Here is a 57,671-nt window from a genome sequence, read left to right on the forward strand (position 1 = left end):
CAAGCATGCAGAAAAACCGACATCATCAGCCGGATCGGAGGGGATGAATTCGTCATCATCCTCCCCAGTGCCGATACGACAACCGTGGAGCGCATCCTCCAACGCATCAATCATCGACTGGACCAGAGTGATATTCTTGCTGGAAGCCGAAGCATCGCCTTGGGGTCGGCGACCAAGATTACGATGGAAGAATCGATCCATACCGTTTTCGATCTTGCCGAGGAACGGATGTACCGCCGAAAGACACTGCGCCGCTCGGACACCCAACATCAACAACTGCAGGTATTGACCCACATGCTGTTCAACAAGGCTCCGGAGGAAGAAGAGCATGCGGTACAGGTACAGCAGAGTGCGGCCATGCTTGCCCGAATACTGCATCTCAGCAGTGAGGATGCTGGCCTTCTCACCCGTGCAGCGAGGTATCACGATATTGGAAAAGTGGTGTTGGACACGAAGGTGATCACTACCAAAAACCGGGATGCGGCAATGATGAGCGCCTATCAGGAGCATGTCAGCAGCGGCTATCGCATCCTCAACACATTTGAGGAGACGCTGGATCTGGCCCCGTTGGTGCTCAATCATCATGAACGTTGGGACGGCAAGGGATTTTTGAAAGGATTATCCAAGGAAGAAATCCCCTACCTTGCCCGAATTCTTCGGTTGGCGGAAGTCTGGGTACGCGAACAGCTTGATTCGCAATCCAAGGAGGAACGACGATCTGTCCTGGAAAGCCTCAGCGCAACGGAGCTCGATCCTGCACTGGTAGAGGAAGTGTTGCAATCATCATAATCATTGGATGCAGGCGAAGCCTGCTGAACGGGTCGTACTCTCATACCAAGCCGAAAGGTTGAGGTTCCAGGAACGACCGCCGTCAAACACTTCGATCATCACCGGTGAGCCCTCCGTCTCCTGAATCAGGGATACAACGGTGACCCAATGCCAGGAATCCAGATTTTCCAAGGACCCTGCGGAGAGATTCAGAAACGCCACAGGTTGGTCCGCATCCAATGCGGTGGTGATATACGAAACGACCTGTTTAAGGCTCGGCCGTTTCGTCCTGTCCTTCGGCAACGCCAGGCTGGACATGGGTATTGCAAGTTGGTGGGCGGCAAAGAAGCTGGACAAGCCTTTGGTGAATTGGCTGACCAGATGCAACCCCATGATTCCTGGGGTCACATGCGTCCACACTTCTTCCATCAATGCTGTCATCCCTTGCTTGTCCTCGATACGGCGAAGACCGAGGGAAGGATTCTGATGGCTGAGATACAGCACCAACGTGCTGGCTACGGTAGGTCCGCAACCAGCCTTTCTCTGCCAAAGCAAGGGAAACCATTCCTGGTCAGCACCCAAAAACGTATGTCCTTGATCGTCATGCAAGGTGAGGAAATTGCGATGGGAAAGCGATATTTCTCGATGCATATTACCTGACCGTTCCATAGGTCCACCTATGGATGCCGCCCAGATCATAGATCTGTGTATATCCAAGTGCGGAAAGTCTTCTGGCAGCCTGGGAAGAGCGGGCTCCGCTCTGGCAATACACCATGATCGGCATATCCGCATCATTCAGTTTCTTGGGTTTGACACTGCCGATGGTCTCCACCGGAATATTGATTGCACCCTTGATATGACCGTTCGCCCACTCGCCTTTGGTTCTTACATCGACCACGGTCAACGGCTCTTGGTTCTGCATCATATCCCACGCCTCTTTGGCGGAAATTCTCTTGTAGGGAATCTTTCCTCCCAGCTTTCCGCTCAAACGTAGGTTTTTTACCACCGTATATGCGACAAAGACTGCTATGACCAGAATGACAAAAGAAATATTACTCATTTGATAGGTTCTCCTTGCCCCAAGATGCCAAAATCTTCATCAAGCGTCAACAGGACAAGGATGAAAGGGATGAGAAATTTTCCTACCATTTTGGTGTGCGATCTGCGCTATTCAGAACTTTCCTTGTCCAGTTGCGCATCAAGATAGGCAACCAAGGTCTCCGCTTCGATTCTGGTCTTTTCCAGCTCCATGGACATTTGCAACGCCTCGGCTTGCAGTTTGTAGGCATCCTTGAGGTTCTTGACCGGGTAACTTGCCAATACCCAGACCGTTCCATCGGAAGCGGTATACCGTTCCTCGACACTGACGCCTCTGAGTGCGATGTTCACTGTTTGCACACTCAGATTCTGCAGAACTTCGAGAATCTGCTTTGTCTTCAAGGTTTCACCCGCTTCCTCAACGAACGTCACCAATGCAGTATCCACATTGGTGGATGCCCAACGCCCGATGGCGTCCTTGGCTGCGGACTCGGCTCGGAGCTGGCTCAGTTGGACAGTCGATTGTTTTGCTGAGCCCACCTCATAATGCAGACTTCGTGTGCTCTTTGGTGAATGGGTGGTCCAGTAGGGAGAGCCATCAGCATTCGCTTTCGGGGTTGTGGCACATCCAAATAACACGATCATACATACCACGACGCCTGCCAATATTCGTTTCATACGCTGTTTCAATCCTCACACACGGCCAAACTCCAGTAGGTTCGGTTTCGTTCGTCATAATATCGTGCAACTATCGAGAACCCACGCAAAAGACCGCGTTGGGCTTGATAGAGCACCCGTTGCATCTGTTCCTTGTCGGTTTTCACGCTCTCCACCGAGTAGGCATGTTCAGTCCCCAGATCAAGGAGGTTCTGCGCAGCGGCAAAATCGGAAGCTTCCAAGCTGTCATGCAGATAGTAATAGGGCTTGGAGGATCCGATGCCGAATCGATACCCATCGACTTTCGGCACGTGGGAAAGCCACACCGGCCTACCCGTTTCATCATTGACTCCCTGATACGGTCTGTCTGTCGGAGCCTGCAGGGGATCTGCTACCAACACCACCGCACCGGCCTCGTCATTGAAAACAACAGAAAGCACTTCCAAACGCCTGATCGTCTCCGCCAATTGCGTATCATCGTACAAGGCTTTCTCATCTGCGGCAAACGCCGTCAAACCTGCTTGCGAATCCTCGGAAAGCACCAAACGGGTATCCAGGGCAAGGGCTTGTTTGAGCAAGATGCTCTTTGCCGCGCTGAGGATGGCCTGTTCAGTCATTCGGGCTTTGGTTGCATACGGGCCGGAAATCCCGATATACACATTGTCAGGATACCCGCGTAAATCCAACAAATCCAATACGGAAGAAGATTGCTCGGTTTGCACCGTACTGCATCCAACGAGCAATACGGCACAAAGCATGAGAGCAAATCCCTTGGTCAAAATTACTTGACTCCCTTCAACAGATTGGCGAATGCATCCTTCATCTTGGCGTTGGCAGCGGCTGCGGCATCACTTTCCACAAAGGCCTCAGCAACGGCTTCTGCCGCCGGTTCGAAATTCTTCTCAATATTTGCCATGGGGATGGAACACAATACCCAGACGCCGCCTTCGGCATCGACCCATGTTTCTTCGGTCGTCACTCCCGAGAGTGTAGCCTCGGCAACCTGCTGACTGATCACTTCCATGGCATCAAGAGCCTGACGGTCTTCACCGCTTCCCGCATCATTCACATAGGTAACCACGACTTCCTTTACCGAAGTACTGATCCAGGCAGCAATCTTGTTTTTTGCTTCGACCGTAGCCCGTTTGATCGAATTCTGCTTGTCACTCATCTTTCCATACCCGGTTTCATAATGCACATCCTGGGTGGAAATCGTCTTGGAAACCCAAAGCGGCTGCGGTACGCCTTCCGCACCAATGATCAGGGGAACCACCGGGGCCGGGGCAGTCACCTCAGTGCGCGCCGTTGCACATCCGGTCAAAACCAATGCCATTGTTGCAAGCACAAGCAATCCAACTACTTTCTTCATGAATGAACCTCCACTATGTTTCAGCCTCAAGCGTTTGCAGCAAGAGGGTACGTACCTCATCAACCGCCGTCGTGGTGGCATTTCGCAATGCCTTGGCTATTGCATCAGACTCCGAGAGCGCAGCCTCACGATCATTCTTTTCATACGACACATAGCGCTCCCCGTGTCCCTTCAGTTGTACAGACAGGAAATAGCGGGCGTAGCGGTACGGACTGTCAGGCATATTGATCGGCTGGACATCGTAATTGATCTCCAATACCGCATCCCCAGCTTCATCCGTGATGGTAAATCCGAGTTTCTGCATCCCCTGTGCGAAGGCAGCGTGCAGCATCTGCTCGGTGGCTGTATCCTCTGCACGAACCTGTACGGAAATCGAGATGCTTTGTGCCAGATCGGTCAGCTGCCGGTCCAATGCAACCAGTACCGAAGGTTGGCTTTTTTTCTCCAGAACCTGCAGGATATCCAGCAAAGCCTGCTCTTGTACTGCAATGCTACGGGCATGCACCAAGTGTACATATGAACGAAGGGGATCGGAGGCAAGCGCGGCCTTTGTTTTTATCTGGGAGAGAGAACTGGACAATGGTGACACTTGTGATCGATACAGCTCGATGGCATGTGCACGGTTGAGCGCCACACGCACAAAGACGCGCCCCACGTCATTGATAAACGTGTTCACCACCTCTGCTCCGATAATCGCCTCGGTGTTGGTCTGTACGCTTCCCACCTCCAGCAACTCAGAGGCTTCGGTGAACTGCATCATACCCTGTTCATCCTTGGTTGCCGTGGAAAGACTGGTAACCTGCGTCTGGGAAGATACCTCGGAATTGAAAATCTCAGAAAGACCGGTCAAGGCCGCATCCACGGCTTTCTCCCGGGTCGAACCTGAGCCGACGGCACACAGATAGGTCTGTGCATCATATGATTTATCATAAGGATGATCGAGCCAGGAAGGTCCGGTTTTGCCGGTTTGCAACGCCTGGCAGGATGAAAGGAGAAACAGGAGAAGCCCGATGATCGTCAGTTTGGCCAGATACTGCATGGACAACCCCTAGAAGGAATACTTGCTCTGCTTAATGAGCTTTTTGATCGTCTCTTCCCCCACCCACACTTTGCGGTTCGTCTCTATATCGATCAACTCAGCCGAGACGTAGTAGGTCCTCACCTTCGTACCGCCGCTCTGGTCCAGGTTCGTCCGAACGGCTCCCTGCAAAAGATAATCTGCTCCTATTTCCTTGCCCAACGCCTTGGCGGTTTCCTCACTGGCGAAATATTGCTGTTCCTCCCGTTCATCCCGTACCGAAGCACGGAAACTCTGATCAGCCACCATATCCACCTTGCCTGAATTGATCAATTCCATTTCATACCGTTTTGCGATGATGGAAGTATCGATATGCTCGCTGCTGCGGTTGAGGAAGGTCCCGACGATTACTACCGGATTTTTACCAGGATGTTTCATCCTAAACTGATTGATCCATGGAGAAGCCAGACTCGAATCCACCAACGCCTGGGAGACGATGCGTATGTCGGTATCATTCCAATTTCCACTCAGATCAATATCCTCATCGGCTTGCAGACGACTGACGGATACCCCAGTCTGACAGGAACCGAGCAAAACGACCGACAAGCAGAGAAGAATACTCCAAGAAAGGATCCGTTTCATACGATGCTCCTTGTAATCAATGACGTTATCTTGGCTTAGTGTACCAGATACCGTGTATATTGTGTAGAATAAAAGGCCAGATACCAGACAAACTTCCCTCTTTCAGTTGCGTCCTTCGCACAACAATGGTACATTGAGCCATACCAAGGCGAGATGTCATCCAAAGCTTTTATGAGATACACAAACAAAACAGGCCGAATCATCTGCTTCTTCTGTATCACCACCATCGTATTGGCAGGGTGTTCATCCTATGTCGACCTTTCGAATATAGAACACCTGTACCAAAGTGAAAATTACACGCAGGCATACCAAAGTTTGGAACAACGCTCGAACAGCTTGTTGCAAGCCCAAGGCCCGATCATCGTCAACTATGATCTGGGATTGCTTGCCCGACTGGATGGCCGCTATCAGGATTCCAACCAGTTCCTCAGTGAAGCCGAACGGGGGATCCAGGAGGCCTACACCCAATCAATCAGTGCTAACCTCGCATCCTTCCTGGTCAATGACAATACGAAGAAGTATGGCGGGGAGGAGTATGAGGATCTTTACCTGAATACGTTCAAGGCTTTGAATTACCTCCATCTGGGCAGAGCAGAGGATGCATTGGTGGAAATCAACCGGAGTCTGGAGAAACAAGCGCAGCTGAAGAATCATTATGAACAACAGATGAAGCAGGCATCCGGTTTTGCCGTAGAGAAAGGATTGGATACAGACACCGAACAAACCTATGCATCATCCTTCTCCACGAGTGCCTTGTCCAATTATCTGGGCAGCATCATCGCCGATGGGCTTGGTGAAACCAACACGAGGGACTTCGCCCTCCAGCAGGTTCGGCATGCCTTTGCCTCGCAACCGGATCTGTATCCTTTCAAACTTCCCCGGCTGGTCGAGCAAGCTAGTCAGAATCCGACTTCTGCCAGACTCCACCTTGTTTCCTTCAATGGAATGGCACCGAAGAAGGAGGAGAGGCGGGAATCAGTATTCCTCTCGCCCGGCAATCACTCGGTAATCGCCTATCCTGTTTTGGTAGGACGACCATCCAGGGTAAAGGCCGTACAGGTCACCGTATCCCAAGGGCCCACGATATTTCTGGAGAAGCTCGAATCCATCAGCGCAATCGCCATCGACACCTTCCAAGCGAAAAGCAGCCTGATCTACCTGAAAGCAACATTGCGGGCCATGGCCAAGGCAATCGGGGTCGCCGCCTACGATGCCATTGCGGAACAGGATGAACAAGTCACCGCAACCGAACAGTTTTTCAGCTTCCTGTTTCATGTCGCCCAGGATGTCACCGAGAGCGCCGACATCCGTTCCACCCATTTCCTTCCCGCTGAAGCGTGGGTCGGCTATGTGGATCTTGCGCCGGGAACCTATACGGTGACCATTTCCTTCCTTGATGGATACAACCAGAGTATAGGCAACAAGGTATTTTCCAAAGTGGATATACAAAAAGGACAGACCAACCTGCTTGAGTCGTTCTGTCCTTATTAGTCTACCAAAAGCTATTCGTCAGCGATCGTCATCCTCCAATACTTCAAATCGCTCTTCCGGTTCAGTCGTTGTATGTACCTTGGCTTTGTGTTTTTTCTCTCCCAGACGTTCACGTTCTTCTGCATCCCATGCAGGGTCTCGTTCATAATCCTTGGGTCTTCTGATCGTATCACGCGTGTTCTTTCTCATAATCCATCGCTCCTTATGATGAAATCGGGCTATGCCCTGAAAGAAAAGCTCCTTACCTATACCATCGTATGGCCGAAGCGAATCGTCAAGAGTCGAGGTCGAGAAAGCATAGCGGATTGAACAGTGATCCCTCGAGAGATGACAAGCAACCCACCTTGGAAATTGAACCGTTTCATGCATACACACGCACCGCATTGGTGCACCAATGCTGCTGCAGCAGAAATAATCACAGTCTTAGGCTTGACTTCCAAAACGTTTTGGATTTTACTATATACAGTTCCAAAACGTTTTGGAAACAAACAAAAGGAGAATCAACATGAAAAAAGGAATGGTTTGCATGATGATCTTGGCACTCCTCATTGCCTCCTCGGCAATGGTGTTTGCGCAAGGTCAGCAGGAAATGGTTCAAAAAACCTCCGAACCGGTCACTATCGATTTCTGGACAACGGAGACACAATCCGACAGAATGGCGACAATCCAGGTGCTCATCGACACGTTCACCACCTTGAATCCGAATATCAAGGTGAATTTGATTCCGGTAGATGAAAACAACCTGGTTACACAGGCACAAACCGCATATGCTGCAAAGAGCCTTCCGGCAATGTTCGAAGGTCCGGCTGAAACTGCGGTATCTTTTGGAACCCAAGGAATTCTGGACATTGGGACCACAACCAAATTGGTGGAGAAAATCGGAAAGGACAGATTTTATTCCGGCCCTCTCAAAGTATTGGAAACCACCGGTAAAGGAAGTTATTATGCACTGCCGTACCACGGTTGGATCCAAGGTATCTGGTATCGTTCGGATTGGTTCAAGGAAGCCGGTCTGAATCCACCCACTACATGGGATGATATTCTCAAGGCCGCCAAGTACTTCTATAAACCTGAGAAAAACCAATATGGGATTCTTGTAGGGACCTTGCCGGAAGCGTATACCGAACAATGTTTCACCCCCATCGCCATGTCCAATGGAGCTGCATTGTTTGATGGCAAAAAGAATCTGGTTTTCAATTCTCCGCAGATGAAACAGGCTATCGAATTCTATGCCGAATTGGCAAAATATAATCCACCGGGACCACAAACCTGGAGAGCAAGGGATTATTATCTGCAGGGAAAGATGGCAATGTTCTTCTATTCCACCTATATCATGGATGATTTGGCGTTGCAGGAGGCAGCGAAAGGCTCACTCACCGGAGACAATTTCAAGGACCTTGCAGGAGCTGATTTTGATCCCGAACTTGTAAACAAAACCGGTGTCTCAACCATCATCACGCACACCAGCTCTGCTGGCTATGGAACGGTCGTGGCCTTCGGCCTCTTTGATCAAGGAGATCCGGCAAAGACCGCAGCTGCACAGAAGTTCATCGAATATCTGTACACCCCCAATGCGTACATCACCTTCCTGCATATGGCACCAGGAGGCATGAACCCGATGCTTAAGGAAATTGCGACCAACACACGTTTCCAAAATGATCCGAGCGGTACGTTCAAGCGCTATGGAACCGAAAAAATGGCGCAAATCATCAGTGGGTTGGAAAATATTGAGACGTTCAGCATCGTCGACGGCAACCGAATCGAGGCCGCCAGCGAAATTACGGCAAAGCAGATCATCCCACAGATGTTGTACAAAGTCACCCAGGAACATATGCAGGTTGATGATGCCATGGCATGGGCAGAAACGGAAATGCGAAAAGTAATGAAATGATTGGACTAGGTTGCTTCGATAGGCGGAGAGCGGGTTGCTCTCCGCCATCTTGAACAGAACCAGTCGGCGACTTCACGTGCATCGAACAATCATCTCATCAAAGAAAGGAAATCATCATGCGTGCTCCGAAACAGGAAAAACCATCAGCTCCCCCTTCCCTATCCATCTTCACCCCTACCGTGATGAGTGGCCGAGCCGTGCATGAACAGAGGATCGGATGGGCCTTGGTATTTCCCTCCGTGTTCATCATTCTCGCCCTCATCCTCTATCCGGTCCTCTATAATATCTATCTCAGCTTCTTCGCCTTCAAGCTGGCCGGTGATAACGTATTCGTAGGACTTCGGAATTATGTGCAGATTCTCACAGATTCGGAATTCCTCCTGGCTGTCCGTGAAACGTTGGTGTATGTGGTGTTCTCGACATTGGGAACCACCCTGCTTGGGCTTGGTACGGCCATGGTTATGAACAAGAAATTTCCGCTTAGAGGGTTGGTACGGAGTCTTATCCTCCTGCCGTATGTTGCACCCGTGATTTCAGTCGTCTTCGCCTGGCAATTCATTTTCGACCCGGTAAACGGCATATTCATGGATGTATTTCATACGAAATTGGGACTATTCGCTGAACGATTCAATCTGATCGGATCTCCCTCTACGGCAATCTGGGTGGCAATTCTATTCGGCATTTGGAAAAATTTTCCCTTTACCTACCTCATGATTCTTTCCCGCTTGCAGGCGATTGACGAAACCCTGTATGAAGCAGCGGAGGTCGATGGAGCGAATGGTTGGCAGAAATTCAAGGCAATCACCCTTCCTGAAGTGTATTTTGTCATATCGGCACTGATCCTATTACGGGTCATCTGGAATTTCAACAAATTTGAGGAAGTATATCTGTTGACCAGCAATGTCAAAGTGCTCTCGGTGTATACCTACCTCAAAGCGTTCACCGGTACCATGGATCTCGGCCAAGGAGCGACTCTTGCCGTACTTCAGTTCATCATTCTCATCGGATTCATCCTCGTTTATGTAAAGAAGGTCCTCAAATGGTAAAGAAAAGAAACCCACTGAAGAGTTTGGGATTTTTCCTCCTCGTGATGATCATTGTATCGTTCAGCATCTTTCCTTTCATCCAGATGTTGTCATTATCCTTGAAATACCAGTGGGACTGGGGAAACCCTTCCCTGATTCCGCGCAAGATAAACGTTGAGGCATACAAGGAATTGCTGAATATCGACCAAGATCTGAAAAACGTCCCCCAGTCAGTGATTACCCTGCTTGAGGAAACTCCCGAACTCACCAAACAGCAACGTTCAGCCATCCTTGCAAAATACCAGAACACGGGTGAGGTGTTTCCCTTCCTTCGGTATTTTAAAAATTCATTGATACTCTCGCTCAGTGCAGCCTTTTTCTCGGTGTGTCTCGCCATTTTCGGTGCATATTCTTTCAGTCGTCTGCGTTTTCGCGGCCGTTCGACAATCCAACGTGGGGTGCTGTTCGTCTATATGTTCGGTGGTATCCTTCTGCTTATCCCCCTCTATCGACTGTTCGCATCCACGGGATTGCTCGCCACACCCACCGGAACCTTCATCAGTTTGCTTGTCGTCTATATGGTGCAGACGTTACCGGTTTCTTTGTATATGTTGGGAAACTACTTCCGAACGGTTCCTTTTTCCTTGGAAGAAGCGGCTATGATCGAAGGATTGGGCAGAATCGGGATCATCTTCAAAATCATCATCCCGCTTTCAGCCTCCGCTATCGCCACTGTTTATATTTATTCATTTATGATTGCATGGAATGAATATCTGTTTGCTTCGGTATTCCTGAAAAACTACAAGATGCTTTACACCCTGCCGATCGGTTTGAAGACTTTGTTTGTTTCGAAAAACGCCATATGGGACCGCATCATGTCTGCATCCATGCTTACGGCTGTACCCGTCATGGCATTGTTCATGTCGATCCAAAATAAAATTACCGGAGGTCTTGCAGCCGGAGGGGTCAAGGAATGAGGAGCGAAGATACACGATCATCAACCAAACATATCGGTATAATTCATTTCAAGACTGGAGATACAGATGGTGTCTCACTGGAAATAGACAAGTGGACCTCGGTATTCCAAAAGAGGGGTTACAAGGTATTTCTCTGCAGCGGAAAGCACGGGCGTGACGATGGGAAAGCTGAGCAAAGCCGTGACGATGTACCGGTGACGATCATCGAGGAATTGGACTATCATGGAAGTGAGGCGGCCCGAATGCAACGCCAAACCTTTGTCGCCCTTGCGGAGGGACAAAGCGAAGCGGCATATTCCATTCAGATGCTCGAGGATGCCCGAATCATCCAGCAGAAAGTGGAAGCCTGGATACGTACCCGGCAGCTAGATATCGTCATAGTTCAGAATATCTGGTCGGTTGGATTGCACCCTGCTGCCGCTATCGCCGTCGAGCATGCGCTATGCAACACCAAGGTACGGGTAGTGGCGCAACACCATGATTTTTATTGGGAACGTGTACAAGGTATACAATTATCCTGTGCCTCAGCAATCGGATTTACCGATATGTTTCTCCCTCCCCATACTGACGGGTATACCCATGTAGTTATCAATTCATTGGCCAAAAATGCATTAAAAACACGTAAAGGAATCGATGCCATCGTAATTCCCAATGTATTCGACTTCGAGGGAAATGATTGGGTCGTTGACTCATGGAATGTTGATTTTCGAGAGACATTCAAGATAAAAGCTTCTGATATTGTTGTTTTACAGGCTACCCGGGTTATTCCCCGGAAAGGCATCGAACTGGCAATTGAATGTGTTGCGGCACTGAATCGACATAAATCTCAATTGATAGGAAAGACAATGCCGAACAACAGTGTATTTCATGCTGAAAGTCGAATCATACTCGTACTCGCCGGCTACACCCAGGATGACACAACAAACACCTATATGCAGCGATTGGAAGCGAAAGCAAACGCTGAAGGCGTAGTCATGCTGGCTATCGGCGATCGTATCACCAGAGAGCGGACGCAGGGAGCCGCAGGGAAAACCTATTCTCTCTGGGATGCCTATGTACACGCCGATATCGTAACCTATCCATCGTACTGGGAAGGTTGGGGAAACCAGTTTCTGGAGGCAGTGAAAGCACGATTGCCGGTGGTTTTGTTTGCCTATCCTGTGTATTTGGCTGATATCGCACCCATGGGGTACCAAGTGATATCCTTGGGAAGTGCCGTTGCCTCGTGGTCGAACGAACATCTTGCCAGAATCGAAAACACCGTGTTGGAAACTGCAGCCGCATCCATGATTGAAGTATTGGTTGACAGACAGAAACGAGAGAGTATGGTAGAATCGAACTATTCAATTGCCAAGAAACACAGTTCCCTCAAAGCACTGGAATCTCATCTCGAACCCATATTGGCAAGCTGGAGTTAAAGCATGGTCACATTGAAGGATATCGCACAAAAGGTCAATCGATCCGTCACTACCGTTTCCCGTGCATTGGCGGAATGTGATGATGTAAGCAAGGAAACCATCAGAGTAGTAAAACAAGCTGCCGAGGAGATGGGTTATGTACCCAACAGTATCGCCCAGAAACTCCAAAAACAATCTACCGATACAATTGGAGTCGTAGCCCCGGTATCTTCAAAAGGGTATGCCGAACCATTTTTCTGTGAACTGTTGTCTGGTATTGGAGAACAAGCATCCAGATTCGGATACGACCTTTTGGTGGCATACGTACATGATCATGATGAATTGGATGTGTATCGGAAACTTGTCGCCGAAAGAAAGGTCGACGGGTTCATCCTAAGCAGAATGATGGTGGACGATGTACGGCCGCAGTATCTTTCATCTATCAACTTCCCGTTCACTGCATTCGGTCGTATAGAAGGGGATCTGGATCATCCTTATGTCGAGGAGGATGGAGAATACGCAATGGATTTGATTGCCGATCATCTTATCAGCCGCGGACATACGAGAATTGGTTGCATCAGTCCACCATTGTCGGTTCTCTATGCAAAAGTCCGATTGCAAGGGCTTACGCAAGGATTGGAGAAACGAGGCCTTCAATTGGACTCCAATCTGGTCTATCTGGGAGCCTTCGATCAGGAAGACGGGTATTATGGAGCGGACAAGCTTCTGGATCAACAAAATCCGCCAACCGCAATTGTTGCGTTCAATGATCTCATTGCATTTGGAGCGATCAATGCGGGAAAGGATCATGGACTGCGGATCGGATCTGATTTGGCAGTGACCGGATTTGATGATATTCCCATGGCAGCCATGTACCGCCCTCCCCTTACAACAATCCATCAACCGATCAAAGAAATCGGTCAGATGGTTACCAGTTCCCTGATCGATATCATCCATGAAAAATTCAATCGGACAGGTCAGGACAACCCGCTTGATGCTACCTATCAGCCATCACACAAACAGCGGCAATTATTGTTGCGTCCAAATCTGATAATCCGTGCCTCCAGTTGACGACCATCCCAAGATAATTGAGGTTTCCCATGCACAATGAACAACGCACAGCAGCAAATTCCCTTGAATGGCTCTCCCGAATCTATGGAAATGATACAGCAATCCAGTGGAATCCCAAGTTCATGCAGGTGTTTGAACGATTTTCCGGTTTCTCTTCCGCCTCTGCCCATGTAGACCAACATGCTTCAATTCTCATCACATATGGGGATTCAATACGGGATGACCATGGTGAAAAACCGCTGAAGACATTGTTGCATTTCCTTCAGCATTATGTAGGTTCGGCTATTTCCACCGTTCATATTCTACCGTGCTACCCGGCATCCTCGGATGACGGATTCTCAGTTGTAGATCCTTTCCAAGTGGATTCTGAATTGGGAACCTGGGAGGATATCCATCATCTGGCACAAACCTATAATTTGATGTTGGATTTCGTAGCAAACCACCTTTCACGTTCTCATGTATGGATCGAGGAATGCCTAAAAGGAAATCCGGAATTCTCTGATTTCATCATATTCATGGACGGTTCAGAGGATCTCCATACCGTTTTTCGGCCACGGTTGCACCCTTTGTTGACATCGATTCAAACTGATTCCGGCAACAAGTTGGTTTGGACAACCTTCAGTGCTGACCAAATAGATCTCAACTATCAGAATCCAAAAGTACTGCTCCATATGATAGAGGTACTCTTGACCTATGTACAACACCATGCTTCCATCGTTCGCTTGGATGCGATAGCCTACATTTGGAAGGAATTGGGGACTTCCTGCATCCATCATCCCAAAACCCATCTGATCATCCAATACTTTCGGTGGATCCTGGATGCCATGGCTTCAGGCACGCTCATCATTACCGAAACCAATGTACCGCATAAGGACAACATCAGCTACTTCGGTAATGGTTTCAATGAAGCATCCTTGGTGTACAATTTTCCGTTGCCACCATTGGTGCTGCACACATTCCTGACACAGAATGCATCCACCTTGTCCCAATGGATCAAAACACTTGCACTCCCTTCAACTCAGGTTGCCTTTTTCAATTTCCTTTCCTCGCATGACGGCATTGGATTGGTACCAGTCAGAGGCATCCTTGAATCGGAAGAAATAGAATCTCTTGCAAAGCATGTAATTGCCCAGGGTGGATTCATCTCAAAGAGAACCAATCGGAATGGATCGAGCAGCCCGTATGAATTGAATATCAATTATTTTTCAGCATTTCATGGAATCTCAGAAAACGAAACACAGGACACGCATCGTGATCGTTGTATCGCAGCTACGGCCATCATGATCTGCATGCAAGGCATCTGCGGCGTATACATCCATAGTTTGCTCGGCTCTGAGAATTGGACTGACGCTCCCGATCTTTCAATGCATCCAAGAACGATCAACCGTGAAAAACTGGATTATCAAAAGCTCTGTACTGAGCTAGAGGATACACAGAGCAAGCGATCAGGAATCTTTTTTAGATATGTAACCTTGTTGTCGATCAGGAAGCACGAAAGGGCACTCCAGACGACTGTTGCACAACACGTCCTCGATGCAGGGAATACGGGAGTATTGGCCTTACTCCGAGGACCTGGCGACGATGATGCGTATATACTCTGTCTGATAAATGTGACCGCACGTACCCTCATGCTTCCCCAAAAGAATCTTGAACAGCAGATTCACGAAATCATCCAGGATGATCGACCTTCTCTGTGGAGCAATCTGCTTGTGCCGAACAAAGAACCCCCATCTTCCTTCCCCGAACCGATACTGAGTCCCTATCAAGTCATTCTGCTCAAACGACAAGCCTAGGGGTTGTTCTCGTTTGAATCGGGCGGATTACCGGAGTAGCGACCGGACGGAAGCAACCACCGGCAGATCGGCCTCTGCCCAAGGCAGGGAATCAAGCTCGTCGAAGGCCAACCAACGATGCTGTGCATGTTCCAGACATTGGATTTCTCCGGAAAGGCGGGTACAGAGGAACACATACATAGTCAAAGAGAAGGTTGGATAGGTATGCGCTACGGTCAGCAGTTGACGTTGCACACGGATGACAATGCCCAGTTCCTCGGCAATTTCTCGGATCACGGCATGCTCAGCCGACTCCCCCGGTTCCAGCTTTCCTCCAGGGAACTCCCATCGACCGGCCAAAGTCCCTACATAGTTGCGTTGCGCCGCGAAGACTTTCCCGCCCTCAATCAGCACCATGGCAGACACATACAGATGATTCATACCCGATATCATACCAAGAAAAGTATTCAATTTCCAAGCCAAACATGCACCATCGGTCCGGTACTGTCGCAGAATGAGCAAGTGAAATGCATAAACAGGAAAAATTGTTCATCTTACAAAGTCCTTCAATTGACAAGAGCGTTTGGGCATGCTACCGTACAGTTGCTTTGGTTTTTGCGTTGCAGCTAGTCCCTTATCCTATCTTTGTATGTATGCATTCTTCACTGAATCCCACTAGCAGACAGGTTAAACGTTCGAGACTGCGCCAAAAAGAGCAAATACTCTATTGTACAGGCATTAGCCTGTGAAGGATGCTTTGAATGGCAAAGAAAATCTATGTTGGTAACATGAGTTACAACACCAGCGAAGAGGAACTTCGCGACCTGTTCGCACAGTACGGCACCGTACTGAGTGCTAACATCATCATTGACCGCGAGACCCGCCGCCCCAAGGGGTTCGGTTTCGTTGAGATGGAGGACGATTCTGCTGCAATCGCCGCAATCAGCCAGCTTGATGGTCAGGCTTTCGGTGGCCGCAACCTTCGTGTCAACGAAGCTATTGCAAAGCCCCGACCGAGCTACAACAACCGTTACTAAACGCTTGAAACAGCACATTTCGAGAGTCCTTCGGGACTCTCGTTTTTTTATTCCAAGAGAAAAGCCCTGTCTCGTGAACCATGAAAATACGGCACCACAATATGCTGCTATGCATTTGCAGCTGATATCACCCTCGGTTTGGACAAAAAGAGAAGAAAAATGATCCAGTCCTATTGATTCTATTTATAGAAACATATATGCTCCTACCCAGGAGCTTGGAATGCAAGAAGGACGATTTGGAATCTATGGTGGACAATATATCCCGGAAACCCTGATGCCGGCCATCCTCGAATTGGAGGAAGCCTATACGCGACTGAAGGACGACCCACACTTCAAAGCGGAATTGGCGGATCTGTATGCAAGCTATGCGGGTAGACCAAGCCTGCTGACCTATGCAGCGAATATGAGTAAGGATCTGGGAGGAGCGAAAATCTACCTGAAACGGGAAGATTTGAATCATACCGGCTCACATAAGATCAACAATGTCCTCGGCCAATGCCTCTTGGCCAAGCATATGGGAAAGAAACGCGTCATCGCAGAAACGGGGGCCGGCCAACACGGGGTGGCCACTGCTACGGTCGCCGCACTCATGGGTCTGGAATGTGAGATTTTCATGGGCAAGGTCGATTGTGAACGGCAACCCTTGAACGTCTATCGGATGCGCCTGCTTGGGGCAAGTGTCCATCCGGTAACCTCGGGTACCCAGACACTCAAGGATGCCGTCAACGAAACCATGCGTGAGTGGACAAAACGCATCGAGGATACCCACTACGTTTTGGGCTCGGTCATGGGGCCTCACCCTTTCCCCACCATGGTTCGGGATTTTCAGAAAATCATCGGAGAGGAGGTCCGTCGGCAAATCCTTGCCGTCGAACACAAGCTTCCCGATTACCTGATAGCCTGTGTCGGAGGAGGTTCCAATGCCATGGGATTGTTCTACGACTTTCTTGATGAACAGGCGGTACAGCTGGTCGGCTGCGAGGCTGCAGGACAGGGAATTGAGACAGGCGAGCATGCAGCTACCATTGCAACCGGTACCGAGGGAGTCTTTCATGGCATGAAGAGTCTCTTCTGCCAGGATGAGGATGGCCAGATCGAAGAGGTGTATTCGATCAGTGCAGGACTCGACTATCCCGGGATCGGGCCGGAACATGCCTATCTTCATGCAACCGGCAGGGCAATATATGTTCCGATCACCGATGAACAGGCGGTGGATGCCTTCACCTACCTCAGTAGAAAAGAAGGCATCATCTGTGCCATCGAGAGTGCCCACGCAGTAGCCTATGCCATGCAGTTGGCCCCTACGTTGTCCAAAGATTCCATCCTGGTTGTCAATCTCTCCGGACGTGGGGACAAGGATGTGGCCGCCATCGCCCGTTACAAAGGAGAGTCGTTGTATGAGTAACCGAATCGAACGGGCCTTCGAAGGCAGGAAAGCCTTCATTCCCTTCCTCACCTGCAATGATCCCGATATGGCATTGACGCTCGATCTGGTTCTTTCCATGGCTGATGCCGGCTCTGCCGTCATCGAGCTGGGAATCCCTTTTTCTGATCCCATCGCCGAAGGACCGGTGATTCAGAAAGCTGATGAGCGGGCCTTGCAAGCAGGATTCAAACTCACGCAATTCTTTTCCCTGGTGGAGCAGATCCGTAAATTCAGCAACATTCCTTTGGTTTGCATGACCTATCTGAATCCCGTCTACCATTACGGTAAGGAACGATTTCTCCAAGAGGCCGGTGCAGCCGGGCTGGATGGCATCATCGTACCAGACCTTCCCTACGAAAGCAGAATTGAGCTTGAGCAAACCTGTATCGACAACAATATCCAGCGTATCAATATGATCGCTCCAACCAGCAGACAAAGAATCTGCGAAGTTGCATCCCACAGCAAGGGCTTCCTGTATTGCGTCTCCTCACTGGGGGTGACCGGCATGCGTACCACACTGGGCGACACCGCCCGTATGATGGTGGAACAAGCAAAACAGGCGACCAATACTCCCTGTGCCGTTGGGTTCGGCATCCATACCGAGGAGCAGGCGCGCGTCATCGCAGAATTCGCCGATGGAATCATCGTCGGTTCGGCCATCGTCAACCTCATTGCACACTACGGGCACAACAGCGTCAAACCGGTCGAGACCTATGTCCGATCCATGAAGAAGGCTATCACCGGGTAGTCTTTTTTTACCCCGAGTGATTCTACAGAAAGAAACAAAGGAGCACCCATGGACAGCCCCGTCACCTATGAAGACATCACCATGCTGCAGGCAAGGCAGGAAGGGACCATCTATGTCCTGTCCACAGAACTCATGAGCGACCACCACACCCCGATCACCGTCCTGAATCTGCTCAAGATGAGAAGCACCCATTGCTTTCTACTAGAGAGTGTGGACGACCGCCAACGTTGGGGACGCTATTCCTTCCTCGGTTTCGATCCAAAATTGGAAATCACCTGCCAGGATGGACGAACCACCATCACTGATCGAAACGGAACGAAACAGCAGAGGGAAGGCCATCCCGCAGCAACCATCAGGCGGATACTGGATGAAAACCGGAGCATCAAACAGGAACATCTGCCTCCATTCACCGGAGGCTTGGTAGGATACTTCAGTTATGACTACCTCACCTATCAGGAGCCGACCCTGCAACACTCCACCCAAACCGATGACGCCTTCAAGGATCTGGATCTGATGCTGTTCGACCAGCTCATATGCTTCGACCAGTATCGACAGAAAATCATCCTGTTGGTCAATGTAGCGTTCGCAGCGGGGGAAGCCGGATATAAGGCGGGAATCCATACCCTCGACTCGATGCGCAAGCTCTTGGAAACCCAAACGCTACCACGTGAACAACCGGGTCGTTTGACAGGAGAGATGCAGAGTTTGTTTACGGCAAAGCAGTACTGCACCATGGTGGAAAAAGCCAAGCGGTACATTTTCGAAGGAGACATCTTCCAAGTTGTGTTGTCCAATCGCTGGGAAGCGGACTTCACCGGAAGCCTGCTCAACACCTATCGGGTCTTGAGAACCACCAATCCATCGCCCTACATGTTCTACTTCAGCGGAAGTGATCTGGAACTGGCGGGAGCTTCCCCGGAAACCCTGGTGAATCTGCAGGAAGGAATCTTGCATACCTTTCCTTTGGCGGGAACCAGAGGGCGCGGCAGAACCGAGCAAGAGGACAAGGCATTGGAACAGTCCTTACTCAATGATGAGAAGGAGTGTGCAGAGCATACCATGTTGGTCGACCTGGGGCGCAACGATCTGGGCCGGGTCAGCGCCTTGGGCAGCGTCAAGGTCGAGGAATACCTGACGATCCAACGCTACAGCCATGTGATGCACATCGGCTCAACCGTTCGGGGAACTTTGGCCGAAGGCAAGGATGCCTTGGATGCCATAGCCAGCGTGCTTCCGGCAGGGACACTCAGCGGCGCACCCAAGATCAGAGCCTGCCAGATCATCGAGGAATTGGAACACACCCAGCGGGGCATCTACGGTGGGGCGGTCGGCTATCTCGCTTTCAATGGCAACATGGACACCTGCATCGCGATACGTTTTGCGTATCGGAAGAACGGCAAGGTGTATATCCGTAGCGGAGCAGGCATCGTTGCCGACAGCATAGGGATCAACGAATGGCATGAATGCGAAAAGAAAGCAAAGGCCGTGAAAGAAGCTTTGCACCGCAGCAGTGGAGGAAACCTATGACTTTGTTGATCGACAATTATGACAGTTTTTCCTACAATCTCTACCAAATGCTGGGCTTTCTCGACCCTGCGATTATGGTGGTCCGCAACGACGAACTCACCATCGAGGATATCCGTACGCTTGCCCCCTCCTCAATCGTCATCTCTCCCGGCCCGGGAACATGTGAAAATGCCGGGAACATCATTGAGGTAGTAAAAACCCTATCCCCCCTGATTCCCATCCTCGGGGTATGCCTTGGCCATCAAGCGATCTGCACCGCCTTCGGAGCTACGGTCGGGCATGCCAAGAAGCTCTACCACGGCAAACAATCGGATGTCCATCTGGATGTGACCAGCCCCCTTTTCACAGACCTGCAGGAAAATGAGAAAGTCGGCCGCTACCATTCACTGAGTGTCGTCCCGTCCACGCTGAAGCCCCCCCTCATCTGTACGGCACGTACCGACGATGGGGAGATCATGGCGGTCCGACATACAAAATATCCGGTCTTCGGAGTGCAGTTCCATCCGGAATCCATTCTCACCCCCAACGGAGAGGTCATGCTTCGCAACTTCCTCACCCTATCAGCCAGACAAGGAGAAAAACAATGATACGAGAAGCCATCAAGCAACTCAGCCGACGAGAGAACCTCAGTTATGAGACCGCATTGCAGGTCATGGATGAAATTATGGAAGGAAAGGCTTCTGATGTCCAAATGAGCAGTTTTTTGACCGCGCTTTCCCTCAAAGGGGAGACGATCGAGGAAATCACAGCCTGTGCGCAAGGGATGCGCAGCCACTGCAAGCGTCTCTTGCATGACATGCCGGTACTTGAGATCGTGGGAACCGGCGGGGACCACTCCAATTCCTTCAATATTTCCTCCACCAGCAGCATCGTAATCTCCAGTTGCAACGTACCGGTAGCCAAGCATGGGAACCGGGCGGCATCCTCAGCCTGTGGTTCAGCCGATGTTTTCGAGGCATTGGGAGTGAACATCCAAGTGTCCGAAGAGACCAGCCGGCGTTTGCTGGAACAAATCGGATTATGCTTCCTCTTCGCCCAGAACTATCATATCTCCATGAAATATGTCGCTCCGATACGTCGTGAACTGGGCATCAGAACCGTATTCAATATTCTTGGTCCCTTGGCCAACCCGGCGGGAGCCACCATGCAATTGATGGGGGTGTTCGACCGAAACCTGGTCACCCCTTTGGCACAGGTCATGGCAAACCTGGGGGTGCAACGCGGCATGGTCGTCCATGGAGAGGATGGCATGGACGAAATCACCCTTACCGCTCCGACTTTCGTCTGCGAAGTGAGAGATGGAAAGTTCTTCGAATATACCATCACACCGGAACAATTCGGCTTTGCGCGATGCAACAAGGAAGATCTGCTCGGATTTGACGCTCAAGAGAATGCACGCATCACCCGATCCATCCTGGATGGAACGCTTGTCGGTCCGAAACGCGATGTCGTAGTTTTCAACAGCGGCTGTGCTTTGTACATCGCAGGGAAAGCCCCTACCATTGCAGAAGGAATTGCCATGGCAGATCAAGCCATCAGTGGCAAAGCGGCATTGCATCAGCTTGAGCATTTCATCAGGCTTTCCAATGAGGAGCGCTGAATGGATATTTTGAACAGTTTGGCTGATGCGGCACGATTTCGGTATCGTGACAAACGAGACGCAACCATAGAGGAAGCGGCATTTGAAGCGCGCCTCGAAAGCTCGGTATTTGCCTCCGCCTTGCACCAAGATCACCTGTCGGTCATTGCGGAAGTGAAGAAGGCATCCCCTTCCAAAGGTCTCATAGTCGAGGATTTCGATCCCTTGGCACAGGCGAAGGCATATGCGTCGGCAGGAGCCCAGGCGATCAGCGTATTGACCGAACCGACTCGGTTCCTCGGGAGCAACGCATACCTTGCAAGCATCAGTAAAGCGGTTTCCCTCCCCACCCTTCGCAAGGATTTCATCGTCACCTCCTATCAGATTCTCGAAGCACGTCTTCTTGGGGCATCGGCGATTCTCTTGATCGTCGCCCTGCTTGAAAAAAGCACCCTTGCATCCTATCTCAAGCTTGCTTCCCAGCTTGGGCTTGACGCCTTGGTCGAGGTCCATGATGAACAAGAGTGCGATAGTGCGTTGGAAGCCGGTGCTTCCCTGCTGGGGATCAACAACCGGGATCTGCGCACCTTCACGGTGGACCTACATACCAGCCTGAGGCTGAAACATCGTATTCCACAACAATGCACCACCGTAAGTGAGAGCGGAATCAAATCAAGGGAAGATGCATTCTTACTCAAGAATGCAGGATTCCATGCGATCTTGGTCGGTGAGCATCTGATGCGAAGTTGCAGTGTTGATGCGACAATGCAAAGTCTGATGGTATGACCAAAATCAAGATTTGCGGGTTGCGCACACCCGAACACATACAATGGGCGAACCAGTTGCGTCCCGATTACATCGGGTTCGTCTTTGCCCCGAGCAGGCGGCGAGTCACCCATGCTGAAGCCGCCCAGCTGAAGCACATGCTCGACGACCGAATCCTAGCGGTAGGCGTATTTGTCGATGCACGGCAAACAGACATCCTCGAGCTGGCACACAAACAGGTGATCGATTTGATCCAACTCCATGGCAATGAATCGACTGCCTATATCAATACGCTCCGTACGTACACCGATCTTCCGATCATCAAGGCGTTGCGGTCACCACTTTCCCCCATTCTGGAAAGTCCTGCCGATTACCTGTTGTTGGATGGCAAGCTACCGGGAAGCGGCCAACTTGCCGATTGGTCGGCCGCACAACATTGCAAACAGCCGTTCTTTCTTGCCGGAGGATTGCATGCCGGAAACCTGGAAACAGCCATTCTTTCCTGCAGCCCATTCGGGGTGGACCTCTCCAGCGGTGTGGAAATCGCGGGGCAGAAAGATCGGAATCTCATGGCCCAAGTCATCGAAATCGCCCACCGGATGTGAAAGGCAGGATATGCTTCGTTCTCCCGTCACTGGGTGAACAATCCCGACCAGAGCGGCTTGACCGAAGCAACTTCATCACCACCGACGTCCTCGATCATGGATTGGAGGGGATTCATTTCCCTATGCAAGGATGAGGTGAGACTCCCCTCCTTGATGACCGAGGTTTTGTACCCAATTTGGGCCGAGCCGAGAAAATTCTTTGCCCCAACAGAAGCATCCAAACCGGCATCCGCGTTGAAACCACCCGTACTTCCATACCCGGCTTCGGCACTAAGACTAAGACTCCCTGCTTGATTATCTACACTCAGGGTGGCCGAACTCTTGAATTGATAATCACTTACCACACCGTTTCCATCGAGACTGACCGAACCATGCAGTGACAAGGATGCCTTTCCGTCAAGGGTTTCCATGCTGATACCACCGCTATGGGTGGCAGCACCACTGGCAGCACTCTGTTGATAGGTATATTCCAAATTCGGGCCACCGACACGGGAGAAATCCGCAGTGAACGTTGCCGTTGTCCTCGCACAGCTGATCCTTCCTCGCAAGGTAGGAATGAACGGAATGGATAGATCCGTCCCATAAGCATCCAACTTCGCAAACAGCGGTGAAGCCGGAGGAATCTCCTTTGATGCAAACTGACGTTTGCCGGCTTTCTCCTTTGCCTGCTGCTCCTTCTCCAATGCATCACGCTGTTCCTGTTCCCTGTTCCTCGCTTCCTGCAATGCTTCAAAACTGCATCCGCAGTCCCACGAATCAAAATACGCATATCCAGAATAGCTGTTCAGGATTTCACTGAGGGCAAACTGGACTTGCTCCATGATTGCCGAGCGGAGCATCAATTCCTTCTCGGAACGGACAGATGGATCGCTGATCAGCAATGCATGGGCGAATGCCGTCTGATACATATCCTGTGCAACGTTGGAGATCTTCTTATATGCGGGGACTGCGGCATTGGTTGCCTCGGAGAAATAACGGGATGCAATGGCATTGAATTGGCTCAGATACTTCGTATGCACCCGGTGGATTGCCAACAGCTGTTGGTCGGGATCCTCGATCTCAGCGGCTTTGTCCAATTCTTTTTGCTGTTGTTCTGACAATTCCTTGTACCGAAGCTCGTACTGTTGTTTGGCGAACCCCACCACGCCGGCGGTTTCGGCATTGAGACGCATCATATATTCCAGGTAGATCTGGTAGATGCGGAGAAAGGCGGAGTAATTCTGCTGTTGAAAGCGAACGTTGTTCTCGTCGGCATAGGCCTTCGGGTCAAGCAGGAAAATCTGTGAAGCCGGATCCACGGCGGATGCAGCTCCGATCAAATCTTGGTAGTTTTTGCGTTGTGCTTGCATGACTGCCGAAGCAACCGTCTGCTCCACTTCGGAGATCTTTGCATCCAAAGCCGATGCATCATAGCTAAGCACATCATCTTCCGTATACCCTTCATATGCTCTTGGATTCTTGAACATGCGTTGGGGATCCAGCTTGAGAGTAACCTTCACTCCAAGATTTTCCAGTTGCTTGATACGGTAGGAAAGCGAAACCGCTTCGGTTTTGACCCCGTATAGGGCAAGTGCTCGGGCGAATTCCTCCAAAGCCGATGCACCCAATGGGTCTGCGACGGCCTTTGCCGATGCATACTGAGTCAGAAGCGTTGCATCAGGAGTACGATAGGTCTGACTTCTTGTCAGATCAGATACCAACTTCCTGGCTTCCGTCGCTGCCTGGGGATTCAGGTCCTGCACGAAATCCGCTGCAGTAGTGATAGGCTCGTCCGATACCATCTGGAGCGCCGGTTCCAAAGTCGCGGCCTTGGAAGTGACGGGAAGATTTGCATAGCCTGCCAACTGCTCATCCAGCTTCTGCTGTGCCGTCAACATGGCCCCCATCGCCGAAGTTGCCGGCGGCATGGAGGCAAGCAGTGTACGGGCCTTTGCGGTCTGGCCCAAAGCTTGGTATACAGCGGCCAAAGCCGTAATAATTTCGCTGTCGCTCCTATCGAGACGGTAGGCGGTACGCAGCACGGAACGGGCTTGTTCCAAATCCCCGTAATCGACAAGATACTGGGCCCAATGGAGCAAGTGCCTCAACGAAGCATGCGTATATCGACCGTCCAGCAGGCTGCACTGTACGGCGAACTGCGCATAGGCAAGCACCTGATCAGCATCGAGACCGAGCTCTTGCATCGCAAATGCTGCATTGCCGACAGCGGTGGCATCATCAGGATAGGCAAGAAAGGTTGCCAATGCCAATGCAGAAGAGAGTGCTAATTGATCAGGAGCACACAATAGCGTAGCCGCTACAATGGTCGATTCAGAAAGCGATGGAAGCTTTCCGTATCCGAAAGCAGGGAAAGGGTCGACGGGGAAGAGACGGCGGTATACGGATAATTCCTGTACTCCGAGTTGGGAGCAAAGTAGTTGCAAAGTGGAGACGGCAGAGTCAATCAATGCCTGTCGTGCTGAGGCATCACATTCGCTTACCGGCAGGATCTCATCCATCTGGTCGGAATGCTTGTCCTCCGAAGATTCGTCAGGAACACTCAGCAGAGGAGGCAGCTCACCCATATACGTCATGGCCGTCTCTAGGTTTTCGTCACTCACACCGTAGGAGGACAAAAGAGAACGGTAGTCCAAGCCTTCGGAATACAACAGAGAAAAAACGCACAAGAGCACACCACACATGCACAAATGCTTGCAACGCATAGATCCCCCCAAGTTTGCCTAGGTCCGAATGTTCTTCTTGACTTGCTCCAGAAATGCTGGTGCATCGACTGCCGGAGAGAAGTAGTAACCTTGGTACTGGTCGCATCCGATTTCCCTGAGGAAGGCCAGCTGTTCTTCTGTTTCCACCCCTTCCGCCACAACCTTGGCTCCGACTTCCTTTGCCAACAGCAATACCGTCTTATAAATGGTGGTCGATTCGACTTCCGGATACTTGAAGATGAAGGAACGGTCGATCTTGATGGTATCGATGGAGAGTTCCAACAGATAGGAAAGCGATGAGAACCCGGTACCAAAGTCATCAATTGCAATCGAAAGACCTTGGGCATGCAGTTTCTCGACCATGGAGTTGGTGCTTGCCAAATCCTCCACAGCCGTATGTTCAGTCAGTTCCACGGTAAGCAGTTGATCAGGAATCCTGAATTCCCTCAACAAAGACCCCAATACATCCAGAAGCGCCGGATTGGACAATTCCCGGGCACTCAGATTGAACGACAAGGAGAATGTCGGGCAGGAGGCAAGTAAAAGCGTGCTGTGTTCCGCCAGGAAATGCACCACGTTTTGGATGACGAATCGCCCCAATTGCTCAATCTCCTCCATCTCGAATAACAGTGGCAGGAATTCATCAGGAGGTATGTTCCCCAACGTAGGATGTTGCCAACGGATCAATGCTTCCGCTCCACAAATGGTCCCCGTCTCGACGGAAAGCTGGGCTTGGTAATACATGGATATCTGATTGGTGGAGAACACATCCTTCAGCGCTTCGGAAATGGATCGCTGACGTGCATAGCGGGTACGCACCCCCTCGCTGTAATACAGATAGCGCTCATTCTTCGCGATATTAACCATCCGACTGGCAAGTGACGCATCGATGATCAAATCGACCAAGGTAGCAGAGGTGGCCGGTAGGAAGGATACACCGCATACCATCCGGATACTGAGATCCATGTTCTTTGCTGTATGTGAGGAACTCAGATTTTTCAGCAAGCCGGCGATATATGCACCGGTCAAGGACGAAGGCGAGCGGTCAGGAAGCAACACAACGAAGAAATCAAAGGAGAAGCAGAGGACCGGATAAGGTGTCTCGGTCAACCGTGCAAGAACCAGGGTGACATCCGAGGCAAACTTGGAGCGCTCGGTTTGGTTGAGCTGCGTCCCGATTTCCTTGCTGTTTTCCAATCGGAAGGATAGGCAGGTCAGATTCGGAGGAATTGATGGCAAGCGCATGGCTGAAGCCAAGCTCGTATTTGCATCAAATGCGGCTGCAGTGCTTTGTTCCAGGAACGTGCAAGGTGTCCAATGGGAAGGACTGTAGATTTCCACGGTGTTTTCCAATTTCCGACGCTTGGTACGGATTTCGGTAGTTGCAAGACTGACGAGCAAAAGATGTCCACTTCTTTGGGTAATCCAAGTCGGCTTTCCGGGTAGGGGTATCTGTCTCTGGAAACGGTTTGACAACCTGCCGATCAATTCGTGCTGCGAGTACCCGCTCAACTGTTCAAATGACTGGTTGCAGAAGGTGATGCGCCCGTCTGCATCACAGACGACGATGCCATCAGATGCGTAGTTGGAAATCAAGGAACTGATGCGCATTTGCTGCTTGTCACCCATTCGAAGATGGAACACCACCACAACGGCGCTCCCCAACACCAGAAGCACGAACAAAATCCCATACTTTGCAAGCGGATGCATCAAGAGAAAACTTTCGGTCAGGCCGGGAAGCTGATCAATCCGGAAGGTACTTACCAACGTCCAAAGCCTTACCCTTCCTTGAGTCAAGGAAAGTCGCTCGCTGGTTCGGGGATACAATGCTTGGAATGTGTAGACGTTCGCTCCTGAACGGAATGTACCGTAATCCCGTTGCATCAGCTGATTATGCAGATTGGAATCCAGTGCATACAGGTTCGTGCCGAGGGTCTGGCAAGAATCGTCGCCGGTAAGCAGTACCATTCCTTGGGAATCAACGAGCGAAAACTGCAGTTCCTTGGTCAAGGAGGACTGATACGCAAACAGGAAGGAAAAGAGATAACATGCATCGAAATCGATGGCAGCCACTCCCAGAAAGATTGATCCGCGATAGACGGGAAGTGCAAGGGTGATGCTGGTCTCCGTCTCATGCTCTTTGGTGATTTTCGAAACATACAGCACCCGTGGAGCCAGCGTCTTGGTCTTGAGAAACAGATCGGAATTTGACAAATCCTCCAATTCATTTTCTTTTACAAGGCTTATCAAACCTCCAGGACTCCGATCGACCTGAGCCAACTCCTTGCCTGATGCATCCAGAAATCGCTGATGCAGAATATAATCCTTCTGAGTGTTGATTCGTACAAAGAGCCGGGAAAGGCCGTACAGGCTCTGTTCATCCTGCTTCTGGACATACTCGGAAAATTCACTGGAATTATAGACGACCAACAGATCCGCGACAAACTGGGCAAAGGCATTCTCAATCTGATTGGCAATGATCAGATTGCCTTTTTCCTGCTCCGACTGGACCTTCAGGGAAGCCTGTGCAGTGAGCGAATGCTCATAGCCGACCAACAGGACATACCAAATGGCAACCACCGGGATGACCAGCAGGAGTATATCCCTGAGAATATGTACTCGAACTTTGCCCTGCAGGACCATTCCTTCTCCCTGAGTACACCCGTTTCTCTAACCCGTTCATAGGATAGCATATCCTTGAGACAGGAGAAAGAGCGCGACCGATTACGCCTCCATTAAAGCCGCTTGCCAACGCTCCAGTTTTTGCGCATATGCCAAGGTATAGGCTGGGCTGGTTGAAGGCAATGTCTCAAAATGCAGAGAGGCAGGATGGAATTTGATCAGGCTTTTATAGAAGGAACAGGCTTTCTGTCCATTGAAGAGCACCGTACTGATGGCAGGATGTTCCACCAGAAACGACTGGAGGTCGTTGGCAACCACCGTGGTGAAGGCACTGTCGCTGGAAAGCTTCCGCTCGAAGCGCTCAAGGACATCCCATAAGGCAATGTCATGGGCGATGAGCAACTCACATTTTTCCTCATACGTTCGGATCGGTCCACCGAACACATCAGCCATGATCGGCCAGAAAGCATTGCGTTCGTGTCCATAGTATTGCTGCTTCTGAGCTGAACGAATGCTTGGACCGGTGCCTAGGATCAAGCGGGTGCTGTGCTTTGTGTGAATAGGAGGAAAACCGTTCAACATCCCAGATAGTCCTTCACCGCCAAGGCACAAGCCACCCCGTCCATCGCAGCACTGACGATGCCTCCCGCATACCCTGCACCTTCCCCGCACGGGAACAAACCGTTGAGCTGGGGATGCATCCGCGTCTGCTCGTCACGGACGATGCGTACCGGACTGCTGGTTCTGGTTTCCGCTGCAAGCAGAATGGCGTCATTGGTCAAAAAGCGGGGAGCTTTCTTTCCGAACGCCTGAAAAGCCAAAGCCAGCCGCTCGGAAAGGAATGCAGGGAACAGCTTGTGTAGGTCGCTCGATACCAAGCCGGGGATGTAGGAGGTGGCGGGAAGGTCCTTGGAAACGACATGGTTGACAAAATCCACCATCCGTTGTGCCGGGGCCTTGATGGAGTTGCCGGCAAACCGATAACACCGCCTTTCCAAAGCTTCCTGGAATTCCAACATGCCCAGTGTACCGCTGAATTGCTCAGGCAGATCCTCAGGATGCAACTCAACAACCATGGCGCTGTTGGCGAAATCACCATTGCGCCCTGCACTGCTCATCCCGTTCACCACCTGCTGCCCCGCTTCAGTGGCTGCCGGTATGACGAACCCTCCGGGACACATGCAGAAGGAATAGACGCCTCGTCCCTTCACCTGCTCGACAAAGAAATATTTGGCGGCAGGCAGATACGGTGTGCGGCCTTCCGCCTGTTTGTACTGCATCTGGTCGATCAACACCTGCGGATGCTCGAGCCGGACACCGATGGCCAATGCCTTGGGCTCCAAGGCGATCTGCTGCTCAGATAGATACCGATACATATCCCGGGCACTATGTCCGGTGGCAAGGATCACCGGCCCGTTGAATGTCCTTCCGTCGGCACACACCACCCCGTACACCTGGTCGGATTTGCGCAGCAATGCGGTTACTTTGGTATGAAAATGAACCTCCCCCCCATGGGAGATGATGGTCTTTCGTATCGCTTCAATGACCAAAGGCAGTTTGTCGCTTCCTATATGAGGATGGGCGTCACTGAGTATATCCTCACTGGCCCCGTGCTGACACAACTGGGTAAGAACGGCAGAAACATCACCCCGCTTGGTAGCTCGGGTATACAGCTTGCCATCGCTGAAGGCCCCGGCCCCTCCTTCTCCAAAGCTGTAGTTGCTTTCCGGATTCACCTGCCCGGTTCTGGACAGCAGTGCAACATCCTTCTTGCGCTCATGGACATCTGCACCCCGTTCAAGCACGATGGGCTTGATCCCGACTTCAAGCAATTTCAAAGCCGCAAACAAACCGGCAGGGCCGGCTCCAACAACGATGACGGGTTTGGCATCGGCAACCTGCTGATAGCTCGTCGGCTCATACAACCGCTCCTCAGCAGAGGTGAAGAGCCGTACCAGCAGATCGATTACCACCGGGTGGCGACGGGCATCGATGCTGCGACGCAGGATATGCTGGGAGAATATCGCTTGTTCAGCCAGATTTGCCTTCTTGGCTGCTCGATTGCGAATGATGTGCTCATCACTGGCTTCTTTGGGGGAGAGACGGAGTTGGATATCGATTGACATGAATCCATTCTAGAGTCAAGGACCGATCAAGGTCAATTCAAGCTCTTCATCAACTCTCCTTATTCCTCCAACCATTTTCCATATCATGCTTGCACCAGACACATGTCTAACACGCTACACTAGGCCAACCTTCCCTCACAAGGAGTATTTCATGCGTACACTCTGTATCGGTATCGTAGTTGCAGGCCTGCTGGCAAGTCCACTCTACTGTCAAAGTCTGAGTCTGGAACAAGCATGGCAAAGCGCACAAGCGAATCATACCACCGCCCGGAATGCAAATCTTACGTTGGCAAAACAGCTGAATCAGGCGCAGACCAACGACTATCTGCCTTCCCTTTCGCTTTCAGTCGGAGCCTCGGCCAGTGCCAGCATCCTGGGTGACAGCTATCGTGCTTCGCTCAATCCAAGCATCGGCATTTCATTCTCTCTCTCCAGCAGCGACCGCTTCAGCAAAGCGGAAAAGGATTTGTTGGTCCAAACGGCACAGACTTCTTATCACGCAACATTACAGGGGTTGCAGAGTGAAGTCACCACCGCATATTGGAACGTGGTTGCCGCTTCCCTTGCAAAGCAAGCTCAGCAGCTGGATGTACAGCAACAAACACAGACACTTTCCTCCATTCAGGAAGCGTATGACGGAGGAAAGGCAAGCAGCCTTGCGGTAAGCCAGGCAAAACTAACCCTCAGTTCAGCAAACCTCAAATTGCAGGAACGCACCCAAGCCTTGGAAAACGCTACCCAGAACTTGGAATCCTATGTGGGCTATCCGGTCGATGGAACCTCCGATTCCCTATTGGCCGTGCAAAAACTCAAACCCGAGGAAGCTCTGATCTCGCTTGCAGCCAAGACCTCCACCATCGGGAACCTGGAACTCAAGGTACGGGACGCACAGCTTGCCTTGCAAACACAACAGGCCAAATCAATTTCTCCGAATCTGAACATCAGTGCATCAACGAGCTTGGGAGCAACCTTGGCCACCGATTCCTCACTTCTGAAAGATTCTACCTCCCTCTCGATGACCGTATCGCTGCCGCTCGATGCCTACCTGCCCGATTCTTCGGCACAAACAACATTGGAAAACCTTGATGCCGACATCCAAATCGCACAAAACAACCTGTCGGCAGGGATGCAGAAGCTGCAATTTCAAGTCAAGCAGGCCTACCAATCCATCTCCCAGGCAGCCGAAAACCTGCAATATCTCAAACAGAACCAAGCTCTGGCAGAAGAAACCTACAGCCTGACCCGGGCTTCCTACGAAGCCGGGGAAAGCACCTATCTCACTCTCCAGGAGAGTGAAAACCAGAGAACAAGCACCGCTCTTGCCATCCTACAGCAACAGCTTACCTACACGCTTGCTCTCTACGATCTCTCAGCTTTGCTGGAAGTCGATATCCAGACCCTGTTCGCACACTAAGGAGAACCCATTATGCAAACCTCACCATTCGAGAAAATCGTCACCATCGTTCTGTTGCTTATTTGTCTCGGTCTTGCCGGTATCATCGGATTGCATTATCTTTCCGGTTCCACATCCCGAAGTTCGACTATGCAGCGCCCCAACCAGACATCTGCAGGCGACACGACCGTCAATGTTTCGGTTGCCAGCGTCAAGCGAGCAACATTTAGGCGAACCACCACCCTCGGCGCGGAATTGGCAAGCAGCCGACAAGAGGTATCGATCCACAGTACCATCGCAGGTAGCGTGACGCAGATTTCCGTACAGGCTGGACAAACCGTACAGGCTGGCGATGCCTTGTTCACCGTAGACCCCTCAACTGCAGGCAGCAAGTATAAAAGCACGACGGTGACCAGCCCGCTTTCCGGTACGGTATATGCGCTGGATGCATATGTCGGACAACACGTGAATACCAGTGATACGCTGCTGAGTCTGGGCATGACCGGAAAGCTTGAAATCAAGGCAAATATCTCCGAGCGTTTCCTCTCCACCCTGCAGGTTGGCATGAAGGCTGCCTTCACCACTGCAGCCTGGCCGGATGAGGAATTCTCAGCAACCGTGCAAAGCATCGGTTCCCAGGTGAATACCACCAACCGTACCGTCGAGGTTATGCTTTCCATTGATACGAGCGATTCCCGACTGAAAGAAGGGATGTTTGTCAAACTCAATTTGATCACCGAACAACAAGATGATGTCCTGCTTATCCCCACCGATGCCATCACCACCTATCTGGGAGAACCGGTGGTCTACATCGCCGTGGACGGAAAAGCAAAACGGGTGGCGATCACCACCACGTCCAGCGACGACAACCAAAGCGTAGTTTCCGAAGGGCTGGTCGGCGGCGAGCAATTGATTACAGCCGGATCGGTCGTGGACGGGTCGAGCGTGAAGATCATCGGGGAGGGTATATGAAGCTCAGTGAACTTTCCGTACGTCGTCCGGTACTCATCGCCATGGTCTATGTCCTCTTGATGATCGTAGCGGCGTTGTTTGTGAAGAATTTGGACATCGCCTTGTATCCTTCGGTGGAGATGCCTACTCTTTCAGTCATAGTAAGCGCCACTGATGCCGGACCTGAGGAGATAGAACAGCAGGTTACCAAGGTTCTGGAGGATAATCTGGGTTCCTTGGACGGGCTGGAAACGATTTCCAGCACGTCATCGGACGGTAGATCGATGGTCAGGCTGCAATTCGCTTACGGCACCAATTTGGACGATGCGTACAATTCGATCAATACGATGCTCAGTCGCATCTCCCGTCAACTGCCTGATTGGGCCGATACGCCGTCGATCATGCGTTTCAATGCCTCTTCCTCCTCAACATTCATGCGGTTGCTCGTCAACGGAGTCAATGACCAACAGGCATTGAAACAGGTGGCCGAGGATACCATCTCGCCTCTATTGCTGAGAATCGACGGGGTCAGCCAGGTCGAGGTCATGGGATCGGGAGCAACACAGATTACCGTCAACGTCGATCCGATTCGGCTGCAAGCGTACAACCTGACCCTATCACAGGTCAAACAGGCCTTGGCAAGCCAGAATACGAAAGGAAAAGGGGGAACCATCACCCAGAATCTGATCGATTACTCGGTAACGATGGACAGTCAATTCTCCTCCCTCGATGCTATCAGAAATACGGTGGTCACCACCTTGGACGGAGTTCCCATAACCGTGGATGACCTGGGAACGGTAGCCGAAGAAACGGCTTCCAGCTACCGGGAGCAATACCTCGATGGTTCACCGGTGGTTTCCCTGAGTCTGACCAATGCATCAGACAGTGTTGCTTCCACCGTCGCCCAACGAGTACGGAGCCAATTGGATTCCATCAAAGCCCAGCTTCCCAAAGGGGTGAGCCTATCCATCCAGCAGGACTCGACGACGATGATCACCTCGACCCTTGACGAGGTGTACAAGAACGCCCTGCAGGGAGTGCTGCTTGCCGCCTTGGTCATCTTCCTCTTCCTGCGAAACCTGAAGGCTACCCTGATCATCTCACTCTCCATGCCGATCTCCATCCTCTTTACCTTGATGGTCATGTCCTTTTTCGGGATCACGATCAACAGCATGAGTATGAGCGGTCTGATCCTGGGAATCGGGATGATCGTCGATGCATCGATCATCATTCTGGAAAACACCTATACGTTCCGGGAGAAGAACCATGGCAGTGTAGCATCGGCCATCCTGGGCAGCGAGAACATGAGCACGGCAATCGTAGCATCCACCTTGACCACCATCTGCGTATTCATCCCTCTGATCATCTATAAGAATGAATTGGAGATGATCGGCATCATGTTCCAAGACCTGATTCTTACCGTCTGTATCGCCCTCGGTGCATCCCTGTTCGTAGCCCTGACCTTGGTTCCGGCCTTGGCGGGAAGCATTCTTCGTTTGGACAGCCGGCAGCAAAAACCATTGCGTCTGAAGGTCCTTGTGCTCATCGACAATCTCTATCGCAAGGGGGAGAAAGCCCTGGAATATGCGTATGCAAAAGCCCTTGCCTATGTTCTGCGCCACCGCCTGCTGCTCATCGTCCTGTTGCTGCTCGTATTGCTGTTCAGCCTGCAGTACTTCGGAAATATCGGCATGAACCTGACTCCGCAGATGAATACGGACGACAGCATCAGCCTCTCGATGACCCTTCCTGCAGGATCAAACAAAGAAGCAAGTCGAAGCGAGCTGTTCCGGGTGCAAAAGGAATTGATCCAGGCCCTCCCCCCAAAAGCGTACACCCAGATCATGGTGGAAGTGGGTACCGGTAATACAGGCTCGATCGAGATCAGTCTTCCGGACATAACCGAACAAAGTTATTCCACCACCCGGATAAAGGCCATGATCGCCCCGATCCTTAAAACCAATCCGGCGGCAACCTGGACCTATGGAGCAGGCAGGGGGCCGGGAAACAGTAGTCCGATCAACGTAAGCATTACCGGAAGCGATGCCACGGCCACCAAGGAAACCGTGAATGAAGTTGCCTCCATCATTGCTACCTATGTTCCCGGGGCGACCAACGTGTCCACCGATCTGGCCAATGGTTCACCTAAGATCACCCTCGATCTGGACGAACAACGGGCGAAGGACCTGGGGGTTTCCATGGATACCTTGCTTTCGACTATTTCCAACGCATTGAGCGGGGTGACGGCTACAAGTGTAGCAACCTTCAACAATGACCAGACCTACGACTTGGTGGTCCAGATGGACAGGAAGGCATACCAGACGGTCAATGACCTGGGCAATCTCCTCATCCCCGCCAACAATACAAAGGTACGTCTTGACAGCATCGCCACCTTCTCCACCAGCAGCGCTCCGGCTTCGATCACCCGGGAAAACAAACAGCGGGTGAACCATGTGACTACCGGTCTTGCCGATGGATACTCCACAAACGAGGTACAACAACAAGTCGAGCAGGCTCTGAAGGACCATCTGCTCATCCCCGATGGGGTTGAGGTCAGCCAGAGCGGGGACATGCAGCAGTTTGCATCCTATACCCCGACCTTGATACTCATCATCATCCTCGCCTTGGTTCTGGTATTCGCCGTGATGGCGGGTCAGTTCGAGTCGTTACTGGACCCATTCATCATTTTCGCCACCATTCCGCTCTTGATGATTGGAGTTGTCTGGATCCATCTGATCATGGGACAGAGTTTCACCCTCTTCTCCATCGTGGGAATCGTGGCGTTGATCGGGGTGGTCGTAAACAACGGTATTGTACTGGTCGATACCATCAACCGTCTCGTTGCCCGAAAGGTGCCGGTTACCGAGGCCTGCATCCAAGCGGCCAGAACCCGGTTGCGTCCGATTCTGATGACCACCCTCACCACCATCCTCGGTCTCATTCCCTTGGCCTTCTTCCCCGGAAAAGGGGCGGAGATGATGCAACCAATCGCCCTGACTTTCATCGGGGGCTTGGGGAGCGGAGCCTTTTTGACCCTCTTTCTCTCCCCAACTTTGTACTCGATCCTGAACAAACGAAGAGAGAAGCGGTACTTTGATCCAAATACCCTGGCCAACCAGCTGGCGCTGTTTGACAAGGAAGGTATATAAGCATTCTTCAAGACGTTCTCTCCAAACGTTCTTTGGCATGTCTCAGATTCTGAGGCATGCCTTTTCTTGTCATACACACCCCGTTGTGCTACCCTATGGCTCATCATGGAACACAACCTCATCGTAGGACAGCTGCTTGCCCTGCTTACCGCCGCTTGCTGGGCGCAGAATTCGATCATTTACCGTCACCTCGGAGAACAGGTCGGATCCGATGCCGTAGCCCATATCAGGATGTGGATCGCCTTGCCCATGGTCATGTTGCTGGCCTACACCATGGAAGGATCCTTCTTCCCTACGTCACTTTCACTGAGAACCTATGTGTTCCTGCTTTCCAGCGGTTCGATCGGGTACTTCTTCACCGACCTGCTCCTTTTCAAGGCATATGTGTTGTTGGGAAGCAGGGAGTCGATGGTCATCATGACCCTCTCACCGGTGGTCACCGCAATCTTTGGATTCCTCCTCTTTGCCGAAGCGCTGAATTCCATCCAGATTCTGGGTATGGTCACCACCATAGGCGGCGTCGCACTTATGGTGCTTCTCGATCGTAGGCATAAGGGCCAACAGGAAGAGCAGAAAACCAAGGCGAAAGGATTCCTGTATGCCATCCTCGCCTCGGTATTACAGTCGCTTTCGTTCTTGCTTGCAAAGTTCGCCTTGGAGGAGACCGGCCCCATCTCTACCAATCTGCTCCGCAATGTCGGAGGCTTGGTAACCTTCATTCTTTTCTACGGGGTGTATAAGCGTACCTTGGTCCGGCATGTCACCTTGTTTCGGAGACCCAAGGCGGTCACCCTGCTCGTTTTGGCAGCCTTTGCAGGCCCTGTGCTGGGTATGTCAAGCCAGATGAAAGCGTTCACATTGGCTCCGGTGGGAATCGTCACCACCATCACCCAGGTTACCCCGGTCCTGCTTCTGCCCTTCGATCGTTTCATTCTGCATAAGCGGATTACCGCATCCAGCCTTCTGGCCACCCTCCTTTCCATTCTCGGTGTAGCCATCCTCTTTCTTGCCGCTTAGGGCTCTTGCGTACACGTTTGCTTTTCGCTACGCTCGAAGCATGAATGTACTCTCACTCGAAGGTGTATCGAAAACCCTGAAGGACGAACCTCTGTTCGAAGGGGTGAATTTTGGGTTGGAAGCAGGGGATCATGTGGCTCTGATCGGGCGGAATGGACAAGGCAAATCCACGTTTCTCAAGCTGTTGGCCGGACAACTGGTTCCCGATACCGGTACGATCGCAATGCAAAACGATACCGATCTGGTACTGCTGGAACAACAGGTCTCGTTCCCACCAGACTGCACGATAGCCTCCTATCTCTTTGCCGGCAATGGCAAGCGGATCGAAACACACCGCTTGTACCATGCCGCGTTATCTGATGAGAACCAGCATACAAGACTTCCGTACCTCACCGAGCTGATGGAGAGCCTCGGGGTTTGGAATCTGGAACAGGAGTATCAGTCCCTGCTGGGAGAACTGAATCTGGAGGCTCGCTTCGACCAGAGGATGGACACCCTCTCGGGGGGAATGCAGAAGAAGGTTGCACTAGCCAGGGTACTGGCTGCCAAACCGACCATGCTGCTGCTTGACGAGCCTACCAACCATCTGGACATCCAGACAATTGAATGGTTGGAGCAGTATCTGAAGGCAAGCAGTGCAACCATCATCCTGGTCACCCATGACCGATATTTCCTGGATTCGGTCTGTCAGGCCATCCTTGAACTGGACAACGGTTCCGTGTATCTGCATCCAGGCAGTTTTTTTTCCTATCTGGAACGCAGGGAAGAACGGCTTGAGCGGATGCAAAAGGAACAAGACAGGCTCAAGACTATTCTCAGACGGGAGCTTGCCTGGCTCAAGCGGGGTCCAAAGGCACGGACGGGAAAGGACAGTGGACGCAAGGACCGCATCGAGGCAATGCTGGGCGCACAGATGAACGTCAACGAAGATGCGCAAAAGGGCTTTTCCTCCAATCAACGACGATTGGGAAAAAAAATCCTGGAAGCGGAACATCTGAGCAAAGCATTCGACGGAAAACCCGTTATCAAGGATTTCTCCTTTTCCTTCACCAAAGGAAACAAGATCGGGGTGGTCGGGCCCAACGGAAGTGGGAAAACCACCTTGCTCGACCTGTTGTGCGGACATCTGCAAGCCGATGGCGGGACCCTTGATATCGGATTGAATACGGTATTCGCCTACTATGATCAGCTTGGCCGTAATCTCACGAGCGACAAAACCCTGCTCGCCTATGTGGAAGAGATTGCCACAGTGGTAATCCTCGGACCGAAGGAAGTGGTAAGCGCTTCCAAATTCCTTGAGCTCTTCGGATTTCCCCCATCCATGCACCGCCAGAGCATCGCTCTGCTTTCAGGTGGGGAGAAACGCAGACTCTACTTGGTTTCACGCTTGTTGTCCAACCCGAATTTTCTCTTGCTCGACGAACCGACGAACGATCTTGACCTGCCGACCATGGAGAACCTTGAGCAGTATGTCCAGGATTTCGATGGCTGTGCCTTGGTTGTCAGCCATGACCGTGCTTTCCTGGACCAGACCTGCGATGAGTTGTTCATCATTGGAGAGGATGGGTCGGTACGCTATGAGACGATGCGGTATAGCCAATGGAGGGAACGGGAACAGTCAGAACCTGCGAAAAAGGAGACGCAACCGGTAAAATCCGTCAGCTCGTCCCGAAGAACCGAGAAAAAAGGCCTCAGCTATCGTGAACAAAAGGAATTTGAAGAACTGGAAGCAACCATGGAGACCCTACAGGCACGAATCCAAGCGTTGGAAGCAAGTTTTTCCAACGCACAGGCGACCGGGGAAGGGACGCTGAGCGAGCGCACCCAACGCTACCATGCACTACGGAAGGAACTGGAACAACTGGAGGATCGATGGCTTGAACTTGCGCAGATGCAATAAAGTCAACTTCACACTCATGCTTCTGCTAACTTCGGTATTCCTGAATGCCGGCAGCTTGTCGTCGCTTACGTTCGGGGCGAGCAACGACTGGTATACATTGGGCTTGGGAAACAATACTGATGACGCACGCTCCTTCGGCTCCGACGTGCAGGTGCAGTTTTCCGACAAACTTCAGTTCTCGTGGAAAACCGAAGCGTTTACCGACCGCATGGAAAGCCTTCGCCGCTATGATGTACAAACCTTCTCGATTGCCTATCCATTGGTGGCCAAGCAGGGAGAGCGGCTGCAAACCGACCTGCAGATGGGACTGGGATTGGTCGTGACCGGAGATACCGGGTTGCAGGATGTCCAGAATCTGCTGCATTCCCTCATTGGGCGGGACAAGGTGACCCTCCTCTATGAGGGAGCAGAGCCTTCCCTCCACCCAAGCATCTCGCTCTCCTGGGAAAGCGGGGTGCATCTTTCCCGGTTTTTGATCGGCGCCAAGTTTGAGGCACAGCAGACTTTCAACTGGGAAACCAGTGGCCAGGGGAGCCTATATGCCTCCTACGCAGATATCATACAGGTGTATGGTGGCTACCGTCTGCTTTCCATTGCAGGTATATATCCCAGTCAGAGCATCCAACAAAGCCGTTACGAAGGGCTCACGTTCGGATACTCCTATGATGGGGGATTGCTTCGCACTTCCTACTACACCTACCCGCTTACGGGATATTCCTACGGCGGATTCTCCTTCGATGTACTCGCCTTCGGAAAGCCGAAAACCTTCAGGCATTCCGACTTCAGCTTTTCCACCGGGTTTCTCTATGACCTGGAGGGGCAACAGAACCGGCTCTTCTCCATCGCGATTGGTCCCTGGAGTTTCGAGACCCGTCATAAAAACGGTCCGATGTTCAACGATCTGCAGCATCAGGAGAATCGGATCAACATCGCCTCCTTTTTGCTTGGATATCGATATGGATGGGAAGTCGAACACAGTTTCGTACAGCCGTATGCAAAACTCTTGGCCGGCCTTACCCGGCTGAATCTCATGCAGGACTATACCACAACGGTGGTGGAGGACCTGAAGGCAACCATAGGACTGGAAACCGGACTGTATGTGTTCGCCGATTCCCCATGCATCCTGGCAAACCGGAACTACCGGTTTCGTCTCAGTACGACACTCTTGTACCTAGTGAATGACAAGCGGTATGAAGCCTTCCCCTATTTTCAGGAGCACACCGGCCCTTGGATGCTTCAGGTCGGCGGCAGCCTGGAAATCGAACATGACCTTGCCTTCTCACAGAACTGAGCTTTACCAAACCAGCTTCACTTGATATAGTCCTGGTATTCGGAGGCCTTGTGCAGGGCTACGGCTCCTGTACTTGACAAGTCATCCACCAAATCCAATTCTTCAGGAGCTCACTATGGCTGAAGGCATCCCTTCATTCCATGGCAAGCAGGTGGGTGATTACATCACCCGTGTCTTGAGCGGCATGGCTCAGGGTTTGTTTGCCTCATTGATCATCGGCTTGATTCTCAAGCAGATCGGCCACTACAGCAGTATACGATTGCTGGAACAATTCGGTACCGTAGCCCAATATCTGAGCGGACCTGCAATCGGCATCGCCGTCGCGCTTGCCGTGAAAGCACCGAATCTCGGTGTTCTCGCTTGTGCAGTAGCAGGTGCAGTGGGAGCGGGAACCTTCGTATGGGGTGACGCTGCCTCTGCGGTAAAACTTGCAATCGGCGAACCGATGGGTGCCATGCTTTCGGCATTGGTCGGCGCCGAGGTTTCCAAGAAGATTGCAGGCAAAACGAGCATCGATATCATGCTGGTTCCGCTTGCCACGATTATCAGCGGAGCGTTGGTCGGACATTACCTCGCACCTTCGCTTGCCAGGTTGATGCTGTATCTTGGTTCCTTCATCAATGCCTTGACCCTGTTGTATCCGCTTCCCATGGGGATTCTCGTTTCCGTGACGGTGGGTATGATCCTCACCCTGCCGATCAGCAGTGCCGCAATCTGCATCAGCCTGGGATTGAACGGCCTGGCCGCAGGAGCGGCGGCTGTAGGATGCAGCTGCCAGATGGTCGGATTCGCCGTCAGTTCCTACCGGGAAAACAAGGCAGGCGGCTTGTTGAGCCAAGGACTCGGAACCAGCATGCTGCAGATCCCCAACATCTACAGACACCCCCTGATCTGGATTCCTCCCACCCTGACCTCAGCAATTTTGGGGCCTGTCAGTACGCTGCTCTTCCATATGGAGAACAACAGCGTTGGAGCGGGTATGGGAACCAGTGCCTTGGTAGGTCAATTCAATGCACTCGCAGTCATGGGGCTTGCAGCTTGGCCCGAGGTTGTGCTGATGCACCTGCTGCTTCCCGCTCTCATTTCGTATGGCATCGCCACGGCCATGCGAAAGAAAGGCTGGATCAAGGACGGCGACATGTTGCTGGATCAGACCGTTTCATAGAAATTGAGCAGGCTCGTTCCGTCGATTCCCAAGGTCACCAACCAGGAACCAAGACCGACCAAGTAATCATAGGCAACGAATGGGCGGAAGGAGAAGGTAGGGCCTCCCAGAACATATTGGCCTGTCAGTTTTGCCTGCAAAGCCCATGCCCCTTCACCGACAATGACCCCACTTTCCAGATACCAGGCACCTTGGGCACTGAGTTCCAGACCGAGTCCGGTCCATCCTCCGGCCAAAAAGGGAAGGTCGAGCAACCCGAGGGGGAGCCGCAAGGAAGATTTCAGGCGAAACTTGGTGCTCCCTGTTTTCTGAGGAAGGAAGGAAAAGAGCGGAAGATTGGCAGCTACGCTCGTATTGAAGGCATCCAGAACATCGGCATTGAACCGAATCATCGCCGAGGAGGACCCCAACCGCAGCTGAGCCGAAAGCGAAGCATAGGAGTACAGGTAGAGCGTATCGATGGTAAACGGCATGCCGGCTTGCAAGCCAAGGCTCAGCGAAGCGTAGGAACCTCCGAAAAAATCAGAGCTGCGTCGGTCCTGCTTCTGGAGGATGGTACCAAGGGTCAGATTGCCGGTCAGATATCCATCGCTTCCGCTCCATATTGTGGACAGTGACGGCTGGATATCAATGCGGGAGATTGATCGCGGACTGACGTGGTAGACCAAGGGGACTCCGATCGTCAGAGAGAGTTGCTGTTCATAGGACTGAGAGACTGCATTGTATTGATTCAGCTGAGCCAACAATTGTAAGCCGAAATTCCCCGGGGCGTACTGGTAGGTAAGATCAGCCACCATTCGGTTGGCTGCAAGTGACCAACCTGCCATACCCACCAGAGAATGTCGCTTCAAAAGACTGGTCATATGCATCCAGACCCCCGGTTGGAAGTGATTGGCATCAATGAAGGGAAACGGCAATACCAGATTCAAACGCAATGCATCAGCATAGCCGGATGTAGGGAAATCCTGAAGAACATACGGATCCGGTGCACCAAGGGCCGGGGCGAACGCAGCCGGCTCATCATCCAAAGCAGAAACAGGAACATGCTTCAACACCACTCCTTCACTGCTGTAGGATTCATAGATGAGATCCTCTTTGATAATGCGTGCTGCAAAGATGCCATAGGGATCGGTGAAGAGACGCAGGCATCGTCCACTTTCCCATTCATACCGGTACACCGACGATTCATCCACGAACAGAAGCGACCCGTCTTCAGTAAACAACGGCATATGCAGTGCAGCGGAAGTCGGACCGACGAGGATCTTGGGATTGTTCAATCGGTCGAAGACGACCAAGGATGTATTGCCCTGATGCAAGGCAATGGTCGCAAGCAGCGAACCGTCCGCGTTCAAGGAAGATTCGAGATACGAGGTTTCTTCCCCCTGCGCGATCAATCTGAGTGTGCCGGAGGCAAGGTCCACCTCCACCAGATCGTAGAATGGACCGTTGATTTGTGATGCTGCAGCCCGTTTCCCGTCGCTGCTGATCGCAGGATGGACCAACCGACTTGCAGACGTACATTGCCGGATGTCCATCGTGTCGAGATCGAGCAGATACAAATCGCTGTATCCCACCGAAGCATCTGACAGCGATCGTGCATCCGTTGGATCGGCATACAGATATGCAAACAGGACCTTGTCCTTTGCAACGGCGAGGGAGGAATGATCAACCAAGGAAAGCGGGATGATCTGTTCCTGCCTGCCGTTCTGGTCATAGCGAACGAGAGCGGATCCTTTGGAGGGGCTGGAGGCATAACCGATCATAGCTGCTTCGCTTTGGGCGGGCAGATAGGTATTCCCTTGTTGGGGAAGAGTGAAATACGTACTGTTCTCCGGTTCCTTGGCGAGAGTTTGGTTGTGCTGCACTGCCAGGGCGAACAGCTCAGTCGCAGAATGGGAGGTTACCTTGCGGAACGCGGGGTTCATACCGAAGAACGGGAAGGCGGCAAACCTGCGGTTGATCTCTGAAAACGCATGACTCTGGTATGTCTCGATCAGATAATCAACGAGCAGATATCCGGTGCTGTAGATACGGTTGGCCGGAGTCAGAGCGCTCGCATAGGCTCCCTGTCCAAGCGACCACATTCGATCTTGGGCGATGGGGACCTGATAGGTCAGCCCAAAGGGAAGGCTGTCTCCCCTTCCCCCCGCGCTGAAGGTACTCTCAGCATACGTGGAGATGCCCTCCACCCACCAACCGGGCATGAAGACCGTACTGAGCGAAGTGACCTCCGGACCGAGAAACCTGAGCAGCCGAGCCGGACCGACGTGTTTTGTGAGATGCAGGAAATGGGTCATTTCATGGGTATAGAGACTTTTCAGCCAATCGACGGTACGAGAACCGATGAACCGGTCATCCGGGCTGGTGGTATACAGCACGATCGCCGAGGGGAAGGTGGTGAAATACCCATTCGCCCAGGCCGGGTTGCCTGAAATGATGACCGGGACCCTCCGATCCTCAAAATTTTCCAGGAACAGGGCAAGCTGTTCGTATACCTCATCGGCAAACGAGGCGACGATCTGAGCATATACTGCGTCTGGTTCCGAGAAAATGATCCTGGTATGGACGGTATCGATGCTACGATATGCTGATGCAGATACAATAGCTTGTACTGCAACCAATAACACTATAAACACGAGAAGTGATCGCTTCAGTTTCATGCCCTCTCCCTTTGGTTACTGTACAACATGAGAGAATCGGGGTAAACAGAAAACGTCCCGCCAAGCAGCGGGACGTCACGATACAGCGATCAGAGTATCAGGCGATGGTATGAATCCACCCTTCGGGCGCTTCAATCCTACCCATCTGGATGCCGGTCAGCGTATCATAGAGTTGCTGGGTGACAGGACCCATCTTCTCCATTCCGCTGGGGAAGCTGATCACTCCATCCTTGGTCGTAATCGACCCAATGGGCGAAATGACCGCCGCAGTCCCGCACAGTCCACCCTCAGCGAAGCTGGCGACCTCCTCGAGCGGAACTTCACGTTCCTCTATCTCAAGATGCAGGTATTCCTTTGCCACATGCATCAACGACCTTCTGGTGATGGAGGGAAGGATGGTGTTGCTCTTGGGCGTCACGACCTTGTTGTCCTTGGTGACGAAGATGAAGTTCGCCCCGCCGGTTTCCTCGACATTGGTTCGGGTTGCTGCATCGAGATAGAGGTTCTCGGAGAATCCTTTTTCATGTGCATCATGGCCCGGGTACAGGCTCATGGCATAGTTCAGACCCGCCTTGATATGTCCGGTACCAGCCGGGGCGGCTCGGTCATACTCGCTGACCTGCAACCGCAACGGCTTGATCCCGCTCTTGAAATACGGACCGACCGGGGTGCAGAACATACGGAATGTATACTCGGGTGCAGGAGCCACCCCGATGACCGGCCCACTTCCGAAGAGGAACGGACGGATGTAGAGGGTTGCACCACTGCCATACGGCGGCACATAGGCAAGATTCGCCTTGACCAGCTGGTCCAGTGCATCGATGAACCGTTCTTTGGGGAAGGATGGCATCAAAAGCCGTTTCGCGGTGTCATACATACGCTGTGCATTGAGATCTGGACGGAAGGTGACCACCCTGCCATCCACCGTGGTATACGCTTTCAGTCCCTCGAAACAGGTCTGGGCATACTGAAGTACGCCGGCGCTCTCACTGATGGTGACCATTGCATCCTCGACCATCGCACCATCGTCCCATTGGTTGTTCTTCCAATAGGAGACATATCGACTATCGGTCTTGGTATAGGTAAATCCAAGACTGCCCCAATCAATGTTCTTCTTTTCCATACTCTGTTCCTTCTGCCGGAGAATCCCCGTATGCATATGTTGGGGGCTATTGTACACCTTCATATGCATTTCGTCTATTTATATGCAGAATTTTTGCAAATTAATTGACTTCACCGGGTTTTCAAGGCACTATCGAAGGCCATCGCAGAACGGGAGAAATTCATTTTTTTGACATAGGCGCAACTCTCGGCGGCCCCGTATTCCCGCTCCATGCCACTGTCTTCCCATTCCACGGACAAAGGTCCGGTATACCCGCTGGCGTTCAGTTCACGGATGATCCCGTCAAAATCAACATTGCCATGTCCGACCGAAACAAAGTCCCAACTTCGGCGGGTATCTCCGAACGGCAAAAAGGAACCGAGGATTCCGCTTCGGCTATTGCGCTGCAACTTCACATCCTTCATATGCACATGATAGATGCGGTCTGCGAACTCGCGGACGAATCCCACTTCATCGACGCCCTGCCACACCAAGTGGCTCGGATCAAAGTTCAGACCCAGGGTCTCCCTTCTGCCGAACAGATCCAACACCCGTTCGGTGGTACACCCATCGAACGCAATCTCGGTCGGGTGTACTTCCAGTGCGAACCGCACACCACATGCATCAAAGACATCGAAAATCGGTGTCCACAGGTCATGCACCAGTTGGAAACCGGCGTTGATCATCTCCTCACTGGTCTGCGGATAGGAATACCAACGTGCCCAGATGGGAGAACCGGTGAACCCGTTGACAATCTTCACACCGAATGCCTGGGCGGCCCGTGCGGTATCCTTCATCTCCTCGATCGCCCACAATCGGATCGCTTCCGGATTGCCGGCCAGATGCGTTGGAGCGAACCCATCAAGCCGTTCATCCCATATATCACCGACACATTGCCCGGTCAGATGGGCGCTGATGGCAACACATGCCAGACCATAGCGTTCCAAGGTTGCCTTCACCAGAGGAATATAGGTACGGTCATGCAAGGCCTTCTGTACATCAAAATGTGCATGGGTGGCCAACTCCACCCCATCGTATCCCATTTTCTGTGCAAGCTTGCACAGCTGATCCAAATCCAGATCCCCGAATTGGCCTGAAGCCAAGGTTACCAATCGTTTCATATGCTGCCTCCTGAGACCAGGTTCACGCACGCGCCGGTGCTGCTGCTTTGGTAGATGGCATCGGTGATGCGCATCAAAATCATGGCCTGCTCAGGCGTATTCATCGGCTTCACGCCATCCCTGAGTGCCTGTATGAAGTTCATTGCATTGCCTACCCGGCCCATGGTCTCATCCTTTTCAAAGAGGATTGTCCGATTGACCTGTCTGCCGAATTCCTCGGTAAAGAGTACGGCGCTGTCTGTACTGGTCTCATCGATGCCGTCGATGCCGAACAGACGTTCCACCTTGCCTCCGGCTTTGGTGCCTTGGAAGGTGACGCTCACCACCTCCCGTTCGTTCATCTCAGCCCAGGAATTACGGATCATCAGACATTGGCCGGTGGTGAAGGTGACCATCGCATGGCATGCTGTCTCCACATCAGTCTTTCCCGTCCCATCAGCAACGCCCCACGGTCCTTTGAAAGCAGGATTGCCCATGAAATCATTGAAGGTGGATGCCAATACACATTTCGGTTGGGGAAATCCCATGAAATACAAGGCAAGATCGATCATATGCAGCAAATCGATCACCGGCCCTCCTCCGGAGAGCTGCTTATCGGTGAACCATCCTCCGAACCCGGGGATCCCACTGCGCCTGATCCATGTAGCCTGTGCAGAATTGATGGTTCCCACCACACCGTTGTCAAGATAGTCGACCATCGCACGGCTCTCCGGTCGGCATCGGTTGTTGAAGCCGAACATCAAAAGCTTGCCTGATTCATTGGCCGCCCGGTACATGGCTTCCATCTCCCCGGCATTGCGAGCCGGGGGCTTTTCGCAGTATACATGCAATCCGTGGCCCAAAGCCTCGATGGTGAGCGGTGCATGGAATTTATTGGGAGTGACGATGGAAACCGCTTCAAGATCCGCTTCAGATTCGACCATCTCGGCCAGGCTTGCATAGGTGTGTTTGATTCCCTGCTGTTGAGCGAAGGCAGAGGCTTTTTGGGGGTTCGCATCGGCTACGGCGACCACTTCGGCGCCTGCCAAAGCAAATCCTTTTGCATGATAGGCAGCCATTCCTCCTGCCCCGACGATTCCTACTTTCATCTGCAGTCTCCTATTTTCCCTTCTTATTGCTCTGTGCCAATACGGCCACGATGATGATGATTCCAGTGACCAAACCGTTGAGGAACGGCGGGACATTCGCCATGATCAAGACGGTATTGATGATGCGCAGCATCAACACGCCCAGAAAGGTTCCGATGATCTTCCCCCGTCCGCCATCCATGCTGGTGCCGCCGATGGCAACTGCAGCGATGGCATCCATTTCATAGCCAGAACCTGCACTGGCAGCTTGGATGGAAGTCAATCGGCTGGCCAGCAGGAATGCCGCCAGACCGTACAGTGTGCCTGCATAGACGAAGATCAAGGTCTTGACCCGGTTTACATTGATGCCGCTCAGCCGTGCAGCCTGCTGGTTCGAACCTACGGCATATACGTAGGTGCCGAATTTCGTCTTGGACATCAGTATTCCCGTCAACAGGGTGATGAAAATCAAGAAAAGCATCAAATGGGGAAGGGAAAGCACTCTACCGGCGGCAATCGCCCTGAAGGGAGCGTACATTGTGTTGTCCACGGTGAACGGTCCACCCTGCCCCATCTGGTTGATCACACTGCGCCAAGCACTCATGGTGGCAAGCGTGACGATAAACGGGGCAATGCGTCCCTTGGTGACCAGAAGGCCGTTGATCAAACCGACCAGCAATCCGGATCCCAGGCAAAACAGCAACGTCAAGGTGACCGAATGCGTCGAATTGAGCACCACCACCCCGAAACCGCTGATCAAAGCCACTGCCGACCCTACCGAGAGGTCGATCATCCCCGCTGAGATGATCAAGCTCATGCCCATCGCACAGATGCCGACGATGGATCCCTGGACAAATTGGTTGGTGATGTTGTTCCAGGTCAGAAAGGAAGGACTGACGATGACTGCAACCAGCAACAACAGTACAAAGCTCAACCAATGGCTGTAGTTGTTGGTAATATTTCTCCAGGTTTGTTTGACCTGTTCCTTCGATACCGTAATTCCCTTCAATTGAGCACCTCCCTGCGGGTTCCTGTCGAATATTCCATGATGGCAACCTCGGAAAGTTGTTCACGATCCAGAGTTGCCGCTACGCGGCCCTTGTACAACACGATGCACCGATCTGCAAGCTGATGAATCTCAGGGTACTCACTGGTAAAGACAACCACCCCCTTGCCTTGGGAAGCAAGCTGTACGATCAACGTATAGATCGAGAACTTCGCCCCGACATCAATCCCTTGCGTCGGATTGTCCATCAAATACACTTGGGCATCATTTTCCAGCCATCGGCTGAGGATCACCTTCTGCTGGTTTCCTCCGGACAGCGAGGTGATCAGATCCGTATCGCTGCCCACCTTGATGCCGAGCCGCTTCCGGCTTTCCGCAAACCGGGTCGTTTCTTCCTTGGCATTGACGAACAGTTTATGGTGTTTTGCCACGAAGAAGGCCAGAGAATTATTGTTTCTGATACTCAGATCAGGGAGAATTCCCCGCTCCTTACGATTGCGGGGGATCATGCCGATGCCACGTTTCATGACATTTCGGATATCATGCATCGCCAGTTCCCCATCCTGGTTGAACATTTTTCCCTTCTGCAGCGACGACGCCCCGAACAAGGCAGTCGCCAATTCATCGGTACCCGAGCCCTGCAGGCCGGTAATGACCAATATCTCACCTTTGCGCAAGGAAAAGGAGACATCCTGGAACGTGGAGCCGCAAAGATTCCGGGCCTCAAGCACCACCGTATCCTGGATGCTGGACGCAATGCCGTCCTTGATATGTGCCTGGACGAACCGTTTGCCGATAAGCAGCTCGGTCGCCTGATGTTCATCAATTTCCTTGATCTTCCCGCTCTGGACGAACTGGCCGTCCCGAAGCACGGTGTACCGATCACAGATACGGAAAATTTCCGGCATCTTGTGGGATATGTAGATGAAGGAAACCCCTTCCTTCTTGAGATCCTCCATGATGGTGAATAGTTTCTCAATCTCCCGGTTGTTCAATGCAGTGGTCGGCTCATCCATAATGATGAGCTCACTGGAGAACAACAGCGCCCGTGCTATTTCCACCATCTGTTTCTGTGCGGTATCCAAATCTGCGACGACCGTCTTGGCATCAATACCGCTGTTCATCCCGTCAAGTACCTGCTGGGCACGTTCCACTTCCCGCTTGCGGTCCACTTTTGCATACGAGGTGGTGTATTCCTCTCCGAGGAACATATTCTGGTACACGGTCAGATCGTTGCATAGGTTCAATTCCTGATGGATGAACCGAATCTTCAGCTCGGCGGCTTTACGGGGAGTCATCCCCTCCACAGGCGTTCCATCGATGAGGATGTCCCCTGCATCCGGAGCGAAGGTTCCTGCAAGGACATTCATCAATGTGGTCTTGCCGGCCCCATTCTCCCCCAGCAGTCCATGAATCTGGCCGTTCTCCACGGAGAAGGAAACCCCTTTCAATGCTTGCACCGCTCCGAATGTCTTACAGATATCCTTCATTTCCAGGATCATACGAAGTCCCTCCCTGTCTATACAAGAGATGCCCAGAGGAGGCTTTGCAGGCCTCCAGAGGGCACACTACATTCAAGAATCCTGAAGCATTACAGGCTGTAGCGGATCTTGTACATATCGCTCTGCATATACTGCTTGTAGTTGGTCTTGTCGATCATCTCGGTGGGAACCTTGTAGCTCTTCTGGAGCTTCTCACCCTGCAGAACCTTCAAACCAAGGTCGACTGCATCGCGGACCATCGACGGGCTGAAGGTATAGGTCATGAAGTCGATTCCCTGCAAACCGGAATTCTCGAACAGCTTCATGAAACCTTCGCCGGCGGATACACCGTTGATCAGGCGGATGTTGATCTTTGCATCGCCATGATAGTTCTTCAGTGCTTCGACGATACCGAAGACGATCTCATCATCATGCGTCCAGATGGCTTTGATCGATTCAATTTCAGCCTTGCTCTTGGTGTTGAGGAAGTTCTCCATCTGCTCCATTGCAGTCTGCTGACTCCAGTTGGTCACAAAGGACTGAACCAGATTGAAGTTCGGGCTGGCGGTGGACAAGAATCCATTGGTGCGCTCCATCGGTACGGTGGAACTGTCACCCTTGAACTCAAGGTAATTCACTTTGCCCTTGGCCAGATCGTCCTTGAAATACTCGTTGAAGTATTTACCGGCGCCCTCACCAATGGCAACGTTGTCACCGCTGATCTCGGCATCGGGAGTAAGACCCGGGATGAAGCGGTCATATACGATCAAAGGAACGCCGGCATCCATGACGGACTGGGCGACACTGCGCAGCTCATCGCCGTTGACCGGCCAGAGAACCATGACATCCGGATTCATGCCCAGAATGGTTTCAACCGCATTGCTCTGTTCGCTGCTTTCAGCGGCGGTCATGAAGCGGTAGTCAAAGCCGTACTGTGCCGAAAGGGTCTTCACCTGCGCCTCACAATGACGAATGGATTCAGCGGTGAATCCATGGTCAGCACTGGGGGTAACCACACCCATCAACTGTTTTTTTGCCCCGGCTTCCTTGGTGCCCTGAGCAAATACGAAACTGGTTGCTACCAGCAGGACGAGAAGGAGTACCAATACCTTTTTCATCAAAAACCTCCTGGCAGGCATGCGTTGTTGGTTTGCCTGCACATCCGTCAGTATAAATCTTTCAGAAAATCTGTCAACTTTTTTCGAAATTATACACTTTCTACGTGATTTACTCAAAAATATGACAACTGTACGGAATATTCTTTGTAAATTCTGTAAAATTTTTCATAGTTTTACATTTCTTCTCTTGCACGAATTCACCTTCGGCATCTATAGTGTAAAAAAGAGGGAAACCCATGGATGATGCACCAAAGAAAATCACTTATTCTGCAATAGCCAGGCAGTCGGGGATCTCGATTGCAACCATCAGCCGAGTCATCAACAACAGTCCCAATGTACGTGATGATACCAGGCAGATGGTCATCAGCGCCATGCGTCAACTCGGCTACGACACCTCGTCCATCGAGGCGAAAAGCTCAAAAAGCAACGACCTGATCATTTTCAACATACCCAGCCTCGAAAACCCATTCTACAGTCTCATCATCCAAGGGGCAAAAGCCGCCGCACTGAGGAATGGATACAACATGCTGGTCAATGAGGATCCCATCAATGAAAAATCATTCGACACCTTCGTCAATCTTTTGAAGAAGACGAATGCCGCCGGCTTGATCACCACCAATTGCCTCACCCGCTCGACGCTGATCAGGCTCAACGACCTCTTTCCCTTGGTACAATGCTGTGAATGCATCAGCGGCCTGGACATCCCCTTTGTCACCATCGATGATGTGGCATCAGCCCGCAATGCGGTCCTGCACCTCATCTCACTGGGCAAGACGCGGATCGCATTCATCAATGGACCGCTTGAATACAAATATGCACAGGATCGGTTGAAGGGATACCTGCAGGCGTTGGAATATGCAAATCTGAAAAAGGATCCGGACATCATCATCCAGCTTCAGGAAATCAACTACGACATGGCGGTCTCCGCCGCCTTCCAACTGCTCAATTCCGATCAAAGGCCGGATGCCTTCTTCGCCTCCAGCGATGTGTATGCAGCGGCGGCGATCAAAGCGGTGCGCCGTTCATCCCTGCATGTTCCCCAGGACATCGCCATCGTGGGCTTCGACAACATAGAGCTTTCAACCATGTGCACCCCGTCCATCACAACGGTGAACCAACCCAAGTTCCAGCTCGGGCTGCTGAGCTGCGAGATGTTGATCAAACGAATCAGCGGCGAGCAGATCCCCATTTCCAGCATGTACATGGATACCGAGTTGATCGTCCGCGAAACTACGCAAAAAAGCGGGTTGCCCATCCGCTAAAGCGTAACCGGCAACCGGCCTTGCGCTCTGATCTCTTCTTTGAGCAGTCTGGCAAAAGCCCGGCATACCTGGGACTTGTAGGCATACCCGGCGAAGCTGCGAATCCGCCTGTCGAGCAGGCTCAAGTCATAGGGATCACGGAGCGCGATTACACAGACATCTGCTGAATCGGCCAACGCATTGGCCAATGCAACCTGGGCTGGATACTGATGGGCATTGTAGGTGCCCATCACCACCGAGGAATGGGCTTGCGCCGTTTCCAGGATGCGTGCAATCTCACCTGCATCAGGATTTTCACTGCATTCGACCCAGTCTGCGTCAAACAGATGAGCCATCTCCCGACTGAATACAAGCTCATACTCACTGCTGCTTACTGTGGTTGCAGCAAAACAACGGGGGCTTACGAACAATGGGCGAAAGCCCAAATGGAAGGGAACATCGTTGACCAAGGTCAGGCTGCGTTCGTACAGATCGGCATTGATGCGTGCATGCTCATCGCTTCCCACCACAGATAGCGGAAAACCGGGTTGTTCGCTGAGCATTTGCTTGGCTGCAAGTATCTTGTTCGTCGAAGCCTCGAACTCCTTTCGATCCAGCCTGCCCTGCAAAAGTGCATCCTCGATTGCTTTCACCGCCTGGCAGCCGAGCTCCACATGATGACTGATACACAATACATCCACACCGGCTTGGAGCGCCTTGACCGAGGAGATCTCCGTCGTATACTGCTTGGCGACGGCATCCATCTCAAGACAATCGGAGAACACCAACCCCTTGAAACCAAATTCCTGCTTGAGCAAGCCGGTGATGATGCTCCGGCTCAAGGTCGCCGGCACCCGCTCGCTCTCCAAACCAGGAAACAGAATATGGCTGGTCATGATGCCCTGTATCCCATCCACGATGGCCGCCTTGAACGGAGCGAGATGCTCTTGGAGAGCAGCCAGATCTCCAATGACGGTCGGAAGCGCCAGATGACTGTCCAGATGGGTATCCCCGTGCCCGGGGAAATGTTTGCCCACCGCCATGACCCCACATTCCTGTATGCCTTCAAGGAAGGGAAGCGCAAAGCGTTCGACCGTCCGTGCCGTATCTCCAAAACTACGCACCCCGATTACCGGGTTGTGTGGATTGCTGTTTACATCCAAGGACGGGGCGAAATCGACGTTCACTCCGAGCGCGCGCAGTTCCTCCGCAGTTATGATCCCTGCCTGCCTGGCAAGCTGGACATCATCCGTACCGGCAAGCGCCATGGCCGACGGAGTGATCGTACAGTCACTGCTGAGGCGGCTCACCATCCCACCCTCCTGGTCGATGGTGATGAAAGCGGGAGTTGCGCAAGCATTCTGCACCAAATCCTGGATGTCGGTGCAAAGTGTAACCAGTTGGGTCTTGTTGGCAATATTGCGGGAAAACAGGATGACGTTGGCGATTTTGTGGGTTTTGACCGCATCAATGAACGCCCGGTCCATCTCGATGGAAGGAAATCCGCATACCACATGCTGCCCGATCATCTGCTGCAGGCTCAGCTTTGCACCCTTCATGTTCGTTTCCTCCCGACCTGCCGGTCAGCATACCATACTTGGCGGAAAAACGCAAAATCGGCGTTGGACGAAACCGCCCAACGCCTGCATAGGAAATACTGTGTGTGGAGTATCAGAGCACCTTCTCGATTGCCTTTGCGACTTCGCCCAGGTTGTGGGTCGGCTCAAAGCGGGCGACCACTTCCCCGTTGCGATCAACCAGGAATTTGGTGAAGTTCCACTTGATGGAAGGGTCCTTCTCATATTTCGGGTCAACCTTGCGTAGAATCTCATCAAGAATCGGTGCGATCTTGTGGCTCATGTCGAAACCTGCGAATCCCTTCTTGTCCTTCAGATACTTGTACAACGGGATTGCACCTTCGCCGTTGACCTCTATCTTTCCAAACTGGGGAAACTTGGTTCCGTATTTGAGCGTACAAATTTCGTGGATCTCCTCAATCGCCTCAGGAGCTTGTCCATCGAATTGGTTGCAGGGGAAGTCCAAGATCTCAAAGCCCTTCTCCTTGTAGGTTTCATAGATATGTTCGAGTTCCGTGTATTGGGGGGTGAACCCGCACTGGGTGGCGGTGTTCACAATCAAGAGCACCTTACCCTTGTATTGGGAAAGCTTCACTTCCTCCCCTTTTCTTCCGTGTACGGTAAAATCAAGTACGTTCATGTGCTCCTCCTAACTATATCGCTTACTATTTAATTTATCACAACTCTTATAGAGATAGTACGAAACGCGTACGCATTTGTCAAGCATCACAGGAGGGTTTTCATCCGTTCTTCGATTACAATCCGTGTAGCGGTAGGTTCAAACCGGGCGACGACATCTCCGTGACGGTCAACCAGGAACTTGGTGAAGTTCCATTTGATCGAGGGGTCCTTCTCATACTCGGCATCGGCCTGACGCAGCCTTCTCTCCAAACCCGCAGTCTTCTCATGGTTCGGATCAAAACCGGCAAATCCTTTCTGCTGCTTCAAATATGCATACAATGGATCCTGTTTCGGTCCGTTCACCTCCAGTTTTGCGAATCGGGGAAAGGTGGTTTTGTAGGTGAGCGTGCAGAATGCATCGATCTCCTCGATGCTTCCCGGAGCCTGTTCCTTGAACTGGTTGCAGGGAAAGTCAAGGACTTCAAATCCTTGTGCATGATAATCCGAATACAGGCTTTGCAGCATCTCATACTGCGCTGTAAAACCGCAGTGGGTTGCGGTATTGACGATCAGAAGAACCGTACCGGCATATGCAGACAAGCAAAAGGGCTTGCCGTGCATGCCGGTTACCGTAAAGTCATGGATGTTCATCGTGAGCCTCCTAAGCAAAGCATCCCGCCAAACTCGGCAGGATGCAAGACCTCAGCGCCCACTACTGATCAAGAAAGAGAGGTGATACACTCCGTTATGGATACGGTATTGCTCCAGCGTGTCAGGTCCGCAGGTGGCCGTGCCCACCCCTCGGACCGCTGCATCCAGGTACAAGTGGTACGTGGGGCTTTCCTCAAGCTCGTCTGCATGCAACTTCTCCCACAACTCGGAGAGCGAATACCGGTGCAATGCAAAACCGAACGGTTGGCAGCCGGAAAATCGGATTGATCCCGTATCGCCGTCATAGAGGTCCAGACGCCTGAGTTGCATATGCTCCCCATGATCCTGGGGAACAATATACGGAACATAGAGTTCATCGATGGTTGCAAAAAAATCCCCCATCCGTGCACCTTCGGCACGATCGGGATAATTCTCCTGCGGTCCGAGGCCGAACCACCGGACGGTCGACCATGCCCGGTCCAGATTGCATCGCAGCCCGACGCGTGGATACTCTGCAAGGTCACCATCAAGGTCGAAAGTACAGGAAAAATAGATGCGATCGGCACTGAAGACCCAATGTTGGATGAGTTTCCCGAGCTTTGCGACGTTCGGCGTCTTGATCAGGTGTTCGGTGTGCACGCACCCTTGGGCGACAGTACAGGAAAGCAAGGAGAGGTACGCCTGGTCCAAGCCCTTGTCCAACCAAGGGCCGAAGGCTTTGTTGTCATGGTAGAAGGCGTATTCGGGAAGGCCTTTGTTTCCCTGCAGGGTCTTCAGTCCGTCATTCTCCGTTGGACACCGGAACAGGCTGATGGTCAACGGCTCGGAAAGCAGTTCCCGTTGGCCGACATACCTAAGGCCGCTGAGCAGCCCTTCGGCATTGATACGTGCCGTATAGGCCTCGGTTTCGACAAGGCACGAACCATCCCTACCCTGATGCACTGCAACCGGATTCATCACCGGCATCAAGGGGGCGGACGGGCTCAATGCAAATTGATCCCATGCAATCCGGTGGCCCGCCTCTGCCCATGCTGTGGGTGAAAAGAGCACGGTCTCAAACAAAATGAAGGTCTGGGCTCTCTGCATCAACTTGCGAACCGCTTCACCGGCTATAACCGGAAGCATAAAGTCAACCTGATCACCCGCTTTGATGACAGGAAGCTTTACAAAACCCTGCAACGGCGTTTCCTGTACTTCGCTGAAAATCTTGTAACGTACCTCTAGATCCTCGGTAGTTGAGAAATCCATGGCATTGTGCAGGGTGAAGGTTCCCGTGCAGGGGGAAACGCTGGTGATATGGATTGCCTGTTGGACCTTCAGACATTCGGCCATTGCCGGTTTGGGTGTCCGATCGGGCAGAACCAAGCCGTTGAGGCAGAAGTCGTAGTCCGTGGGACGATCGGAGAAATCCCCGCCGTACCGCCATGTGCGTCCCCCACGATGCATCGATTCCCGCCTGGGATCCAACCCGATGCACCTTCCCCGGTCATCAACCAGAATGCCTTGGTCGACCCAGTCCCAGATGAAGCCGCCCTGCAGCCCCCGTGAGCTGCGGATGAGTTTCCAGTAATCGGAAAGGCTCCCGTTGGAATTTCCCATTGCATGACTGTATTCGCACATGATCAAGGGGCGGTCATCCTCATCCGCTTCGGTTGCATGATCCCACGCTTGCAACAAGGTTATGGGTGGGTACATGGGGGAAATGATGTCGGTGGCGCTGACTCCGCGCTTCAGGCTTTCAAGCGTATGGGGCCCCTGCCCCCACTCCGGGCGGTTGGCGCCTTCATAATGGATGGGCCGTTGCGGATCGAAGCGCCGCAACCACGCGGCACAGGCATCCTGGTTCTGTCCATATCCGCTCTCGTTGCCCAACGACCAGATGATGACCGATGGATGGTTGTAATCCCGTCTTGCCAGGCGCTGTACCCGATCAAGGAAGGCCGAAGCCCAGGCCTCGTCGCGGCAGATCGTATCGTAATTGGCATGGGTCTCGATGTTCGCCTCATCCATGACATACAGGCCGTAGCGGTCGCACAGTTCATACCAGACTGGATCGTCGGGATAATGGCAGGTACGCACAGCATTGAAGTTGTGCTGCTTCATCAAACGGATATCACGGACCATGCTTTCCACAGTGAGCGTCTTGGCGGTGCATTGGTCATGTTCGTGGCGGTTCACCCCTTTGATGAACACGCGCTTTTTATTGATCAAGAGACGGCGGCGGGAGATTTCCACGGTACGGAAGCCGAAGGGGATCACCCGATGCTCGGCTCCATCGCCCAGCGAAAATCCCATATAATACAAATTCGGCTGTTCACTGCTCCAAAGCAGAGGATTCTCGACGGTACACGTGGTGTGAAACATCCCATCCTTCCAGGTTGCCTGCTTCGATTCGATCAGCATGAGATGCCCATCATACAGCGATACGACAAGCGAAGCAGGGTTCCCGCTGCAAGGAACCCTGATCTCCACTCGGCCCTCTCGGAAGTCGGAGGCAAGTTCTGTTCTGAGCTTGGCATCGGCCATGCTCACCGCCCCTCTACGATGGAGGCGAACACTGCGGTGCAGACCACCGAACCACCACTGATCCTGATCCTCGATATACGAGCCGTCACTGTAACGCACGACGATGAGCACCAGGGTATTCCTACCTGCAACGAGTGCATCACTGAGGTCAAACGATGCAGATAAGCGGGTGTCCTTGCTCATGCCGATGAACGTTTCGTTCAAATAGACTTCAAGATAGCTTTCCGCACTGCCGACTTCGAGCACCGTCCGCTGTTCCAACCATGCGGCATCCAGAACGAAGCTCGTCCGGTACACACCGGTCGGATTTGCCTGGGGAGGAAACGGAGGTGTATTGGGAAAGGGCATGATGACATTGGTGTAATGCGGCTTGTCATACCC

At 52.0% G+C, this 57,671-nt stretch carries 48 protein-coding genes (1 of these 48 running past the window's edge); 24 read left to right on the forward strand and 24 right to left on the reverse strand.

Features of this window, described 5'->3' with window-relative positions:
* Positions 1-789: HD-GYP domain-containing protein (locus tag AB7C91_RS07115; protein ID WP_428590174.1), on the forward strand; the 789-nt coding region annotated here is incomplete at its 5' end.
* Here the strand turns inward: AB7C91_RS07115 and AB7C91_RS07120 are convergent.
* The 7 genes from AB7C91_RS07120 to AB7C91_RS07150 form a co-directional block, all read right to left on the reverse strand.
* Positions 790-1,437, reverse strand: a complete 648-nt coding sequence (locus tag AB7C91_RS07120; RefSeq protein ID WP_332447537.1) for a hypothetical protein — start codon at positions 1,435-1,437, stop codon at positions 790-792.
* Entirely contained in the window at positions 1,421-1,828 is a 408-nt protein-coding gene (locus AB7C91_RS07125) for a rhodanese-like domain-containing protein (protein WP_332447538.1), read from the reverse strand. The genes AB7C91_RS07120 and AB7C91_RS07125 overlap by 17 nt, the downstream gene beginning before the upstream one ends.
* A 107-nt stretch (positions 1,829-1,935) precedes the next feature.
* Positions 1,936-2,484, reverse strand: coding sequence for a hypothetical protein (locus tag AB7C91_RS07130; protein WP_332447539.1), 549 nt, complete (start codon positions 2,482-2,484; stop codon positions 1,936-1,938).
* Positions 2,485-2,492: 8 nt separating this feature from the next.
* A complete protein-coding gene (locus tag AB7C91_RS07135) occupies positions 2,493-3,242 on the reverse strand; it encodes a hypothetical protein (protein ID WP_332447540.1) in 750 nt (249 codons plus the stop codon).
* A gap of 2 nt (positions 3,243-3,244) precedes the next feature.
* A complete protein-coding gene (locus AB7C91_RS07140) occupies positions 3,245-3,832 on the reverse strand; it encodes a hypothetical protein (protein WP_332447541.1) in 588 nt (195 codons plus the stop codon).
* Positions 3,833-3,845: 13 nt separating this feature from the next.
* Entirely contained in the window at positions 3,846-4,871 is a 1,026-nt protein-coding gene (locus AB7C91_RS07145) for a hypothetical protein (RefSeq protein WP_428590178.1), read from the reverse strand.
* A gap of 9 nt (positions 4,872-4,880) precedes the next feature.
* Positions 4,881-5,492 (reverse strand): penicillin-binding protein activator LpoB, encoded by a 612-nt coding sequence (locus AB7C91_RS07150; RefSeq protein ID WP_332447543.1) that lies wholly within the window; start codon positions 5,490-5,492, stop codon positions 4,881-4,883.
* 171 nt (positions 5,493-5,663) lie between these two features.
* Here AB7C91_RS07150 and AB7C91_RS07155 point away from each other — a divergent pair, with 171 nt between their 5' ends.
* Positions 5,664-6,983, forward strand: a complete 1,320-nt coding sequence (locus AB7C91_RS07155; protein WP_428590181.1) for a COG3014 family protein — start codon at positions 5,664-5,666, stop codon at positions 6,981-6,983.
* Between the two features lie 18 nt (positions 6,984-7,001).
* Here AB7C91_RS07155 and AB7C91_RS07160 read toward each other — a convergent pair whose 3' ends face one another.
* Positions 7,002-7,172, reverse strand: a complete 171-nt coding sequence (locus AB7C91_RS07160; protein WP_332447545.1) for a hypothetical protein — start codon at positions 7,170-7,172, stop codon at positions 7,002-7,004.
* A gap of 316 nt (positions 7,173-7,488) precedes the next feature.
* On the opposite strand from AB7C91_RS07160, the gene AB7C91_RS07165 reads away from it, so the two are divergent.
* The 6 genes from AB7C91_RS07165 to AB7C91_RS07190 all read left to right on the forward strand — a co-directional run bounded on the left by AB7C91_RS07165 (position 7,489) and on the right by AB7C91_RS07190 (position 15,137).
* Positions 7,489-8,874: an ABC transporter substrate-binding protein gene (locus AB7C91_RS07165; protein ID WP_428590185.1), complete on the forward strand. Its 1,386-nt coding sequence runs from the start codon at positions 7,489-7,491 to the stop codon at positions 8,872-8,874.
* 116 nt (positions 8,875-8,990) lie between these two features.
* Positions 8,991-9,920: a sugar ABC transporter permease gene (locus AB7C91_RS07170; protein WP_332447547.1), complete on the forward strand. Its 930-nt coding sequence runs from the start codon at positions 8,991-8,993 to the stop codon at positions 9,918-9,920.
* On the forward strand, positions 9,914-10,876 hold the full coding sequence (locus tag AB7C91_RS07175; RefSeq protein WP_428590188.1) for a carbohydrate ABC transporter permease: 963 nt from the start codon (positions 9,914-9,916) through the stop codon (positions 10,874-10,876). The genes AB7C91_RS07170 and AB7C91_RS07175 overlap by 7 nt, the downstream gene beginning before the upstream one ends.
* Positions 10,873-12,294, forward strand: coding sequence for a hypothetical protein (locus AB7C91_RS07180; protein ID WP_428590191.1), 1,422 nt, complete (start codon positions 10,873-10,875; stop codon positions 12,292-12,294). Before AB7C91_RS07175 ends, AB7C91_RS07180 begins: the two co-directional genes overlap by 4 nt.
* A 3-nt stretch (positions 12,295-12,297) precedes the next feature.
* Positions 12,298-13,344 carry a LacI family DNA-binding transcriptional regulator gene (locus AB7C91_RS07185; RefSeq protein ID WP_332447549.1) on the forward strand — a complete coding sequence of 349 codons (1,047 nt, stop codon included), beginning with the start codon at positions 12,298-12,300 and terminating at the stop codon, positions 13,342-13,344.
* A gap of 29 nt (positions 13,345-13,373) precedes the next feature.
* Positions 13,374-15,137: an alpha-amylase family glycosyl hydrolase gene (locus AB7C91_RS07190; protein WP_332447550.1), complete on the forward strand. Its 1,764-nt coding sequence runs from the start codon at positions 13,374-13,376 to the stop codon at positions 15,135-15,137.
* Positions 15,138-15,164: 27 nt separating this feature from the next.
* On the opposite strand, the gene AB7C91_RS07195 is transcribed toward AB7C91_RS07190, so the two are convergent.
* A complete protein-coding gene (locus AB7C91_RS07195) occupies positions 15,165-15,557 on the reverse strand; it encodes a (deoxy)nucleoside triphosphate pyrophosphohydrolase (protein ID WP_332447551.1) in 393 nt (130 codons plus the stop codon).
* Positions 15,558-15,877: 320 nt separating this feature from the next.
* Between AB7C91_RS07195 and AB7C91_RS07200 the strand changes: the two genes are divergently transcribed.
* The 8 genes from AB7C91_RS07200 to AB7C91_RS07235 all read left to right on the forward strand — a co-directional run bounded on the left by AB7C91_RS07200 (position 15,878) and on the right by AB7C91_RS07235 (position 22,803).
* Positions 15,878-16,153, forward strand: a complete 276-nt coding sequence (locus tag AB7C91_RS07200; RefSeq protein ID WP_332447552.1) for an RNA-binding protein — start codon at positions 15,878-15,880, stop codon at positions 16,151-16,153.
* 220 nt (positions 16,154-16,373) lie between these two features.
* Positions 16,374-17,558, forward strand: a complete 1,185-nt coding sequence (gene trpB, locus AB7C91_RS07205) for a tryptophan synthase subunit beta (protein WP_428590196.1) — start codon at positions 16,374-16,376, stop codon at positions 17,556-17,558.
* Positions 17,551-18,327, forward strand: a complete 777-nt coding sequence (gene trpA, locus AB7C91_RS07210; protein WP_332447554.1) for a tryptophan synthase subunit alpha — start codon at positions 17,551-17,553, stop codon at positions 18,325-18,327. The genes trpB and trpA overlap by 8 nt, the downstream gene beginning before the upstream one ends.
* Positions 18,328-18,375: 48 nt before the next feature.
* Positions 18,376-19,854, forward strand: coding sequence for an anthranilate synthase component I (gene trpE, locus AB7C91_RS07215; protein ID WP_428590199.1), 1,479 nt, complete (start codon positions 18,376-18,378; stop codon positions 19,852-19,854).
* Positions 19,851-20,441, forward strand: a complete 591-nt coding sequence (locus AB7C91_RS07220) for an aminodeoxychorismate/anthranilate synthase component II (protein ID WP_332447556.1) — start codon at positions 19,851-19,853, stop codon at positions 20,439-20,441. Before trpE ends, AB7C91_RS07220 begins: the two co-directional genes overlap by 4 nt.
* Positions 20,438-21,454, forward strand: coding sequence for an anthranilate phosphoribosyltransferase (gene trpD, locus AB7C91_RS07225; RefSeq protein WP_332447557.1), 1,017 nt, complete (start codon positions 20,438-20,440; stop codon positions 21,452-21,454). The genes AB7C91_RS07220 and trpD overlap by 4 nt, the downstream gene beginning before the upstream one ends.
* Positions 21,455-22,219, forward strand: a complete 765-nt coding sequence (gene trpC, locus AB7C91_RS07230) for an indole-3-glycerol phosphate synthase TrpC (protein ID WP_428590203.1) — start codon at positions 21,455-21,457, stop codon at positions 22,217-22,219.
* On the forward strand, positions 22,216-22,803 hold the full coding sequence (locus AB7C91_RS07235) for a phosphoribosylanthranilate isomerase (protein ID WP_428590206.1): 588 nt from the start codon (positions 22,216-22,218) through the stop codon (positions 22,801-22,803). Before trpC ends, AB7C91_RS07235 begins: the two co-directional genes overlap by 4 nt.
* A gap of 26 nt (positions 22,804-22,829) precedes the next feature.
* Here the strand turns inward: AB7C91_RS07235 and AB7C91_RS07240 are convergent, their stop codons facing one another.
* The 4 genes from AB7C91_RS07240 to AB7C91_RS07255 all read right to left on the reverse strand — a co-directional run bounded on the left by AB7C91_RS07240 (position 22,830) and on the right by AB7C91_RS07255 (position 30,253).
* The gene (locus AB7C91_RS07240) at positions 22,830-25,505 is read right to left on the reverse strand and encodes a tetratricopeptide repeat protein (RefSeq protein WP_428590209.1); all 2,676 of its coding nucleotides are present in this window, start codon (positions 25,503-25,505) and stop codon (positions 22,830-22,832) included.
* 18 nt (positions 25,506-25,523) lie between these two features.
* Positions 25,524-28,148 carry an EAL domain-containing protein gene (locus AB7C91_RS07245; RefSeq protein WP_428590212.1) on the reverse strand — a complete coding sequence of 875 codons (2,625 nt, stop codon included), beginning with the start codon at positions 28,146-28,148 and terminating at the stop codon, positions 25,524-25,526.
* Between the two features lie 81 nt (positions 28,149-28,229).
* A complete protein-coding gene (locus tag AB7C91_RS07250; RefSeq protein WP_332447562.1) occupies positions 28,230-28,709 on the reverse strand; it encodes a DNA-deoxyinosine glycosylase in 480 nt (159 codons plus the stop codon).
* Positions 28,703-30,253 (reverse strand): NAD(P)/FAD-dependent oxidoreductase, encoded by a 1,551-nt coding sequence (locus AB7C91_RS07255; RefSeq protein WP_428590215.1) that lies wholly within the window; start codon positions 30,251-30,253, stop codon positions 28,703-28,705. The genes AB7C91_RS07250 and AB7C91_RS07255 overlap by 7 nt, the downstream gene beginning before the upstream one ends.
* A gap of 151 nt (positions 30,254-30,404) precedes the next feature.
* Here AB7C91_RS07255 and AB7C91_RS07260 point away from each other — a divergent pair, with 151 nt between their 5' ends.
* The 7 genes from AB7C91_RS07260 to AB7C91_RS07290 all read left to right on the forward strand — a co-directional run bounded on the left by AB7C91_RS07260 (position 30,405) and on the right by AB7C91_RS07290 (position 41,119).
* Positions 30,405-31,667: a TolC family protein gene (locus tag AB7C91_RS07260; protein ID WP_332447564.1), complete on the forward strand. Its 1,263-nt coding sequence runs from the start codon at positions 30,405-30,407 to the stop codon at positions 31,665-31,667.
* 12 nt (positions 31,668-31,679) lie between these two features.
* Positions 31,680-32,618: an efflux RND transporter periplasmic adaptor subunit gene (locus tag AB7C91_RS07265; RefSeq protein ID WP_332447565.1), complete on the forward strand. Its 939-nt coding sequence runs from the start codon at positions 31,680-31,682 to the stop codon at positions 32,616-32,618.
* On the forward strand, positions 32,615-35,746 hold the full coding sequence (locus tag AB7C91_RS07270) for an efflux RND transporter permease subunit (RefSeq protein ID WP_428590219.1): 3,132 nt from the start codon (positions 32,615-32,617) through the stop codon (positions 35,744-35,746). The genes AB7C91_RS07265 and AB7C91_RS07270 overlap by 4 nt, the downstream gene beginning before the upstream one ends.
* Positions 35,747-35,851: 105 nt before the next feature.
* Positions 35,852-36,763 carry a DMT family transporter gene (locus AB7C91_RS07275; RefSeq protein WP_332447567.1) on the forward strand — a complete coding sequence of 304 codons (912 nt, stop codon included), beginning with the start codon at positions 35,852-35,854 and terminating at the stop codon, positions 36,761-36,763.
* Positions 36,764-36,803: 40 nt separating this feature from the next.
* Positions 36,804-38,663, forward strand: coding sequence for an ABC-F family ATP-binding cassette domain-containing protein (locus AB7C91_RS07280; protein ID WP_428590223.1), 1,860 nt, complete (start codon positions 36,804-36,806; stop codon positions 38,661-38,663).
* 16 nt (positions 38,664-38,679) lie between these two features.
* Positions 38,680-39,954 (forward strand): hypothetical protein, encoded by a 1,275-nt coding sequence (locus tag AB7C91_RS07285; RefSeq protein ID WP_428590226.1) that lies wholly within the window; start codon positions 38,680-38,682, stop codon positions 39,952-39,954.
* A gap of 115 nt (positions 39,955-40,069) precedes the next feature.
* The gene (locus tag AB7C91_RS07290) at positions 40,070-41,119 is read left to right on the forward strand and encodes a PTS sugar transporter subunit IIC (protein WP_332447570.1); all 1,050 of its coding nucleotides are present in this window, start codon (positions 40,070-40,072) and stop codon (positions 41,117-41,119) included.
* Here AB7C91_RS07290 and AB7C91_RS07295 read toward each other — a convergent pair.
* The 7 genes from AB7C91_RS07295 to AB7C91_RS07325 form a co-directional block, all read right to left on the reverse strand.
* Entirely contained in the window at positions 41,104-43,779 is a 2,676-nt protein-coding gene (locus AB7C91_RS07295; protein ID WP_428590229.1) for a hypothetical protein, read from the reverse strand. The two genes, AB7C91_RS07290 and AB7C91_RS07295, sit on opposite strands and share 16 nt — an antisense overlap.
* A 97-nt stretch (positions 43,780-43,876) precedes the next feature.
* A complete protein-coding gene (locus AB7C91_RS07300; RefSeq protein WP_332447572.1) occupies positions 43,877-44,971 on the reverse strand; it encodes a branched-chain amino acid aminotransferase in 1,095 nt (364 codons plus the stop codon).
* Positions 44,972-45,012: 41 nt separating this feature from the next.
* Complete coding sequence (locus AB7C91_RS07305; protein WP_332447573.1) at positions 45,013-46,002, reverse strand: sugar phosphate isomerase/epimerase; 990 nt, start codon at positions 46,000-46,002, stop codon at positions 45,013-45,015.
* Positions 45,999-47,090, reverse strand: coding sequence for a Gfo/Idh/MocA family protein (locus tag AB7C91_RS07310; protein ID WP_428590234.1), 1,092 nt, complete (start codon positions 47,088-47,090; stop codon positions 45,999-46,001). The genes AB7C91_RS07305 and AB7C91_RS07310 overlap by 4 nt, the downstream gene beginning before the upstream one ends.
* A gap of 10 nt (positions 47,091-47,100) precedes the next feature.
* Entirely contained in the window at positions 47,101-48,078 is a 978-nt protein-coding gene (locus AB7C91_RS07315; RefSeq protein ID WP_332447575.1) for an ABC transporter permease, read from the reverse strand.
* Positions 48,075-49,577 (reverse strand): sugar ABC transporter ATP-binding protein, encoded by a 1,503-nt coding sequence (locus AB7C91_RS07320; RefSeq protein WP_332447576.1) that lies wholly within the window; start codon positions 49,575-49,577, stop codon positions 48,075-48,077. The genes AB7C91_RS07315 and AB7C91_RS07320 overlap by 4 nt, the downstream gene beginning before the upstream one ends.
* 89 nt (positions 49,578-49,666) lie before the next feature.
* Complete coding sequence (locus AB7C91_RS07325; RefSeq protein WP_332447577.1) at positions 49,667-50,674, reverse strand: substrate-binding domain-containing protein; 1,008 nt, start codon at positions 50,672-50,674, stop codon at positions 49,667-49,669.
* A gap of 236 nt (positions 50,675-50,910) precedes the next feature.
* Here AB7C91_RS07325 and AB7C91_RS07330 point away from each other — a divergent pair, with 236 nt between their 5' ends.
* The gene (locus tag AB7C91_RS07330; RefSeq protein WP_332447578.1) at positions 50,911-51,936 is read left to right on the forward strand and encodes a LacI family DNA-binding transcriptional regulator; all 1,026 of its coding nucleotides are present in this window, start codon (positions 50,911-50,913) and stop codon (positions 51,934-51,936) included.
* Here AB7C91_RS07330 and AB7C91_RS07335 read toward each other — a convergent pair.
* The 4 genes from AB7C91_RS07335 to AB7C91_RS07350 all read right to left on the reverse strand — a co-directional run.
* Positions 51,933-53,474: a glycoside hydrolase family 3 protein gene (locus AB7C91_RS07335; RefSeq protein WP_428590239.1), complete on the reverse strand. Its 1,542-nt coding sequence runs from the start codon at positions 53,472-53,474 to the stop codon at positions 51,933-51,935. The two genes, AB7C91_RS07330 and AB7C91_RS07335, sit on opposite strands and share 4 nt — an antisense overlap.
* Positions 53,475-53,586: 112 nt before the next feature.
* Entirely contained in the window at positions 53,587-54,132 is a 546-nt protein-coding gene (locus AB7C91_RS07340; protein WP_332447580.1) for a glutathione peroxidase, read from the reverse strand.
* An 86-nt stretch (positions 54,133-54,218) separates the two neighbouring features.
* Positions 54,219-54,764 (reverse strand): glutathione peroxidase, encoded by a 546-nt coding sequence (locus AB7C91_RS07345; protein WP_428590243.1) that lies wholly within the window; start codon positions 54,762-54,764, stop codon positions 54,219-54,221.
* 51 nt (positions 54,765-54,815) lie between these two features.
* On the reverse strand, positions 54,816-57,671 hold the 3' portion of the coding sequence (locus AB7C91_RS07350) for a glycoside hydrolase family 2 TIM barrel-domain containing protein (protein ID WP_428590246.1). The gene runs 297 nt beyond the window's last position; 2,856 of the gene's 3,153 nt are visible here — the last part of the coding sequence; the start codon falls outside the window, past its right edge — the gene reads right to left on this strand; it ends in the stop codon at positions 54,816-54,818.

This window comes from Sphaerochaeta sp., assembly GCF_050256055.1.
Classification (GTDB): Bacteria; Spirochaetota; Spirochaetia; order Sphaerochaetales; family Sphaerochaetaceae; genus Sphaerochaeta.

What these genes read in the sequence shown, in the direction of transcription:
- AB7C91_RS07170 (WP_332447547.1), top strand. Translation starts at nt 8,991, where the DNA reads ATGCGTGCTCCGAAACAGGAAAAACCATCAGCTCCCCCTTCCCTATCC.
- AB7C91_RS07255 (WP_428590215.1), bottom strand. Translation starts at nt 30,253, where the DNA reads ATGTCAATCGATATCCAACTCCGTCTCTCCCCCAAAGAAGCCAGTGAT.
- AB7C91_RS07155 (WP_428590181.1), top strand. Translation starts at nt 5,664, where the DNA reads ATGAGATACACAAACAAAACAGGCCGAATCATCTGCTTCTTCTGTATC.
- AB7C91_RS07305 (WP_332447573.1), bottom strand. Translation starts at nt 46,002, where the DNA reads ATGAAACGATTGGTAACCTTGGCTTCAGGCCAATTCGGGGATCTGGAT.
- AB7C91_RS07320 (WP_332447576.1), bottom strand. Translation starts at nt 49,577, where the DNA reads ATGATCCTGGAAATGAAGGATATCTGTAAGACATTCGGAGCGGTGCAA.
- AB7C91_RS07150 (WP_332447543.1), bottom strand. Translation starts at nt 5,492, where the DNA reads ATGAAACGGATCCTTTCTTGGAGTATTCTTCTCTGCTTGTCGGTCGTT.
- AB7C91_RS07335 (WP_428590239.1), bottom strand. Translation starts at nt 53,474, where the DNA reads ATGAAGGGTGCAAAGCTGAGCCTGCAGCAGATGATCGGGCAGCATGTG.
- AB7C91_RS07240 (WP_428590209.1), bottom strand. Translation starts at nt 25,505, where the DNA reads ATGCGTTGCAAGCATTTGTGCATGTGTGGTGTGCTCTTGTGCGTTTTT.
- AB7C91_RS07200 (WP_332447552.1), top strand. Translation starts at nt 15,878, where the DNA reads ATGGCAAAGAAAATCTATGTTGGTAACATGAGTTACAACACCAGCGAA.
- AB7C91_RS07190 (WP_332447550.1), top strand. Translation starts at nt 13,374, where the DNA reads ATGCACAATGAACAACGCACAGCAGCAAATTCCCTTGAATGGCTCTCC.
- AB7C91_RS07295 (WP_428590229.1), bottom strand. Translation starts at nt 43,779, where the DNA reads ATGAAACTGAAGCGATCACTTCTCGTGTTTATAGTGTTATTGGTTGCA.
- trpA (WP_332447554.1), top strand. Translation starts at nt 17,551, where the DNA reads ATGAGTAACCGAATCGAACGGGCCTTCGAAGGCAGGAAAGCCTTCATT.
- AB7C91_RS07195 (WP_332447551.1), bottom strand. Translation starts at nt 15,557, where the DNA reads ATGAATCATCTGTATGTGTCTGCCATGGTGCTGATTGAGGGCGGGAAA.
- AB7C91_RS07250 (WP_332447562.1), bottom strand. Translation starts at nt 28,709, where the DNA reads ATGTTGAACGGTTTTCCTCCTATTCACACAAAGCACAGCACCCGCTTG.
- AB7C91_RS07275 (WP_332447567.1), top strand. Translation starts at nt 35,852, where the DNA reads ATGGAACACAACCTCATCGTAGGACAGCTGCTTGCCCTGCTTACCGCC.
- AB7C91_RS07260 (WP_332447564.1), top strand. Translation starts at nt 30,405, where the DNA reads ATGCGTACACTCTGTATCGGTATCGTAGTTGCAGGCCTGCTGGCAAGT.
- AB7C91_RS07145 (WP_428590178.1), bottom strand. Translation starts at nt 4,871, where the DNA reads ATGCAGTATCTGGCCAAACTGACGATCATCGGGCTTCTCCTGTTTCTC.
- AB7C91_RS07285 (WP_428590226.1), top strand. Translation starts at nt 38,680, where the DNA reads ATGCTTCTGCTAACTTCGGTATTCCTGAATGCCGGCAGCTTGTCGTCG.
- AB7C91_RS07290 (WP_332447570.1), top strand. Translation starts at nt 40,070, where the DNA reads ATGGCTGAAGGCATCCCTTCATTCCATGGCAAGCAGGTGGGTGATTAC.
- trpE (WP_428590199.1), top strand. Translation starts at nt 18,376, where the DNA reads ATGGACAGCCCCGTCACCTATGAAGACATCACCATGCTGCAGGCAAGG.
- trpB (WP_428590196.1), top strand. Translation starts at nt 16,374, where the DNA reads ATGCAAGAAGGACGATTTGGAATCTATGGTGGACAATATATCCCGGAA.
- AB7C91_RS07125 (WP_332447538.1), bottom strand. Translation starts at nt 1,828, where the DNA reads ATGAGTAATATTTCTTTTGTCATTCTGGTCATAGCAGTCTTTGTCGCA.
- AB7C91_RS07185 (WP_332447549.1), top strand. Translation starts at nt 12,298, where the DNA reads ATGGTCACATTGAAGGATATCGCACAAAAGGTCAATCGATCCGTCACT.
- AB7C91_RS07265 (WP_332447565.1), top strand. Translation starts at nt 31,680, where the DNA reads ATGCAAACCTCACCATTCGAGAAAATCGTCACCATCGTTCTGTTGCTT.
- trpD (WP_332447557.1), top strand. Translation starts at nt 20,438, where the DNA reads ATGATACGAGAAGCCATCAAGCAACTCAGCCGACGAGAGAACCTCAGT.
- AB7C91_RS07175 (WP_428590188.1), top strand. Translation starts at nt 9,914, where the DNA reads ATGGTAAAGAAAAGAAACCCACTGAAGAGTTTGGGATTTTTCCTCCTC.
- AB7C91_RS07310 (WP_428590234.1), bottom strand. Translation starts at nt 47,090, where the DNA reads ATGAAAGTAGGAATCGTCGGGGCAGGAGGAATGGCTGCCTATCATGCA.
- AB7C91_RS07340 (WP_332447580.1), bottom strand. Translation starts at nt 54,132, where the DNA reads ATGAACGTACTTGATTTTACCGTACACGGAAGAAAAGGGGAGGAAGTG.
- AB7C91_RS07165 (WP_428590185.1), top strand. Translation starts at nt 7,489, where the DNA reads ATGAAAAAAGGAATGGTTTGCATGATGATCTTGGCACTCCTCATTGCC.
- AB7C91_RS07300 (WP_332447572.1), bottom strand. Translation starts at nt 44,971, where the DNA reads ATGCATATGAAGGTGTACAATAGCCCCCAACATATGCATACGGGGATT.
- AB7C91_RS07140 (WP_332447541.1), bottom strand. Translation starts at nt 3,832, where the DNA reads ATGAAGAAAGTAGTTGGATTGCTTGTGCTTGCAACAATGGCATTGGTT.
- AB7C91_RS07345 (WP_428590243.1), bottom strand. Translation starts at nt 54,764, where the DNA reads ATGAACATCCATGACTTTACGGTAACCGGCATGCACGGCAAGCCCTTT.
- AB7C91_RS07130 (WP_332447539.1), bottom strand. Translation starts at nt 2,484, where the DNA reads ATGAAACGAATATTGGCAGGCGTCGTGGTATGTATGATCGTGTTATTT.
- AB7C91_RS07235 (WP_428590206.1), top strand. Translation starts at nt 22,216, where the DNA reads ATGACCAAAATCAAGATTTGCGGGTTGCGCACACCCGAACACATACAA.
- AB7C91_RS07180 (WP_428590191.1), top strand. Translation starts at nt 10,873, where the DNA reads ATGAGGAGCGAAGATACACGATCATCAACCAAACATATCGGTATAATT.
- AB7C91_RS07245 (WP_428590212.1), bottom strand. Translation starts at nt 28,148, where the DNA reads ATGGTCCTGCAGGGCAAAGTTCGAGTACATATTCTCAGGGATATACTC.
- AB7C91_RS07280 (WP_428590223.1), top strand. Translation starts at nt 36,804, where the DNA reads ATGAATGTACTCTCACTCGAAGGTGTATCGAAAACCCTGAAGGACGAA.
- AB7C91_RS07330 (WP_332447578.1), top strand. Translation starts at nt 50,911, where the DNA reads ATGGATGATGCACCAAAGAAAATCACTTATTCTGCAATAGCCAGGCAG.
- trpC (WP_428590203.1), top strand. Translation starts at nt 21,455, where the DNA reads ATGGATATTTTGAACAGTTTGGCTGATGCGGCACGATTTCGGTATCGT.
- AB7C91_RS07220 (WP_332447556.1), top strand. Translation starts at nt 19,851, where the DNA reads ATGACTTTGTTGATCGACAATTATGACAGTTTTTCCTACAATCTCTAC.
- AB7C91_RS07120 (WP_332447537.1), bottom strand. Translation starts at nt 1,437, where the DNA reads ATGGAACGGTCAGGTAATATGCATCGAGAAATATCGCTTTCCCATCGC.
- AB7C91_RS07160 (WP_332447545.1), bottom strand. Translation starts at nt 7,172, where the DNA reads ATGAGAAAGAACACGCGTGATACGATCAGAAGACCCAAGGATTATGAA.
- AB7C91_RS07325 (WP_332447577.1), bottom strand. Translation starts at nt 50,674, where the DNA reads ATGAAAAAGGTATTGGTACTCCTTCTCGTCCTGCTGGTAGCAACCAGT.
- AB7C91_RS07270 (WP_428590219.1), top strand. Translation starts at nt 32,615, where the DNA reads ATGAAGCTCAGTGAACTTTCCGTACGTCGTCCGGTACTCATCGCCATG.